This window comes from Vitreoscilla massiliensis (assembly GCF_001457815.1).
In the GTDB taxonomy this organism is placed as follows: domain Bacteria; phylum Pseudomonadota; class Gammaproteobacteria; order Burkholderiales; family Neisseriaceae; genus Vitreoscilla; species Vitreoscilla massiliensis.
Map to the genome: position 1 here is coordinate 226109 of NZ_LN898216.1, position 56744 is coordinate 282852.

Here is a 56744-nt window from a genome sequence, read left to right on the forward strand (position 1 = left end):
CATTGCCGGCATTTCGGCACCGCGGGCTTTGCGCACCAATTCCGCATGCGACAAATAGGCCGAGCCATCACACCACTGGTAAGCACGCGGCAACGGCGCGGCAGCGTGTTGGGCAGAAAAGGCTTCACCACTGTTGGTATCGGCATTCAAAGCGGCAGAAGTGGCCTGTAACAAAGGTTCACAGCGGCTCCAATGCTCTAATGCATATTGCAAGGTAGGAGCAATGTCGCTGACCACGGCATAACGGCTTAAGTCTTGGCTGACCACCACCAACACGCCATCGCGTGAAGTGGGGGTTTTGATGCTGGCTAATTTCATGTTGTTTTCCTTATGGCGGTGTAGATGCATGAATATAATTATCGTATTTTGATAATAAATCAATATAAATTTTACTTTTATTGTGTAAAAATTTAAGTTAATTCCTATACAATATTGGTGAATATAAAAAATTAACGGTTTTTGTTTACTTTATATTTTTATCAATATACGATAATTTAAACCAATAAATCACACAATAAGGCCAACAGCCTACACATGGGAGACAACAATATGGAACAAACACAGATTTTTGACGTGGCCATCATCGGCATGGGGCCAGTGGGCGCGACTTTGGCCAATTTACTCGCTGGTTTGGGACACAGCGTGGTGGTGTTGGAACGCGAAAAAGCCATTTTTGCCTTGCCACGCGCCATCCATTTCGATGGCGAATGCATGCGTGTGTTTCAAAACATCGGCATCGCCGCCACACTGTTGCCCAAAATCATCCCCAGCCCTGGCATGAAATTTGTCGATGTCGCTGGAGAACCCATCATCACATGGGAGCGCTCTACCGATTTGGGCAAACACGCGTGGTGCGAAAGCTATAAATTTTACCAACCGGAATTGGAACAAGCGCTACGCGAGCAGTTGCAGCACTACCCCCGAGTCGATGTGCGTTTACGCCATGAAGTCTTCAGCGTGGAGCCACAAGACGACAGAGTCACACTGAGATTTGAAGACACTGCTTCCGGCAAAATCGACGCCCTCAGCGCCCGCTATGTGATTGGCTGTGATGGTGCGCGCTCGACGGTGCGCCGCTTTATGGGGGTGGAATTGAACGATTTGCAATCACACAAGCAATGGGTGGTGGTAGACACCGTGTTGCACCAAGACAAGCCGGAATTGGGCTTTCATTCCATCCAATATTGCGACCCGAAACGCCCATGCACATATTCGCGCGGCCCCGGCTTGCGCCGCCGCTGGGAAATCATGTTGGTAGATGGCGATGATGCCAAACAAGTGACCAGCGATGCGTGGTTGTGGCAACAATTGCAAGCATGGATTACGCCTGATGAAGCGGTGTTGCAGCGTGCGGCCTTGTACACCTTCCACTCAGTGGTGGCGAAACAATGGCGTACAGGCCGCTTGTTCATTGCCGGTGATGCCGCCCACCAAACGCCACCGTTTATGGGCCAAGGCATGGCAGCAGGGATTAAGGACGCGGCCAATTTGGCATGGAAACTGTCGGCCGTGCTAATGGGTGACAAAGACGCGGCTTTGTTAGACACTTATGCCAGCGAGCGTTTGCCGCATGCGCGCGAATTCATCGCCACGGCGGTGAAGCTTGGCAACGTGATCCAAGAACAAAGATTGGATGATTTTGGTGAGCACATCGGCGACTCTTTGAAAAACTTCCGCACCCCACAACCGCATTTGGGTGCGGGCCATTTCCATTCCACACCGTCGCCGCACAACGGTGAAGTGGCACCGCAATGCTTCTTACGCAGTGGCGAGCGTGTGGACGATGTCGCGCCCTATCAAGCAATATTATTGTTACACCCTGATGCCTCTGCAACAGATGCGGCCTGTAAACCCGATGTGCAGATGATTCGTACCGATAGCGACAGCAGCTTGGCCTATTTACAGCACCTCCAAGCGCGAGCGGTGTTAATCCGCCCCGACCGCTATGTGTACGGCATTGCCAGCCAAGACAGCGACATTGTGTCTTTACTGGCATCATGGCAACACCAATGCGCGCCGCAAACCGCCGCCGTTTCTGTTTAAACCCAAGGAAGACTGATGACTACCCGTTTAACCCCCGTATCGGCATTGCAATTGGATGCCGAGCAACAAGCCATTTTGGACAAAATCGCCGCTTCGCGCGGTGGCAACCTCAACGGCCCCTTTCACGCTTGGATACGCAATCCCGAATTCGCCGATTTGGCGCAAGCCTTGGGCAAATATTGCCGCTACGATTCCAGCTTGAGCCTGCGTCAATCGGAATTGCTGATCGTGGTGACGGCTGCTTTTTGGCACAGCCAAGCCGAGTGGGCGATACATGCGCCCATTGCTGAAAGCGCGGGCGTGTGTCCACGCGCCATTGAAAAAATTCGCACCGGCATCACCCCGAATTTCCGTCAAGACGATGAGCGCTTGCTGCACATCGTGGCCAAAACCGTGCTTGAGCAAAAACAATTGCCAGACGATTTATACGCCGAAGCCTTAGCCTATTTTGGCGAGCACGCATTGGTCGACATCGTTGGCATCATCGGCTATTACTCGATGGTGGCCTTAACCTTGAACGCTTTTGACATCCGCGTGACCGCGCCGCAAGCTTAATCGCAAGCAAAACAAAACCATGCTGCGGCAATACTGGCGATGCCTAGTCAAGCCGCAGCAGTTTTGCTACATTGCTTGACACCCCAAACCGATTTTAAGACCCCCACATGGCTGCCGATTCCAAACTCCTGACCATACTCGATTTGTTTGCCCACGATAACAGCACCCTCAGCATAGACGACATCGTGCAAGCCCTCGATTGCAGCGTGCCGCAAGCCTACCGCTATGTGAAAACCCTGCTCGATTTCGACTATTTGGCCAAATTCAATGCCCATTACATTTTGGGGCCGAAAATCGTCCAGCTCGATGCCATCATTCGCTTTCACGACCCTTTAATCCAATTGTGTTCGCGCAGCTTGGAACTGATTAGCAATGAGTACGACATGGACTTGGTGTTGATGTCGCAAGTGGGCAAAAAAATCATCTCGGTTTACCACCAAAAACCGGCCAACCACGACAATCCCATCGCCTTTGGCCGCGGCACCAATATGCCGCTGTTGCGCGGCGCCGGTTCCAAAGCCTTGTTGGCACAATTGAAAACCAAAGAGCAAAACCAATTCATCAAACTGGCCTTGGAACATGGCGAAACCTCGCCATTGGGCAACGATTTTGATGCCATCAAACACGGCTTAAAAACCATCAAGCAACAAGGTTATGCCATGTCGCATGCGGAACTAGATCCCCACAATGCCGCCATCGCCATTCCCTTGCAATTGAATGAGCACTATCTGCCCACGGCGTTGACGGCGATTTTTTCACTGCAACGGATGAAAACCATAGACACCGCCTTAATCATCCGCATTTTGCAGCAAAGCCAAGCGCAGATTTTGCAGCAATTGGCTGAGCATGAAACTTTGGCCTAAGCATGGCAAAGGCTGAACAAACACCTTAGCAACGCTTGCATCAACAGCTTACAGGCCGCTTAATGACCATCAATGCGGCCTGTAAACACAAACACCACAACAGCATAGGCTGTTGTGGCTTTTAATGGCTGCGACCCTGCCCATGATGAGTTACAGGCCGCTTACTTTGAGCTTACTCAGTTAGGCCAACCGCTTGGCAATGAACTCCCCGCTAAACTGAATAACTTGCACAATGGCAATCAATATCAACACCGTAATCAACACCGCGCCGGTGTCAAAGCGTTGGTAACCATAAGAAATCGCCAAGTCGCCAATGCCACCCGCGCCCACTGCCCCTGCCATGGTGGTAGCACCGAGCAAGCCTATGGTGGCAGTGGTGAGGTTCAACACCAACGATTGGCGCGCTTCGGGCAATAAGAAATGCCACACAATTTGCCAAGTCGATGCGCCCAAGCTGCGTGCGGTTTCGATAATGCCATTGCCCACTTCCAATAAAGACGTTTCCACCAAGCGGCCGATATACGGGCCGATGTACAAACTCAAAGGCACCACTGCCGCCATCGTGCCTATGCTGGTGCTGACGATGAATTTGGTTATCGGAATCAGCGCAATCAGCAAAATAATGAATGGCACCGAGCGCAAAGTGTTGATGATGGGCGTGAGAAAACGGAATAAGGCCACGTTTGGGCGCACGCCGTTTTCGCGTATCAACACCATCACCGTGCCTTGCACCAAGCCCCACAAACCGCCTATTGCCAGCGACAAACCCAACATCACAAACGTCTCATACAAGGCTTGCGTCACTTGCGCCGCGCTTAAACTGGTTTCAAACATAAGCCACTCCTTGGTCTACCACCACATTTCGGTCAATTAAATACTGTAAGGCCACCTTGCGCTCGGCCAAGCGGCCTGTAAGCTGCACAAACATGCTGCCGATGACTTGGCCATCAATTTCAATCATATTGGCAAACAAAATATTCGCTTTGACGGTGTGAGTGAGCAACATGTCGTTCATCACCGTTTGCTGCGCCGATTGCTGCAAAAATTCCAAGCGCACGATTTGGCTGTCTTGGTTTTTGGCCGAGTGCAATTGCTGCACCAGCTTCAATGGAAAGTCTTTTTGAATCACGGTAGCAATGAATTCTTGCGTGACCGGATGCTTAGGGTGTTGGAAAATGTCGGCAGTATCACCGCTTTCAACGATTTCACCGCCACTCATCACCGCCACTTGGTGGGCGATCTTCTGTATCACTTCCATCTCATGCGTGATTAAGATGATGGTGATGCCTTGCTCTTGGTTAATGCGTTTGAGCAGTGCCAAAATCGAGGCGGTGGTTTGTGGGTCTAGCGCCGAAGTGGCCTCATCGCACAACAAGATTTGTGGCCGATTGACCAAGGCACGGGCGATGCCCACACGCTGTTTTTGGCCGCCTGAGAGTTGATTCGGGCGCACATGCGCTTTGTCAGCCAAACCGACGTATTCAAGCAAATCCATCACTCGCTCTTCGATTTCAATGCTGCCGACCTTGTTTAAGCGCAGCGGCAAGGCAACGTTTTCAAACACGGTTTTGCTGTCGAGCAAATTGAAGTGTTGAAACACCATGCCAATTTGCTTTTGCAAGGTTTTGAGCGCAGACGCCGATGCCTGCCCCAAGTCTTGCCCTAACACGCTTAAGCGGCCTGTAGTCGGTGCTTCCAAGCCATTAATCAAACGCAACAGCGTCGATTTGCCGGCGCCACTGTGGCCGATGATGCCAAACACGCTGCCCGCGGCAATGTCCACATTGATGTGTCGCAACGCAGCCACGCTGCGCCCATTTTTTAGGTAAGTCTTGTCGACTTGTTCAAACCGCACCATAGCCTTATCCACAGCAAGTAAAAATCGCACTGTAACAAAGCCACATCAAATTAAAAAAGAATTAAAAATTTAATTAAAATAACTGAAAGGCATAAATACATATTACTTATGGTTATTAAATTATCATTTAATATTATTTTTTAAATTTTGACAGGCCGCTTATGCTGTTTGCACACACAAAACCGCAATCTACACACGGAGACCAACAGATGACAACCCGCAGTGAACAAACATTGAACTTACCGATTTTGGATTTGCAATTGCTCGATAACGCCGACACCAAAGCTGCCTTCTTACAAAACCTGCAAGATTTGGCGCGCAATACCGGTTTCTTTTATTTGACCGGCCACGGCATCAGTGCCGAGCGCATCCACGAAATTGAAGCCTTAAGCCGCCAATTTTTCGCCCAAGACCAAGCGCAAAAAGACGCGCTGTCCATGACCAACTCACCGCATTTTCGCGGCTATTCCCGCGTCAATGAAGAACACACGCGCAACAAACCCGATTTTCGTGAACAAATCGACATCGGTGCCGACTTGGAAGCGGTTGAATTTGATGCGCACACGCCGCTGTGGTTAAAACTGCAAGGCCCGAATCAATGGCCCGCAAACTGGCCTGAATTCAAAACCATTGTGACCGCATGGCAAAGCGATTTGCGCCAGATTGCGATTAAATTGCTGCGCGCGTTTACGCTGGCTTTGGGTTTGCCTGAAGACGCACTCGACCGCTTTGTCACAGGCAAACCCAATGAATTACTGAAGCTGATTCACTACCCCAGCGCTGAACACAATCAAGGTTCTACCCAAGGCGTGGGCGCGCACAAAGATGCCGGCATTTTGACTTTATTGCTGCAAGACCAAGTCGGCGGCCTGCAAGTATTGAGCAAACAAGATGGCTGGATAGACGCGCCGTATGTCGAAGGCGCGTTCATCGTCAACATCGGCGAGATTTTGGAACTGGCCACCAATGGCTATTTGGTTGCCAATATGCACCAAGTGGTGTCGCCGCCAGCCCAGGTCGACCGCTATTCCATCGCCTACTTCATTACCCCGAATTTGTACGCCGGTGAAGTGCCGATTTTGGAACTGCCAGCAGCCTTGCAACAATTGGCCACTGGCCCGCAAAGCGATCCGCTCAACCCTTTATTGAAAAACGCTGGTGAAAACACCATCAAAGGCCGCTTGCGCTCGCATTTGCAAGTGACCGAGAAATTTTACCCCGAAGAATACCAACGCATACTCAACCAACGCCAACAACAAGAGGTGACCGCATGATACACGCCATCAAAAAATCAGCCGCATTATTAACTCTTTTGGCTGTGGTGGCTTGCTCCAACAGCGCCGCCAACCAAGCCAGTACCGACGCCAAAGCGCCAGCTCAGGCCGAAACCACCAAAATCGTCATCGGCTCCATGGGCGCAGACTCTGACATTTGGCGCTACATCGCCAAATCGCAAGCGGCCAAAGATGCCGGTTTGCAAATTGAGGTCAAAGACATCAACGATGGCATTACCTTGAACAAGGCCACCGCCGAGGGGCAAGTCGATGTCAATGCCTTCCAATCATGGGCTTACTTCAAGACGTTTAACAAAACCAATGGCGACTCTTTGGCAGCCTTATCGACCACGTATTTGGAACCGATGGGCTTGTACTCGAAGAAATTTCAAGACTTGAAGGCCTTGCCACAAGGCGCCACGGTAGCGATTCCGAATGACACCGCCAACACCTCACGCGCTTTGCGCTTGTTGGAAGAAGCGCAATTGTTGAAATTGAAAGCCGATTTCGACCCTGTAACCGGCACGGTACAAGACATTGCCGACAACCCGAAAAAACTCAACATCAAATTGGTGCAAGGCGCTTCTGGCCCGCGCGTGTTGGGTGATGTGGATTTGGCCGCCATTGGCAATACCAATGCCTTGGAAAGCGGCCTGAACGTTACCAAAGATGCCTTATTCCATGAACAAGTGGGCGAGCGTGTCATCAACAACATCAATATTTTGGCCACCAAAAAAGACCGCGCCAATGATGCCGCCTTGCAAAAACTGTCGGCGCTGTACCACCAGCCTGCCGTCGATGCCTACATCAAAGAGCATTTCGGTGGCACCAAATTGGATGTGAACCAACCGATATCCTCATTGAATTAATCCATTTGCAAGCGCTCTAAGCGGCCTGTAAGCCTTTTACAGGCCGCTTATTATTGCGTTTCCTCCATTTAAACCCATTATGGAAAACAAAGTCATGAGTTCATCCCCTTACCGCCGTGATTTGGACGGCCATACCTTAAGTCCCGAAACCTTGATGATGTCGTACGGCTACGACCCTGCGCTGTCGGAAGGCTCGATTAAGCCACCGATTTTCCTCACCTCGACTTTTGTGTTTCACAGCGCCGAGGAAGGCAAAGAGTTTTTCAATATTGTCAGCGGCCGCAAAGCCGCGCCAGCCGAGCAAAAAAATGGCTTGGTGTATTCGCGCTTTAACCAACCGAACAGCGAAATCGTCGAAGACCGTTTGGCACTGTATGAAAATGGCGAAGACGCGGCGCTGTTCTCGTCGGGCATGGCAGCGATTACCACCAGTTTGTTGGCGTTTGTGCAACCGGGCGATGTGATTTTGCAATCGCAACCGTTGTACGGCGGCACCGAAACGCTGTTTTTGGGCTTGTTCAAACGCCTCGGCATAGACAGTGTGCATTTTGACGATGGCTGCGATGCCGACTCGGTGCGCGCCGCCATCGCACGCGTGCCCACAGGCCGCCGCATCGCCGCCATTTATGTGGAAACGCCGTCCAATCCCACCAATACCGTCGTCGATTTGGCCTTGCTCGCCGACATCGCACGCGAATTGGGCAGCCAACAAGACCAACCGCCCTTGCTCATCTGCGACAACACCTTACTCGGCCCGGTGTTCCAACGCCCGCTGGAACACGGTGCAGATTTATCGGTGTATTCGTTGACCAAATATGTGGGCGGCCATTCCGATGTGGTCGCCGGCGCCGCCATCGGCAGCAAAGCGCTGCTCAAAAAAATCAAAAGCCAACGCAGTGCCATAGGCACACAGCTAGACCCGCATTCGTGCTGGATGCTCGGCCGTTCCTTGGAAACACTGGCGCTGCGCATGGACAAGGCCAACAGCAATGCCGCCATACTGGCGCGCTTTTTACAGCAACACCCGAAAATTAAGCGCGTGCATTATTTGGATTTCCTGCCCGAAGGCAGCGCTGAGCAAGCGGCACATCGCCGCCAAAGCAGCGGCGCGGGTTCGACGTTTGCCATCGAAGTGGGCGACGATGAGGCAGCGGCATTTCGCTTTCTCAACCATTTGGCCATCTTCAAGCTGGCGGTGAGTTTGGGCGGCACCGAATCCTTGGCCAGCCACCCCGCTTCCACCACCCACTCTGGTATAGACGCGGCGGTGCGCCAGCGCATCGGCATAGGCGACAATTTGGTGCGCTTGTCGATAGGCATCGAAAACGCGGCGGATTTGCAACGGGCACTGAGCATCGCCTTGGACGCGGTGTAAACCCAGCGCTGACACGTTATCATCCATACCAACAAGCGGCCTGTAAACGCCATCTGGGTTTACAGGCCGCTTATTTCAGCGCCATCGCTGTGCTGGCAGTGGGTTTGGTGTTTATACTTAAACCCTATTCAGTGCAGTTTTTGCAAACTAAGCCTTTAAGGTCAAAACGTTGCCATGCTCGCCAAACTCAGACGTGACTTGTTTTTATTGCCCACTGCCGCACGCACGCTGTTGTGGCGCATGAGTTGGCGGCCATTGTTGGTGTGTTACGGCGTGATGTTATTGGTCAGCCTGTTCCGACTGGGCGTGGATGTGGCACGCCATTCCAGTGTGACACAGATGGGCTACGACACTTGGACGCTGTCGCTGTTTCATTTGCAGCTATTGCTCATTTGTTGGCTGTACTTGCTGGTGTGGGTGCGACCGCGACTGCTGCCTGCGTGGCAACAAGCACTGTACCAACAGCCGCTGATCCAAGCGGGTTTAAGACAATTGCACGCACAACCCGCGCGCACGTTTTATGCCATTACCGTACCCAGCTTGGTACTGCTGGCGGTGATGATGGTCGTGTTGTGCTCTTATGGTTTCACCATGATGATGCTGGATGATTTTGTGTACACCGGCTTATGGCCGTGGTTTTACACCCATGCTGTGTTGTTTGCCCTGCTAACCTTTGCGCTGGCTGGCGCGTATTGGGTGATGATGTATTTGTGCTTGAAACAGCGCTTGCTGCACACTGGCCTTAAGCCCATAAGCGGCCTGTAAACCCATATGATGGCCGTTGCTGCATCATGGACTGGCCGCTAGCGTTAAACCCCAACTCCATCACCGATAAGGCGCGCGATGAAACTGCAATGGCTGATTTTGATACTGGCGTATTTTGGCATTTATTTGCTGGTATTGGCGCTGTATTGGGCATTCAAATACTGGGGCGGCTGCGCTGGCGAGCTCGCGTGTGTGTTCGACGAAGACCGCATCCTCGGCATCCTCACCATCACCTCGTACATGCTCACGCCAGCTTTGGGCATAGGCGGTTTTTTGAGTTGGAAAATCCAACACAACCGCGGCCTGCTCGCCGAAGAAGCCAAACACATTTTTTTGGCGGTGAACAACGATTTGAAAAACCTCAAACAGCTCCAATACCTGTTAAAACAGCAAAGCCAACACGCCAACATCAGCGATTTGTCCGAACAAATCAACCACACTTACCAAGCCATACGCAGCGCCAATCTCGACATATACGCCGATGCCTTGGTCTTGTATGAAATGTCCAACGACGAAGATTTGGCGCAAGTGCGCGATGCTTACCACGATGTCGGTTTGCAATTGCTGCAACAATTAAAACCGTTGGTTCACGCTAACAACGCCACGCCCGCACCCAAATTGGAAAAAACCCTAGAGCACAAAAAACAACTGAACCACCAATTCAAACAAATCCTGCGCCAATACATTATTTTCAAATAGCCATTTAGAGACACAAAAGCGGCCTGTAAACCATATATGGGCTTACAGGCCGCTTATTTTGACCAATCTACACACTCATCCGCATACAGCAATATTTGCAATGGCATGAAACACAGCCACCCTATGTTTAAAAATGAATGTGTTGCTTATTCGCCGCCACTATGTCTGTCCACGCTTGCGCGGCGGGGCTTAAGGCGGCGGTGGTGTTCCACGCCATGCTCAAATGCCAATTCAATTGCGGCTCAACCAACTTGGCTTGGTTGATGTGCAAGTGTGCCACTTGTTCGGCAAACACTTGCGGTAATAAGGCGATGCCCATATTGGACTCGACCATTTTGACGATGAATTCCCATTGGCTGGATTTGCACACCACTTTCGGCTCAAAACCGGCACCATGAGCGGCCTGTACGATCAGATTGTTCAAGGTAAAGGTATCGGAATACAGCAAAAACGGCTCGTGTTGCAATTCGCGCAAGGCGATTTGCTCGCGTCCGCGCCACTGCGCATGCTCGTGCGACAACACATACATCGGCGACTCAATAATGCTGATGCCGGCAAAATCAGGCCGCAATTGCGCCCCCAATAAGATGCCCACGTCTATGCTTTTGTCGGCCAACGCTTGTTCGATGCCATTGGCGCCCACTTCCAAAAAAATCAATTGAATATCCGGATAGCGCTCATGAAAGCGCGCAATCAAGGCGCTGAGCAAGACCGAGCCCAACGGCGGCAAGCCCAGCGTCAGCTTGCCTTTTTTCAAACTGCCCACTTGCGCCACCGTCGCATACAGTTTTTGCTGCTCGGCCAAAATATTCTGCGCGTGTTGGTATATGAGTTCGCCCATATAAGTGAGCGTGACCTCGCGCTTGCGCCCCGATTCGCCTTTTTGAAACAGGCTCACCCCCAATTCTTGCTCCAAGCTGTTGATGGCCTTGCTGATGGTCGGCTGGGTAACAAACAGGTGTTCGGCGGCGGCGCTAAAGCTGTGTCTGCGCACCACTTCCACCAACATGGTGAGGGTTTTGATGTCGACCATTATGCTTATTATTCATAATTATGAGGAGAATATTCATAATATGCCAATACGGCTGGGCATACAATCTGGCTATTGAAACTTATGAAGCACTTACTCATGAACACGCATCTCCCCCCAAACTGGGGCCACACCTTGCTAAAAACCACCGTGCAATTGGGCGCATTGCTGCTTTTTTGGTATTTGGGTTTGCTGTTGCAACAGGCGCTGCACTTGCCGATTTCGGCCGGCGTCATCGGCTTGTTTTTGACCTTGGCCGCCTTGCTCAGCGGCATCTTGAAATTGAGCTGGATTAAGTCAGGCGCGGATTTTGTGCTCGGGGAATTGGTATTGTTCTTCATACCCTGCGTCGTTGGCTTAATCAAATACCAAGACTTGTTTCGCAGCCAAGGCTGGCAATTGCTCAGCACCATTGCCATCGGCACCGTGTGTGTGATGGTGGCCACGGCTTACGCGGTGTATTTGGGTTTTAAATTGGAAAGCGTGTTGAAACAGCGCTTGCATGCCCACAAACCCGTCATAGAACACGAGTAAATCATGAACAGCATCGCTTTAATCAGTTTATTAGGCACGGTATTGGGTTATTACCTGATTAAGAAATTGCACCAACACCACCACCATTTGTACGCCGCACCCGCCATTTTATTGCCCATCATCATCATGGTGGTGATGACGTTAAGCCATGTCAGCTATGGCCAATACATGCAAGACACGCATTGGATTGTGTGGCTGTTAAGCCCTGTGACCGTCGCTTTCGCCATCCCGATTTACGAATACCGCGCCTTGGTGTGTGAACACGTCTTGGCGATCGGCATGGGCATCATCTTGGGCATGAGCGCCGGCGTCTTGAGCGCTTGGTATTTGTCGCAGTTGTTCCACTTCAGCCCTGAAATCACCTACAGCCTGATGTCGCGCTCCATCTCCACCCCGTTTGCGGTCGAGCTGGCCAGCCACATCCATGGCTCAGCCGAGTTGACCACTTTGTTCACCATCATCACCGGCATCGTCGGCATGTTGGTGGGGGATGTGGTGTTGGCGGTATTGCGTTTGCGCTCCCACATCGCCGAAGGCGCCTCTCTGGGCAATGCCGCGCACGGTTTTGGCTCCAGCAAAGCGATGCAACGCCACAAAGAACAAGGCGTCATCGCCAGTTTGACCATGGTCTTGGCCGGCATCTTCATGGTCTTGTGTGGCCCACAATTGATTGGTTTGTTGACCTCGTTCAGCGCCTAAGCCCATACACCAACAGTTCGCAAACGGCTCACAAGCGGCCTGTAAATACCCATCCTACTGGCAAAGCGGCCTGTAAGGGGTTTACAGGCCGCTTTCTATGCTTTAAATCGCTTGAAACAAGGCTTTGATGTCGACACCGAACTTGTGCAGGTATTTGCGCAAGCGGTCGCTGTCGTTGCTCGTTGCCTTGTGCAAACGCGATTGGTTGAACAATACCCGTCCGGCTGCGGCCAAATTGGGTTGGTGTTGGCACACGTTCAACACTTGCGCCAATTGGCTTTGGTCAAAATAATCCAGCTCATGCCAAGTGCTGACCAAGGCGCTCATATCGACTGTTGCTGCTGCATCCTCATCATCGCGCCGCCATAGGTATTGCAAACGGCCAATTTCGGCATCAACCAATTCCACGGTGATGCGGCCATTTTGCGCCAAGGTGGCCAACCGGGTGATGCTGGCAGCCAAATCGCGGAAATTGCCGCGCCATGCTGCCGCATGCGACAAGGCAAAGGCCAAATAGCGCTGCCGCGCTTCTTGGTTAAAGCGCACATAACGCCCCAATTCCTGCCCCACCCACAACAATTGTTGTTCTATGTTCGGCTCTATGTCTTCACGGCGCTCGGCCAAACTTGGCAGTGTGTATTGCCAAATATTGATGCGCGCATACAAGTCTTCGCGAAACCGCCCAGCCGCCACTTCGGCACGCAAGTCTTTGTGTGTACCGGCAATCAATTGGAATTGGCTGCTGCTGGGCGTGTCGCTGCCCATGGCAAAAAATTCTTTTTCTTCTATCGCCTTTAAGAGCATCGCTTGCTCGTCCAAGCCCAATTCGGCGATTTCGTCCAGAAACAACACGCCCATGTCGGCGGTTTTGAGAAAACCAGCGCGGCTGGTGGCAGCGCCAGTAAACGCGCCCTTGCCATGTCCAAACAAGGCCGCCGCCGCCATATCGCCGCGCAACGTGGCGCAATTGACATCGACAAAGCGGCCTGTGACCAAATGGCGCGCTTTTTTCAATTCGTAAATGCGTTTGGCCAACATCGATTTGCCCGCGCCAGTCGCACCATTGAGCAAAATCGGCGATGGCGACGAAATCGCCACCTGTTCAATTTCGGCTATCATGTGGTTAAAGCGCTGATTGCGCGTGGCAATGCCGCTTTTTAAGAAGCGCTGCGCATCGCTTTGTGCCAAAGACAGGCGCGCGGCGATGTCGTCATAGCGCGCCAAATCCAAATCAATGATTTCAAATCGGCCTTTGTCCAGCTCAGACACGCCACGCTTGTCTTTCGGTGGCGAGGTTTGCAACAACACCCCCGGTATCAAGCGCGCCTCTACCAATAAAAACAGGCAAATCTGTACCACATGTGTGCCGGTGGTGATGTGTATCCAATACTCATACGTGTCGGTATCAAATGGGTATTGCTGTGCCCAATCGAACAACTTGCCATACACCTCGGAAAAATCCCACGGATTGGCGATGTCGAGCACATGCAAATTCACCGCTGCCTCGGGATTGACGCTGTGGATATCGGCACGCACCACCAATGCTTGGCGCTCATACTCGCTGTCGTGCAGCAACTCCACCACATCAATGTCGCTGCCCTCAGTTTGGTGCACATTCACATTCGGTCGCCAGCGCTCCCAGCGTTTGGCATTGTAGCCACCATCGAGCACCGTCCCCATAAAACCCATTAACACGCGCTGTTTTTGCATAGATAATTTTCTATATAGTTATTATATCGGATAGTTTTAACAGAAAATCTGTGCAGGCGTCAAGCCGCAAAACCCATGATTTAAAAATAAATTTCTTTTGTATTCAATTAATTAAAAACATTTCCTGCGAAAAATTCCGCCCTTGGCACAAGGCTTGCGATAGTAAACAGCAAGCAACAACGAAAAAATCCGATAGCAGGAGTAGAAAAATGGCTAACAAACAATTATTTGCCCAACGTGGTAACAACGCTGCCAACACTTGGAATTTAGCCGGTGGGGTGGCCTACCAATTAAATCCCCAAGCCGCATTGGCTCAGCTTGCCGCAACCGGTTGTTTGAACCAAACTTATTACGCCACTGCTGAAGACCAATTGACGCACATCTTGGAATTGACGCAAGACTTGCCCGCCGAATTCATCGCCAAAACCGCACTGTTTGCGCGCAAACAAGGCCATATGAAAGACATGCCAGCTTTGTTATTGGCGGTGTTAGCACAAAAAGACGTGGCCTTGTGTGCACAAGTGTTTGGTGCGGTCATCGATAACGGCAAAATGCTGCGCAACTTTGTGCAAATCATGCGCAGCGGTGCCGTCGGTCGCCAATCTTTGGGAACCCGTCCTAAAAAACTGGTGCAAAACTGGTTATTGAATGCGAGCGAAGCGCAATTATTGTCTGCCAGCGTCGGTAACAATCCGTCGCTTGCCGATGTGGTGAAAATGGTGCACCCGAAACCGACTGATGCATGGCGCGCGGCGTGGTTTGCCTGGTTAATCGGTCGCGCTTACGACGCCCAAGATTTGCCCGAATTGACGCGTGAATTCGAGCGCTTTAAACGCAATACAGGCCGCATGGTGCCCAATGTGCCGTTCCAATTGCTCACTGCTTTGGATTTGAACAAAGCCTCATGGCGACAAATCGCTGAGCAAGGCTCATGGCAAATGCTGCGCCAAAACCTGAACACGTTTATGCGTCATGGCGTGTTGGTAGCTGGAAAAGACAACAAAGAAGCCAATATGATTGCCCGCAAATTGGCGGATAAAGACACCATCGCCAAAGCGCGCGTGTTGCCTTACCAAATCATGACCACGCTGCAAGCGGTGAGCACGGGCATGCCTAAAGTGATTACCGATGCGTTGGAAAGCGCGTTGGAAACCTCACTTTCCAATGTGCCGCGCTTAGAAGGCAATGTGTATGTGTGCATGGATGTGTCCGGTTCGATGACGGCGCCGGTGAGCGGTTACCGTGAAGGTGCCACTTCGGTGACCACGTGTTTGGATGTGGCGGCTTTGATTGCTGCGGCAGTGGTCGCGCGCAATCCGCATGCAACCGTGTTGCCGTTTGATGATATGGTGCGCTTGAACCACAAAGTCAGCGCCGATAATACGGTCATGCAAAATGCCCGCAGCTTGCAAAAAATGCTCGGTGGCGCTACCGATTGCTCGCGCCCACTGCGCTATATTAACGATAAAAACTTGCCTGTGGATTTGGTGGTGTTTGTGTCGGACAACCAGTCTTGGGTGAACAACCAAGACTATCATTCAGGTACCACCAAGATGCAGCAATGGACCAAAATCAAAGCCAAGAATCCGCGTGCGCGCATGGTGTGCATTGATATTCAACCTTACACCAGCGTACAAACGCAGCCTTGTGAGGACGTGTTGCACGTGGGCGGTTTCAGCGATGCGGTGTTTAACGTGTTAAGCCAATACGCTCGCGGTGAATTGGGGAGCGAGCATTGGGTCGGGGTGATTAACGCCATTCCTTTGCCCAATTGAAGTCTTAAGTTTTTTGGCGAATGCAGATGGAACTACATCCTTCGGAGGACGATGTACGGGTTCGACTCCCGTCGCCACTGCTGAATGCTTGAAATTAGTGTTGATTAAGACACAACGAGTCTTCAGCGGTGGCGTAGCTTAACCGGTAGAGCGCGTAACAGGTTTCATCCCCCCTAGTCGCCAACCCTTAACCAAGCGGCCTGTAAGCAGCAAAACAGGTTTACAGGCCGCTTAAAAACACGCAGTACACAGTTTACGCAACGAATGCCGATGGGATTACATGGCTAAAACGGGTGTTGCAGGTTCGAGTCCTGCCCCACGCGAGTGGGTAGTTCAAGCGGTAGAACACCGGCAATCTCATCAACCCTCGTCGTTGCACCCTTTTAATCCGTGGTCTGTTCACTCAAACCACAACAGTTAAGACAGTGAATGCGTTCGGCACTACACAGGTATCGCTGGTTAGCATCCAGCCTGCCGTTCACGGCAGCGTGTCGACATTCTGGTCACTGTCACCTTTTTTGGCGAATGCAGGTGGAACTACATCCCTACTAAGGACGAGGTCGCGGGTTCGAGTCCCGTCATCACTGCCAAGTGTTTCAACCAGAATATTTGGCAGTGGTGTAGCTCAGCAGGCAGAGCGCGTAAACCGTTTCACCACCCCTAGTCGCCAACCCTTTGCAAGCGGCCTGTAAGCATCAACAACAGGTTGACAGGCCGCTTCAATACCAAGACTTGATTGCAACAGCTGCACCACTGATTTGAACAGCAACACACAACAGAAAGCAGACACCCACCATGTTTGGACAAAATACACAGCGCTCCTACCCTGTATTTGGACAAATGACCTACCGCAGCCACTATTGGCTGGGCACACTGGCCTTGCCTGAATTCGATGCTGAGGTGGAAACCATTGTTCGCACCCATAAAGACGGCATCAGCGATGCCCAAATCAGCGCGATGCAAGCCTGTTTAGCGCAGCTCACGTTGATTAAAGCCCAAGCCACGGTGGCCATGGAACAATTGTTTAACGAATGCGATGTACCGCTGCCAGCCTTGGGTACAGACATTTGGACCGACATGCACTTAGACAGCATCGAAGTCACCGATGCGACTTATGACGCAGACAGCGGCAAAATTTCGGTATTGCTGTTGTGTAGCAGCCAGTCCATAGCCGAATTTTTCCCTGCCATAGAAGTGATAGACGGTGAATTTGTACAGGTATTGAGCGCCACTTAAGCAACACCACCGCCACAGCATCAAGACCAGCACCAAATGAAGGTCTGTTACAACAGCCTGCCCTAAGCGGCCTGTCAGTTTGTACCGCAGCCTCTCGACCTTGGCAAATCCGCTGCGGTGCAAACACCTTATTGATAAAAATGATAAAAGTGAGAACGATATGAATTACAACGAAATCATCAGCGAGCACAGCGTGCCGATTAAAATGTGGACGCAAGGCGTGCCGGTAGAGGCCGCCGCCGAACAACAATTGCGCAACATCGCGTCCTTGCCGATTATCTACAAACACATTGCCGTGATGCCCGATGTGCATTTGGGCAAAGGTGCCACCATAGGCTCGGTGATTCCGTCGTATAAAGCGATTATCCCAGCCGCCGTCGGCGTGGATTTGGGTTGCGGCATGATGGCGTGCAAAACCACTTTGGTCGCCGCCGATTTGCCCGACAATTTGTTGCCGCTGCGTTTGGCCATCGAACAAGCGGTGCCACACGGACGCGAATTCAACCGCAAACAGCGTGATACCGGCTCGTGGGGTCGTCCGCCCGAAGAAGTGAATCAGGCATGGGCGAAATTAAAAGGCGAATTTGAGGTTTTGTGCGTGAAAGAGCCGAAACTGGCCAACACCAATAACCACAACCATTTGGGTACTTTGGGTACGGGCAACCACTTTATCGAAATTTGTTTGGACGAACACGGCAGCGTGTGGGTGATGTTGCATTCAGGCTCACGCGGCGTCGGCAATGCCATTGGCAACCGTTACATCGAAAAAGCCAAGCAAGATGCCGAGCGCAACAATGTGCACCTGCCCGACCAAGATTTGGCCTATTTTGAAGAAGGTTCGGAACATTTCCACGATTACGTCGAGGCCGTGGATTGGGCGCAGCGTTTTGCCCAAGCCAACCGCGAGGTGATGATGCAGCGCGTGATTGCGGTGATGCAAAAAATCATCACCAAACCATTTCAAACCCATATGGAAGCGATTAACTGCCACCACAATTATGTGCAAAAAGAGAGCCATTTCGGTGAGGACGTGTATGTGACGCGCAAAGGCGCGGTATCGGCAGCCAAAGGCCAATTGGGCATCATCCCCGGCAGCATGGGCGCAAAAAGCTTTATTGTGCGCGGTAAAGGCAATGCCGACAGCTTCAACAGCTGCAGCCACGGCGCCGGCCGCATCATGAGCCGCAACGAGGCCAAACGCCAATTCACAGTAGACGACCAAGTTGCCGCCACACTAGGCGTGGAATGCCGCAAAGACAGCAATGTCATCGACGAAATTCCGATGGCGTACAAAGACATAGATGCAGTGATGCAAGCGCAAGCCGACTTGGTGGAAGTGGTGTATACCTTGAAACAGGTGTTGTGTGTGAAAGGCTGATTTAAAGAAACTAATGATATTCAACACAATGCACAATAAGGGAAAAATATGAATAAGAATCAGATACTCCACAATCTAAAAGATAATTTGGCAATTATTTTTGCAGATAGAATTAAAGAAGAGAAACTTACGTTCAATGGAGATAGCAATAATTACGTACAAGTTGCTTTAAGATGGCTCGATTATAACTTTCGCTACATTAAACAGAGACCACGAAAAATTTATTACACTCAATCATTTCCTAACAAACTCAAATTTCATACTGAGAGAGCATTGATTGGATTTATAAGACAAGCTCAATATGGATTGAATATAAATCCGTATTTATCCAATACACTGAAAACAAATGACACTAGTAACGCAAGGAGTCAACAACGAACAGACAAATTTCTTGCACATTTTGGAATTCATCATTTTCATTTACCAACCGCTAATTTCAATAACACCTCAGATTTTTTAAACAGTCGCAAAAATAATTGCTGGCTTTTTGCAATTGTTTCAGATGAATGGATTGGCTTAATTGATATTTTGCCTCATGATTCAGGGAATTTTTACAATTTCAGCCTCTTGGAATCCATCTATGACTCCTGGCCAGGCATACTTGAACCATACCGCTTAAAAAATGTTAGGGAATTGACTCATGACATCTGCTCTGTGGACAGTGTAAAACTTCTTAGAAATGCTGATATTAATACGCCATTACTAATAAGAAATAACTATTACATGTCGCCATTTGGTGTTTCTGGTAGTGGCACAAACTCAATAACCACGGGTATGTTTATAGATATAAATGAATTATTAAATAATTTAGCAACATCACTTATGGAGCCCAATTCATTAATCACTCAAGAAATTCAATTTAAGTATTCCCAAGGCAGTAAGCTAAAATTAACAATGTGTGATGATAAATTATGTTTATCCTACGGTAGAAAAATTTTAGACCTTACGTACCTTAAACCGTACAACAAACTTCATCAAATTATTAAACTTTGTTAGTTACTATTTAATATTAATATTAATATTCTTAACTACTCCCCCCAATTTATTAGCTAATGATTCAAAAGCGGCCTGTAAATCCTTACAGGCCGCTTTTAGATATGTAGCTACACGTTACATTAACGCTGCGGCAAACCCGCTTCCAAGATGCGCACTTTCATGTGCTCCACATCGTCGGCCACTGCGGCTTGGTAGGCTTGCATGTGCGGCGTTTGCAAATGCGTGTTCAATGCGGCCATGTCTTGCCAATGTTCGAGCATGATAATGACATTGCTGTCGCGGCTTTGGTAGTCGACGCCACCGTCGTGATCGAGCAGCAATTGGTAGCCATGACAGCCCGGCTCTTGCAATACCGTCGGTATCATTTTGGCAAACGCGTTTAACACGTTTTGTTTGTGCGCCGCACCGGCGTGCACGGTGATGTCTGCGATGACGGTTAACATGTGCTCTCTTTCGTCTGAGATGTTATTCGGCATGAGCCACAGCAAACACCTGTTGCAAATGCGCCGTGTATTCGGCTTGGAAGCGCTCAACTTCCGGCACTTTCATCACATCGTTGGCGATGAAAGTGGGCAAGGCGCTCATGCCGATAAACTCATTGGCTTTGTGAAACGGCAAATACACGCCATCAACGCCAAGGCCGTGGAAAAACTGTTCGGGGTCGGTAAACGCTTGCAGTGGTGCGTTCCAAGTCAAGGATAACATGTAAGTCTTGCCTTGCAACAAGCCGCCTGAGCCGTATTTTTTGGCGGCATCGGCGCGGCTGCGGCCATCGCTGGCATATAAACTGCCATGGCCTTCGGTAAACACTTCATCGATGTATTTTTTCACTGTCCACGGCGCGCCCATCCACCAGCCGGGCATTTGGTAAATCACCGTGTCTGCCCACAGGTATTTTTGCACTTCGGCGGCGATGTCGTAATCGCTGTCGGCGCGGCTGATTTGCACTTGATGGCCCAAATCGCTCAATACGCGTTCTGCCAAAACGGTTAAGGTGTCGTTTAACTCACCATTGGAATGGGCAAATTGTTTGCCGCCATTCAAAATCAAAATTTTGCTCATGTGATATTGCCTATATCGGTTGGGATTCATTATGGATGTGCACTGTAACAGCATTATTTCATGAGAAAAATGCAACAATACGCAAAATAATAATGACTGAGAATCAACAATAAGCAGCTTAAACGGCGACACACAAGGCCAAAGCCAGCTTACAGGCCGCATCTTCACTCTGCATCAACCCCAATAAGCAAGCGCATTATGCTTGCAGATGAATGACTTAGATTGCGACAATCCGCATCTTCACTTAACATCAACCATGTTGTGCCCCTCTATACTCAGGAGTCGCTATGAAAACCATGCTTGCCTTGCTGGCGGTTGCCGCCCTCACCTTACCTGCGCTGTCCAGCGCCGAAGGTTTGAAATTCAAACGCAATTCTGACGGCATTTATGATGATTACACTGGCCAAATCACCGTCAGCGGCGAATACTCGCGTGATTTTGACGATGAAGTGCAAGGAGATGTGGTGTGTTTTGTCGCCAAAGGTGCCAGCGCCAAGTTGATTCCGCGCAAAAAAGGCGATGAACGCACGCCATGGTTTTGCTTTCGCAACCAAAAAGCCGCCGCGCAAACCTTTAAAATCAGCAAACGTCCTGCCCAAAAAGGCTATTGCGGCTATAAAGGCACGGCCACGGTCACCGTCAGCCAATACTCGGTGTACCGAGAAATCAGTGAGGGCTCAGATTTGGCCCACATGATCAGCGCCAAGAATGTGTCTGCGCCCAAGCCAACCAAGTGCTACAGCTATTAAACCTGCTGGTTTGTCGTTCCAAGCGGCCTGTAAACAGTTACAGGCCGCTTGTGCATTATGGGGTATTGCCCTCTGGTACTGGTACAGAACCGCCCCACAAGCGCTGTTGCAAATAGCCCCATTCTTTTTTCACATCCGGACGGTCTTGGATTTGCACCGGCGGGCTGAGCTCTTGCCACACACCATTGTGTAAGCGTGCAATGGCGAAATTAAAGGTGTAATGCGGCGCTCTGCCCATGCGCACATCGCTGATGATGAGTTGCCCATCTTGTTCGTGCGCAATGAAATAGCCTTGGTTAAAGCGGCGCAAACGTTGCAAAGCCACGTTGTCGGGTATTTTGGTGAGCACTGCGGCATCGCTGGCCGTGTGTTGCAAGGCAATCGGCGCATCTGCCGCGTCTTGGCTGATGGAGTAGCTGCCGCTTAACACGCCATCGGGCTGCATGACTATCACTTGCCACACCAGCGTATTGAACGGCGTGGCCGTGACCAAACGCGGTGCGTCTTCTAAACCCAGTTCGGCCAGTTGCGCATCGACTTTGTGCATCACCCACATTTGCGCCGCCAGCGACCACGCAAAATACAGCACGCTCAAACCGATGGCGCCGTACATCACCTTGCCGGTGTAACGCGACAGCGGCTTAATGGCAATCCACACAAAGCCCAACAGCAGCGGCAAGGTAAACAAAGGGTCGATGACAAACATATTGCCCCACATGATGGCCTCCTCGCCCAGCGGCCAAAACAGCCACGTACCATAAGCGTTAAAACAATCGAGCAAGGGATGGTTAATCAGCCCCAAGAAGATGGCCCACCACCATGCTTTCGGTGCCTCGGCCACCCGGCCGTTGCTGCGTTTGCACCACCACCAAATCAGCGTTGCCACCCAAGGCAATATCAATAAGCTGTGGGTAATGCTGCGGTGCGCCGTCATTTTCAGCACCGGATCGTCGTTGAGCAAACTCAAGGGCAACACATCCAAATCGGGCAAAGTGCCCAAGGCCGCACCGGCCCACAAAGCGGCACGGCGGTGTTTCGCGGGCACCACTGCTGCTGCCAGCAAGGCGCCAGTCACCAATTGGGTAACAGAATCCATGTTTCACATCCACTTTCTACAAGACTTGCGCTGACAGGTTTACAGGCCGCATCTAGCCCGCTCGCGCAAAAACACTTACACTGCAACACACTGAGCATAACCCATACCCGCAAACGAGACGACATGGATTTCAATCTCATCAGCCAACATTTGGCGCAATACCAAGGCGAACGCCGCATTCCACCGCTGGAACAATGGCAACCACCGTTTTGTGGCGACATGGACATGCTGATTAAGGCCAATGGCGAGTGGTGGCACGAAGGCCGACGCATGACGCGCCAAAAACTGATTGATTTGTTTGCCACGGTGTTGTGGCGCGAAGGCGATGCGTATTTTCTCAAAACGCCGGTGGAAAAAATTGGCATTCAAGTCGAAGACGCGCCGTTGTTCATTGCCGAAGTGAATTTGTTAACGCTGGCCGATGGCCATTACATCGAGTGCCTCACCACCAATCAAGACCGCATCGTGCTCGATAGCGAGCATGTATTGCAAATGCGCCCATATCAAGGCGAGCTCAAACCCTATGTCACCATCCGCGCCAATCTGGATGCCCGCATCGCCCGCCATGCGTTTTACCACATCGTGTCGTGGAGTGAATTGCAAGAACACGGCCAGCAAACCGTGTTGCGCATCCCCATGGGCAACAGTGTGCAAACCCTCAGCTTGGACAACAGCGCATTTTAAGCCTGTGTATCATTTACAGGCCGCTCAGTAGCAGCGCGCAGATAATGCCACCATTGATACAGCGCATGCACGATAGGCAAGCCACACAACAACATGTGCAGCAGCAACGCATGTTCAGTGCGATACACCTCCCACACCACATCAGCCCCCGAATCAAACACACTCAAGGACAACGCCACATTCAGCATTGCCGCCAGCGCACAATAGGCAATAAAGCGGCGGCTGGAAAACTTGGCCAGACTCAATAACAGGTAAAACGCAAACACCGCCGCCGTCATCGCCCAACCATGCCACAGCCACTCCAAGCGCACATCCGCAGACCAGCGATAGGCCTCACCTGCCAACTCCGCACCTCCACAACCACAAGCAGCGGCGCTGCCCGTCAACAACAGCCAGCCCAGTGCCAACAACCCATATTGGTATTTCATGGCCGTGCTCCTGTGGTGTATATATTCACCATCATAGCCATGCCAAGCGCCAAACGGGTGAAGTGGGCGTGAAAATACGTGCTGTGTTTTACAGGCCGCTTTTACTGAGTGCACGTTTTGAAATATGGGGAGAACTGATTTAGAAAGCTGGTTTAAATCAGATGCAGTCATCAGTGACTAGTCATTTTGGGGATGGAAATCATCAAAAGCACAAGTTAGATATGGCAATTGTATGGTCTTAAAGTAATTTAATCGTGCTCAACATCTCAAACTGATGCAAATACTGGTTTACAGGCCGCTTCCATACTCACAGACGGCCTGTAAGTATGGATAAACCAATACTTAGAATTCAAACACTCTATTCAGATGAGTGGTTTGGCAAGCAAGCGCCATTCACATCCTACAGACGTCAAAAAACCCAGTTTTTGCAAACTGGGTTTTTATATTTGGCTCCCCGACCTGGGCTCGAACCAGGGACCTGCGGATTAACAGTCCGTCGCTCTACCGACTGAGCTATCAGGGAATAGGAAAGTATTATAGGGTCACATCAGTAACTCGTCAAGCACTTTCTGCAAATAAATCACAAATAATCGCGATTTGTTTCAATCTGTACCATATCTGCAGGCGCAACTGCTTCATTCGCCTCGATTTTTGGCACATCTGCGCGGCGCAAACCGGTGATGGCAGCGGGCGCATACGAATACGGCTCAACCAAATCGGCCTGAGTTTGTACCCATTGCAAGTCGCCCAAATCAATGCCCGCAGCCACAGCAGCGACATCCAAAGTCACAGGCGTAATGGTCGGCAAGCTGGCAACAGCCGCTTTAGCAGCTGCGGCAACAGGTGTTGCGGTCGCGGCTACGGCCACAGGTGCAGCCACTTTCACTGCTGCGGCAGCTTGCGCCACCACAGATGCGGCCGTTGCCACGGGCGCAACCGCTTGCTCGGCAACAACAGCCACTGCCGGTGTTGCCACAACTTCGGCACGATTTTCAGCCACAGCTGGCGCTACCGGCGCTTGTGGCTTGGCCACTGGCACAGCGACCTCCGGCTTAGGCAAACCCAATACCTCAGCGGCAACCACTTGTACGTGGGCAGTAATGGCATTGATGTCTATCTGACCCGCGCCACGTTGCTGACCACCGCGCTCATGGCGACGCTGTGATTTAGGCACTATCAAGCCTTCATCCACCAACACCGTGTAAGCAGTAGAACGTACACGACCGGCAATTTGCTTCACATTGATGCGACGCATCACATCTTTGGCGCGCACAGGACGGTCAGTACGCTCATTGCGTTGGTTGCGGTTTTGGCGTTTTTGGTTATTGCCTTTGCCTGCTGCCTCTTGCTGTTCACCATTCAAATGAATCACCAATGGTTTTTGCTCTTGCGACACCTCATTGCTGTCGGTGGCATTGGCTTTTTGCGGGTGATTGCCACGCTCTTGCTGTTGGCCTTTACCGCGTTGGTTGCGACGGCGGTTGTTATTCGGCTTGCTTTCGCTGGCTCCAGCCTCCGCAGCATCTGTGGCCACAGGTGCAGCCACGGCCTGAACTGCTGTCGCTGAGCTCGCGGCTTCAGTCACTTGCTCGTTTTGCTGACGGCGGTTTTGACGGCGTTTGTTTGGATTGTTGCCACCTTGTTGTACTGATTTAGGCTCCATATTCACTGGAATATCGGCTTCAGGACGGATGGTTTCAATCTCGTCGTTGGCATCGTCGCGGCGGTTTTGCTGGCGGCGTTGGTTCGGACGTTTTTTATACGGCTGCTTGTTGTAAGAGCCGCTGTTGCTTGCTGGCGCAGGCGCTTTGGTCGCTGCTGGCGCGGCTTCTTCTACCGCAGGCGTTTCGTCAGCACCATTAAACAAGCCTTTAAACCAGCTCACCAAACCGGCCCAGAAACCTGATTTGGCTGGCTCTTCCACTTTGGCCGCTGGTTTCACTTCTGGCGCAGGTTCATCGTGTTTCACGCCTTTGACGGCAGGTTCTGGTTTTTGGATTTTGGCTTTTTGGGCACTTAAAATAGGCTCAGCCTCAGGAGCTGCCTCAATTTTGCGGTAGCTTGGTACTTCGTCTTCGATGGCATCATCGATGCGGATGCGTTCGATTTTGTAATTCGGTGTTTCCAGCTGTGTGCTTGGAATCATCACCACATTCACATCCAAACGCTCTTCAATACCAAACAATTCGGCGCGTTTTTCATTCAATAAGAAGGTCGCCACATCCACAGGCACTTGTGCATGCACAGCGCCAGTGTTGTCTTTCATCGCCTCTTCTTGAATGATGCGCAAAATGTGCAACGCAGAAGACTCTACGCCACGGACAAAGCCGGTGCCGCCGCAACGCGGACAGGCCGAATGGGTCGATTCGCCCAAAGAAGGTTGCAAACGCTGACGTGACAACTCAAGCAAGCCGAATTTCGACAATTTGCCCATTTGCACGCGCGCACGGTCCAAACGCAAGGCGTCGCGCAAAGTCGCTTCCACATCGCGTTGGTTTTTCGGGTTTTCCATGTCGATAAAGTCGATGACCACCAAGCCACCCAAGTCGCGCAAACGCAATTGGCGCGCGATTTCTTCCGCCGCTTCTTTATTGGTGCGGAAAGCGGTGTCTTCAATGTCAGCGCCTTTGGTAGAACGCGCCGAGTTGACGTCTACCGATACCAAAGCTTCGGTATGGTCGATGACGATGGCGCCACCAGAAGGCAGACGCACTTCGCGTGAAAACGCGGTTTCGATTTGGTGTTCGATTTGGAAACGGCTGAACAACGGAATGCTGTCTTCGTAACGCTTCACACGGTGCAAATTATTCGGCATCACATACGACATGAATTGTGACACTTCGTCGAACACTTCTTGCGTGTCGACCAAGACTTCACCAATGTCGCCTTTGAAGTAATCGCGGATGGCGCGGATGACCAACGAGCTTTCCAAGTACAACAGATACGGATCGTGGTGTTCTTGACCGGCTTGGTCGATTAACTCCCACAAACGCAATAAATAGTTTAAGTCCCATTGCAATTCTTCGGTGCTGCGACCTATGCCGGCGGTACGGGCAATCAAGCTCATGCCTTGTGGCACGTTCAAATCGGCCATTGCCGCTTTGAGTTCTTGACGCTCTTCGCCTTCGATGCGACGAGAGACACCACCACCACGCGGGTTATTAGGCATCAACACCAAATAACGACCAGCCAAGCTCACAAATGTGGTTAAGGCCGCACCTTTGTTACCGCGCTCGTCTTTTTCAACTTGCACGATGACTTCTTGGCCTTCTTTGAGCACATCTTGGATGCGCGCACGACCGCCTTCATAACCATGGAAATACGAACGGGAAACTTCTTTGAACGGTAAAAAACCATGACGGTCAGTACCATAATCGACGAAACAAGCCTCTAAAGAAGGCTCGATGCGGGTGATGATACCCTTATAGACATTGCCTTTGCGTTGCTCTTTACCGAGCGTTTCGATTTCTAAATCAACTAAATTTTGACCGTCGACAATCGCAACCCGCAGCTCTTCCGCTTGGGTTGCGTTAAATAACATTCTTTTCATGAAAAACCTCGCTTTATGCACTCGCGAGGCACACGCAATCAGTATTTGACAGTGGCATTACCGGCCACCCGACCTGAAGAAGTTTGCCTAAAAGATCGATGCGCAAAGCGCTAAAATATTACAAGCTGATGTGGTAGGCGAAGATCAACGACCGCCCGTGCTCACCATGCTTTACCTGTCTTCTTATTACTTAAGTTTGATTTCTCACTCATCCGCGCGCTTCAGCGTCTTACGACCAGAAAAATCAAATGTTTAAGGGGTCAAACTTAATTACTTAATGCCATATTCACCGGTAGCAAATATGTCATAGGCTGATTCGAGTGCATTGATTGTTGTTTATATATAAATACGTTAACATCAATGTTTTCGCCGCGCTGTGACAGCCCAGCGAACAATATCATTTTTAGCCTTTTAAAAACACAATGTAAATATGCTTTCAAAATACACAGCCTGTTTGCAGTTTTGTTGGGATTACTTAAAAGACTAACCACACACAAGCTGAAAGATTATAAGCAAGATGGTTTCAATAAGCAAAGACTTAGTTAATTTTTTAACCATAGCCGATGAGGATGCGGGTCAACGCTTGGATAATTACTTGATTAAAATCCTCAAAGGCGTGCCCAAAAGTCACATCCAACGCATCATCCGCGCTGGTGAAGTGCGCGTGAATAAGAAGCGTGCACAAGCAACCACGCGTTTGCAAGACGGCGATGTGGTGCGCATTCCACCGGTACGGGTGGCTGAACGCAGTCAAACCACTTTACAGGCCGCTCCTGCCAAAGAATTCGACATCGTGCACGAAGACGAATGGTTATTGGTGATTAACAAGCCCAGCGGCGTGGCGGTACACGGCGGCAGCGGCGTGAATTTTGGCGTGATTGAACAATTGCGCCAAGCGCGGCCTGAGGCGCGCTATTTGGAATTGGTGCACCGCTTGGACAAAGACACTTCTGGCCTGTTGATGATCGCCAAAAAGCGCTCGTGCTTGGTGAAACTGCACGAATTGCTGCGCGACCACCATCCGTACAAGAGCTATATTGCCTTGGGCGTGGGCGTGTGGCCAGACAAAGTGCGCCATGTGAAGCTGCCTTTGTTTAAATACACTGGCGCGCAAGGCGAGAAAATGGTGCGCGTGGCCGAAGATGGCCAGTTTGCGCACACGGTATTTGAGGTCTTGAAGCCATTTACCCTGCCCAATGCCTTACAGGCCGCTACCTTGGTACGCGCCGTGCTCAAAACAGGTCGTACCCACCAAATCCGCGTGCACATGCAAGCGCAACACTGCCCGATTGCGGGGGATGAACGTTATGGCGACTATGAGGTGAACAAGAAGCTGGCCAAAGCCGGCCTGAAACGCATGTTTTTGCATGCACACCAATTGAAATTCACCCACCCCATGACCGATGAGCCGGTGCAATTTACCGCCCCTTTGCCCAAGGCTTTAACCCAGTTTTTAGAAAGCATCAGCGATGAAAAAACCGTATCAAGCCTTAATCTTTGATTGGGACGGCACACTGGCCGACTCCACTTCCACCATCGTGCATGCGGTGCAACAGGCGTTTATGGAAAACGATTTGGCCGCACCAAGCGAGCACGAAGCCCGTCACATCATCGGTTTGGCCTTACCCAAAGCGATGCAATACTTGGCACCCAAAGCCACGGCCACTGAGATTGAAGCCTTGTCCGAGTCTTACAAACGCTTGTTTTTGCATCCTGACAACACCATGACGCTGTTTCAAGATGCGCAAGACTTGTTGCCGAGTTTAAAACCCGATTACTGGTTGACCGTGGCCACAGGCAAGAGCCGCCGCGGTTTGAACCGTGCCTTGACCGAAGTGGGCTTAGACGGTGGCTTTTTTCTGGCCACACGCACCGTGGATGAGTGTGCATCCAAGCCTGCGCCTGATATGATTTTAAGCATTTGTGATGAATTGGGTTTGGCGCCGCGTGATTGCTTAATGATAGGCGACACCACCCACGATTTGAACATGGCTGCCAACGCCGGTTGCGATGCTGTTGCCCTCACCTGTGGCGCGCACGACATCCCGACTTTGCAAAGCGCACCGCATGTGGCGATGTTTGCCAACTTCCAACAATTGACCACTTGGCTGCATGTTTAATGCGGCCTGTAACCCAGAAAACGGCTTATGAAAATCAAATTACCGAATGGTGACATCAAACAAGTCGGCTCTGACGCCAGCACTTGGGAGCAACGCACCCTCGAAAAACTGTTGCTCGAAGTCTACAAACAAAACCAACGCGCCAATCTGTGGAAATGGATATGGCGCGGCGTGTGGGTATTGTTGTTTCTCGGCCTCATCAGCGCCATGGTCAGCGGTAGCAAAGACATCGGAGCAGTGGGCAAAGCGCACACCGCTGTCATCGACATCAACGGCACCATAGACAGCACCAATGACACCGCCACCAAATTGGTCGAGGGCATGGAAGCGGCGTACAAAGTCAAAAACGTCAAAGGCATCATCTTGCGCGCCAACAGCCCTGGCGGCTCGCCAGTGATATCCAAAGTGGCGTTTGATGAAATCCGCCGCCTCAAAGCCTTGCACAAAGACATTCCTGTGGTGGTGGTAATGGAAGACGTGTGTGCGTCTGGCTGTTATTACATCGCCAGCGCCGCCGATACCATTTATGCCAACCCCGCCAGCATGGTCGGCAGCATAGGCGTGATTTCTGGTGGCTTTGGCTTTACCGGTTTGATGGACAAACTCGGCGTGGAGCGACGCATGAAAACCGCCGGCGCCAACAAAGGCATGGGCGACCCATTCTCACCAGAAACACCAGAGCAAAACGCGATTTGGCAATCCATGCTCACCGACATCCACAAACAGTTTGTCGACGCGGTCAAACTCGGTCGCGGCAAGAAAATTGATGAAGTCAAAAACCCCGATGTGTTCAGCGGCCGCGTTTACACCGGCGACCAAGGCAAGCAAGTCGGCTTGGTAGATGAGTTTGGCAGCGTTTACAGCGTGTCGCGCGATGTGTTCAAAGCACCTGAGATGGTCAATTACACCCCGAAAGACAGTTTCTCGACCTCGTTTGGACGCCAATTCGGCATGCAAATGAAATCTGCGGCAGACACCTTGACCTTACCATCGTGGTAAACCCTATAATCTCTATTCAAAGCGGCCTGTAAGCTTACAGGCCGCTTTTTTAACATAAAAAACACACTTATCAAGAGGAGATTCTCGCCATGATTAAAGGCTTATTGGCAGTTGCCGCGGCTTTGGCAACTGGAGAAGCCATCGTTTATTTCACCCATTGGCCACTACCGGCCAGCGTTTTGGGCCTTATCGCTTTGTATGTGGCCTTGGCGTGTAAATGGGTGCAGGTAGAAGATTTGACTGCCATCACCGACTTTCTGATGCAACACTTGGCCTTATTCCTGATTCCGCCGTGCGTGGCCTTGATTACCCATTTGGATTTGATCCAAGCCGACTTCTTGCCGCTGCTCGCGGCCAGCGTTATCAGCTCTATCTTATTGCTGTTGGTGGTAGGTCGGGTCGAGCAATGGTTACAGAAAGGCAAGCAATCATGAATTTCTTTGCCCAACCGTTGTGGATATTGTTTGTCATCATTGCCGTCTACCAGTTTTCGCTGTGGCTGCGCAAAACCACTGGCAGCGTGTGGTTGCCGCCGATTTTGACCTGTACGGTGCTACTCATCGTGTATTTAAAGGCTTTCCAAGTCGATTACCCGTATTTTCAAAAAGGCGCTGAAGTCATTGATTTTTGGCTCAAACCAGCGGTGGTGGTCTTGGCCGTGCCTTTGTATCAGCAACGCCAAAAAATCATCCAATTGTGGCTACCGATTACCGCCTCGCAAATCTTGGGTTCGATGGTCGGCTTGGTGTCGGGCGTGTGGTTGGCGCGTTTGTTTGGTGCGGCCGATGTGGTGGCGGTGTCGTTGGCGGCCAAATCGGTGACCAATCCCATCGCTTTGGAAATCACCCACAGCCTCAATGGCATCCCTGCCATCACCGCCGTCGGGGTGATATTTGCCGGCTTAACCGGTCAAATTTTGGGCTTTAAAATCTTGGAATTACTCGGCATCAAATCCATGAGCGCGCAAGGCTTGGCCTTGGGTTCGGCTTCGCATGCGCTCGGCATCAATGCCGCATGGCAGCGTGGTCCCGAATACGCCGCTTACGCGACACTGGGCTTGATTTTGAATGGCATCTTAAGCGCCATCATCGCCCCGTATTTAATTCCATGGCTGTTTGCCTAAGTCTGCTTAGACACAGCATTAAAAAACCTCGCTGCGGCGAGGTTTTTTGCATGGTCACTGCTTATCTGAGCAGCTTATTTATTCGCCGCGTTTGGGCGCATTCGGATCAGGCTGTAATGGCGCATGCTCAATGATGTCGTCTTTGGCGGCGGTGTGTCCTGCCTGTTTTTCCATCAATTTCTTCGCCAACAAACTCACACCCACACCGGCAATGGCGCCATAGATCGAACGCTTGCCCAAAAATTTGGCGATGGTAATGCCCGTGGTGGCGGCGGTAGCGAGGGCGGCGGCTTTGGATTCGGGATTGCGCCCCACCATTTTAATCAAACTTGCCAATTTACTCATACAACACTCCTTATCTGCGGCCTTTGTGAATGAAAAAACAGCGTTTACGCTGGTGTTTGCTGCGGGTTCGTGTCTGTATCACCATGCGCTTCGGTAATATGTGCCTGACTTGGGACTTTTTCAATGTCCCATTCGTTCACTGCCCAAGCCAACAATTCGGCGCACGTCATGTCGTTTACAGGCCGCTTGGGCAAGCCCAAGATGTCCAACACCTGATTCAATAAGCATTCTTTGTGCCGCACGTCCAGCGCTGGCGCGCGCGTTTGCTTAGACCATTTTTGTCCCAGCGCATTGGTTAAAAGCGGTAAATGTGCGTAGTGCGGCTGTGGCAAACCCAATAATTGTTGCAAATACAATTGCCGCGGTGTCGACACCAACAAGTCTTGGCCGCGCACCACATGGCTCATGCCTTGCGCCGCATCGTCTACCACCACCGCCAATTGGTAAGCCCACCAACCATCGGCGCGCTTGAGCACAAAATCACCAACGTCGTGCGCCAAGTTTTGCTGGTAATGGCCGACAATCGCATCATCAAACCCATATACCGCATCGGGCACGCGCACCCGCCACGCCGGTGTTTTATCGGTATGAGGCGGCCTGTAAGCCTTGTCGGCGCAAATGCGTGGGTATACCCAACCATCCACGCCATGCACAGGGTTTAAAGCCGCAATGTCTTTGCGGCTGCAATAACAAGGATAGAGCACATCAGCGGCCTGTAAAGCCTCCAAAGCCGCTTGATACGCGTCATTGCGCTCATGTTGGTACATGACTGCGCCATCCCAATACAGCGCAAACGCTTCCAAGGTGCGCAAAATATCGTCGGCAGCGCCGGCCATTTCACGCGGCGGGTCCAAGTCTTCCATGCGCACCAGCCAAGTGCCACCGTGTTGGCGTGCATCCAAATACGTTGCCACGGCGGTGAGCAGCGAGCCTATGTGCAAGCGCCCGGTCGGGCTGGGCGCAAATCTGCCGATATATGGTTTTGAGTCTGATATAATCATGTTTTTATTGTAGCGTTAAACCGCTTGGCTTCAAATGAATGTTGATTTTTCCCGCCCTATCTTGGCGATAGACACCTCGACCTCGTATTTGTCATTGGCGATTTTTGCCAAGGAACAAATGTGGACCTTCCACGAAGCCGTTGGCACCAAACAATCTACCCTGATTTTACCCACTTTAGACCGTTTATTGGCCGATGCGGGCTTGGCGCGCAGCGACATTGCCAGCATTGTGTATGCACAAGGCCCAGGCGCGTTTACAGGTCTGCGCATTGGTTTGGGTGTGGCTCAAGGCTTGGCCTTGGCGCAAAACCTGCCGATGATAGGCATCCCGTGCTTGGAAGCCGTCGCCAGTTTATTGCCTGAACAAGCATGTGTGTTGGCCGCCACCGATGCGCGCATGGGCGAGGTGTTTTATGCGTGGTTTAACACGCAAACCCACAGCCGTTTAAGCGACGATATGGTGGGCAAAGCCGCCGATATTGCCGTCTTGCCTGAACAGGCGCAAGCGCAAGGCATAGGCAATGCCTTTGATTTGTATGCGTCTGCAATGCCGTTTACAGGCCGCAGCGACATGCCCACTGTCGCCGATTATCTGCGCTTGGCCATCAGCGGCCGCTATGAAGCTTGTGGTGCAGAATCTGTGCACCTGCGCTATGTGCGCAACAAAGTTGCCTTGACCGCTGCCGAACAAGCAGCGCGCCATGCATGATTAAGCGCACTGCTACCAGCGCGGATTTGCCGCAATTAAGCGCTTTAGAAGCGGCCTGTAACCCACATCCGTGGAGCAGCCGCCAATTGGAAGCGAGCTTAAAGCAAGACAGTGTCGATGTCATCGAGCATGAGGGCCAAATTGTGTCCATGCTGGTGAGCAAAAGCCTGTTTGATGAAGCCGAAATTTACTTGGTCGATACCTTGGCGGCGTTTCGACGCATGGGCTTGGCCAAACAATTGATACACGGCTTACAGGCCGCCAATGAACGCATTTTCTTAGAAGTACGCCAAAGCAATGTCGCCGCCCAACACGTGTATGCCGCCTTGGGCTTCAGGCAAATTGCGGTACGCCGTGCTTATTATGTGTGTGATGAGGGGCGCGAAGACGCGCTGATACTAGAATGGTCACGTTAAGTGCACGCCAAATCCAGTTAAGCCACGCCTTGGGTTTAGGCCCAATGTGGGTAAGCCGTGACGCACGCATCGTCGCGCGCGCAGCCGTGCCCAACGACATCAGCGTTGAAAACAGCGACATTCCTGTTCCCGCTATCGCCTCCAACACGCAGGCGCGCACCGAGGCAGTTATCCCACGCCAAAGCCAAACCAGTGCGCCTGTTGCCAAAACCCACACACCCGCAACACCTGCCGAAGCCGCACTGCCCGAAGCTGTGCAGCACAAAGTGTCCAAACGCGCCGCCGCCCTGCTCGCCCACATTGCCCAAGCACAGCAACACCGCCCCAGCAACAGCGACAGCGCCCAAGCTTCGCCTGCTGAACACACAATGGTGGTACAAGACCACAGCCAAGACACGCTTGCGGGTTTGCGCAGCAAAATCGTGCAATGCAGCGCCTGCACATTGCACAGCGAACGCAGACAGGCTTTTGCGGGCGAGATACGCCACGATTGCCGTTTGATAGTAGTGTTGCCACACCCATCGCCACAAGACGATGCCGCCGGAGCGCTGCTCAGCGGTGAAGCCGGCGCATTGTGGTTGAAAATCCTCAAGGCGATGCATTTACAGGCCGATGAGGTGTATGTGACCAATGCGATTAAGTGCGCGCCCAATGTCAGCTTGGTGCCAAAACAACACCACGCCGCCGCGTGCATCGGCTATTTAGAACGTGAATTGCAATTGTTGCCGTCCGTACCGGTGGTATTGCTGGCAGAAAACCAGCGCAGTTTATTGAAAAAACTGCAAGCGCAAGTGGGCGAGGAGCGCGTGTTCCGCATTCCACACCCATCAAAAATGCTGCGCAATCCAGACACCAAACGCGAGGCGTGGACGGTATTGCAAGAGGTGATGCAACACCTGCCAGCGGCGCAAAACGCAGCGACTTAATTTAACTGGCTGTTTAGTACCCTGATACATGCTTACAGGCCGCTTATCAAAGCGGCCTGTAAACTTTCATGTACCTTATTCAACCACTCAGTCAACACATTACACACAGCTAAAACACATCATCCTCTTTGAGGTGGTAACAATCAATTACCAATATTACAGGCCGCTTAATGCGACTTGTAAGCTTTGCGACACCGTTTTAAATCACTCAGCCAAAACATCACGCATATGGCTACAACGCTTCATCTCGTTTTGAGATGGTATCAACTAATACCCATTTACAGGCCGCATCAAGCGGCCTGTAAATGGTAATGCTCCGTGTGAAACCACTACACAGAAAAACCGCACCCGCCATTTATGCACACCATGGCTTTGATGAGAATGTATACACAGCCGCAAACAATACAGACCGCTTTAAGCGGCCTGTAAATGATGATGCACTGCGTGAAACCACTGCACAGTAAAACCGCTCTCGCGATTTATACACACCATCGCTTTGATGAGAATGTATGCACAGCCACAAACAATACAGACCGCTTTAAGCGGCCTGTAAATGATGATGCACTGCGTGAAACCACTGCACAGTAAAACCGCTCTCGCGATTTATACACACCATCGCTTTGATGAGAATGTATGCACAGCCACAAACAATACAGACCGCTTAAAAGCGGCCTGTAAACGGTAGCATTGCGTAAAACCACTGCACAGTAAAACCGCAATCGCAATTTATGCACGCCAGTGCCTTGCTAACATTGCATGCACCCGCCACAAAAAATACAGGCCGCTTATAAGCGGCCTGTAACATTACTTGACGATTTTTAAGAAGCTGCTGCCACCAGCTGGCGGCGGTGTCTTATCCTCATCGTCGTGGCTGACGGCTTTGCTGTCTTCATGTTTTAACACATGTAAGCTGGCTTCAACTTCTGGCTCTACACCCGCAGTCGCGTCGTCAGGTTCGTAAGCTTCCACTTCAAAACCCATGCCACTGCTGTTTTCGCGGGCGAAGATGCTGACCACGTGGCCCACCGGTATCCAAATGTCTTCTGCCTTGCCACCGAAGCGGGCTTCAAAATGCACCCACTCATTGTCTATGGTCAAGTCTTTGCACGCGGTCGGGCCGATGTTGAGCACGATTTGCTCGTCTTGCACAAATTGGCGCGGCACTTGGGTGTAATTGTTCACCCACACAGCGATGTGTGGGGTCAAACCATTGTCGACACACCATTCATACAGCGCGCGCACCAAATACGGCTTGGTAGAAGTCGTCATCACTCGTCCTCTTAACGACGCATCGCTTTTTCAGCTGGGGTCAAGGCTTCGATGAAGGCATCGCGTTGGAACAAGCGTTCGGCGTATTTAAGCAAAGGCGCAGCCGATTTGCCCAATTTGATGCCGTAATGGTCTAAGCGCCACAATAATGGTGCCAAAGACACGTCTATCATGGAGAATTCTTCGCCCAATACAAATTTTTGTTTGGTGAACACAGGCGCAATCAAGGTCAAACCTTCGGTCAAGGCTTCGCGGGCGCGTTCTTGTTCTTTTTTGGTGCTAGCGGCGTTTTCCAACACTTGCACGTGGGTGAACAATTCGCGTTCCAAACGGTATAAGAACAAACGGCCGCGCGCGCGTTGTACCGGATCGGCTGGCATCAATTGTGGGTGTGGGAAACGCTCGTCGATGTATTCATTGATGATGTTAGACTCGTGCAAAACCAAATCGCGTTCAACCAAAACCGGCACTTGGTTGTAAGGATTCATCACTGCCAAGTCTTCAGGCTTGTTGAAAATGTCCACGTCTTTGATTTCAAAATCCATGCCTTTTTCAAACAACACGATGCGGCAACGTTGGCTGAATGGACAGGTAATACCTGAGTACAGAGTCATCATAATAAAGCATTCCTAAAAGGTTAATCTTTTGTATTATAAGCAATTTTTACTAAAAAAGCGAATTTAATAGCCTAAGATATTGAAAGCATTAACAAAATAAGCAAAACGCACGGTTTTGCTTATTTTGCACTGCAACAGATGCTGATGGGATTTAAGCGGCCTGTAAACCTTGTACATAGTGCTTGAGCAAGGCAAATTGCTCAGCGCTGTAGTCTTGTTGGCCGCGCAGAAATTTTTCATACAAATTGTAATAGCAAATCAACACATACTCATGATTGTGGTGCTCGGGAAACACCTGTTCGGGCAAATCCTCCAAATCGGCACCGTCAAAATATGCGTTCATTTTGTCGAAACTGCGGATGCGATAGCCGCGCTGCTGCATTTCTTGCATCACCGCGCGGCTGTACACATACAAATGTTTTTTGTCATAGGCGTAGACATAATTAATGAGCACATGCTGGTCTTGTTTGGCAAAAATGCTGTTCAATTCGCGCCACTGCGCCAACAATTGGCCGCGAGGCAGGAAACGTAACAAATCATAATGCCACAAGCGCATGTGCTCACCTTTAGGGGTTTTAATCACAAAACCCCGAGTGTACGCGGTTTAATGCACGTCTTTCCAGTACTCTTTCTTCAAGAAATACGCCAGTGGCAACATGATCGCCACCAAGAACATCAATACCAAATAGCCGATTTGATGGCGCTTCACCTGTGCCGGCTCGGCCATGTACACCATGTAATTGGTCAAATCCAATGCGTATTTGTCGTATTCCACCGCAATCACCTTACCGTCTGGCGTCATGCGTGAGTGCAAACCGGTCGTTTCCCAATACAGCTTAGGCACTTGCTTGCCATGGCCATCGTCTACCATCACCGGTTGGCCTTTGGCGTCGAGCTCCACCGCTTGCACCCCTTGTTGCTCCCACAACACGTGTGGCATCGCGGCTTTGTCCAAGACGGTGTTGTTCCAGCCGGTTGGGCGGGTTGGGTCTTTGTAGAAACCGCGCAAATACGCATAGATGTAATCCGCGCCGCGTGAGCGGGCAATCACCGACAAATCAGGCGGTGCGGTGCCAAACCACTCTATCGCGTCTTTCGGGTCCATCGCCGACATCATGGTAGAACCCACTTTATCGGTGGTGAACATCATGTTGTCTTGGATTTGCGCTTCGGTTAAACCCAAATCTTGCAAACGGTTAAAGCGCATGGCGCTGGCCGAGTGGCAAGACAAACAGTAGTTGGTGAAAATCTGCGCACCGCGTTGCAAACTGGCTTGGTCTTGCAAATTGATGTCGGCTTTAGGATAAGCCCCACCGCCAGCGGCGACTGCGCTTGCCATCGGCACCACCAAAATCAGCGCCGCTAAGGTTTTTTTCCAAATTCGTTTCATCGTCGCGTCCTTAAATAATGATGGCAAATACATAGGCACCGATTAAGGTCAACGCCACATACAGCAAGAACATCCATTTTTGGCGCGGCGTACTCATGGTGACACGCTCAGGTGGGGTTTTGCACTTGTCTATCTTGGTGTAAATCGGCATGCCCAAGAAGAAGATGAAGTACACCACTGACAAGATTTGCGCCACGATGGTGCGGGTATCGGTGGCCGGAATCGCGCCCAAGATGCCCAAACCAATAAACGAGATGATGAACAAGACCAACATGGTTTTGAAAATCGGACCACGGTAACGCACAGACTTCACTGGCGAACGGTCTAACCACGGCAACAAGGCAATCAACACCACGGCTGCACCCATGCCTATCACGCCCCAAACCTGTGTGCCCAAGAACGATGGAATGGCACGCAAAATCGCATAGAATGGGGTGAAATACCACACTGGCGCAATGTGCTCAGGCGTTTTCATGGGGTTGGCTGGGTCGAAGTTAGGCTTCTCTAAGAAATAGCCACCGCCTTCTGGTGCGAAGAACAACACCGCACAGAACACAATCAAGAACACCACCACACCCAAAATGTCTTTGACGGTGTAATACGGGTGGAACGGAATGCCATCCAATGGAATGCCATCAGCGCCTTTGTGTTTTTTGATTTCAATGCCGTCAGGGTTGTTCGAGCCCACTTCATGCAAGGCAATCAAGTGTGCCACCACCAAGCCGAGCAATACCAATGGCAAGGCAATCACGTGTAAGGCAAAGAAGCGGTTTAAAGTAATGTCGGAGACGTTAAAGTCACCGCGTATCCAAGTCGACAAATCCGGGCCTATCACGGGAATCGCAGAGAACAAGTTAATAATCACTTGCGCGCCCCAGAACGACATTTGTCCCCAAGGCAATAAATAGCCCATGAACGCTTCGGCCATTAAGGCCAAGAAAATCAACGAACCAAACACCCACACCAATTCGCGTGGACGGTGGAACGAGCCGTAAATCAAGCCGCGGAACATGTGCAAATACACCACGATAAAGAACATCGACGCGCCGGTTGAGTGCATGTAGCGGATGATCCAACCGCCCGACACATCGCGCATGATGTATTCCACCGAGGTAAAGGCCACAGGCAAGTGGTTCAGGCCGGTGGTGCCATCAGGCTTGTAGTTCATGGTCAAGAAGATGCCGCTGACGATTTGGATCACCAACACCAACATGGCCAAAGAGCCAAAGAAATACCAGAAGTTGAAGTTTTTCGGCGCGTAGTATTTGCCCACATGGTCGTTGTACATTTTAGTGAGCGGGAAACGGGCGTCTACCCAACCCAAAAGCGCGGTAAGTTTGTTATTTGCATTGTCTGCCATCACGCTGCCCCTTAAGCATCAGCACCCACCAAAACGGTGGATTCGCTGGTGAAATGAAATGGCGGTATGACCAAATTGGTTGGTGCAGGTACGCCTTTGAACACGCGGCCAGCCAAGTCAAATTTGGAGCCATGACATGGGCAGAAAAAGCCGCCTTTCCAATCTGCGCCCAAATCAGCAGGCGCCAAATCGGGACGGAATGTGGGCGAGCAACCCAAGTGGGTGCAAATACCGATGGCCACCAACAGATTGCTGTGTTCCGCGCGTGAGCGAGTAGCGTTTTTGGCATATTCAGGTTGGTGTTCAACGCTGGAGGCTGGGTCTACCAATGCCCCTTCCAAGCTCACCATGTCTTTGATTTGTTGTTCGGTTCGATTGACCAGCCAGATAGGTTTGCCTTGCCACTCGATGGTGACCATTTGGCCCGCTTCTATCTTGCTAAAATCCACTTCCACTGGCGCACCAGCGGCCTTGGCTTTCTCAGAAGGAAACCAGCTTCCTACCAATGGCGTTGCCACGCCTACCACGGCCGCAGCCCCCGCGCCTGCGGTTGCCATGGTTAAAAAGCGGCGGCGACTCTGATTTATTTGTTGATTATCCATGTATCAGTCATCCTAATTAAGGGTGTTCCAGCAATCTGGACACGCAAGCAATGCTTGCGCATCACCCTGCTCCATTAAGCCCGAGGGTAAAATAACTGATATTGTTAAGAAGTGTTTTGATTTTAAGCAGGGTTTTGCTCATCAAAGAATTGGAAGCCAATGCCATGATGGGTTTCGATGTATTTTGCCAACGCTTGCACGCCGAATTTTTCGGTAGCATGGTGACCGGCAGACACAAAGGCCACGCCAGTCTCGCGCGCCAAATGGTATTGAGATTCAGAGATTTCGCCCGTGATATAAGCGTCTACACCCGCATCTATCGCCTCTTGGAAATAGCCTTGCGCACCACCAGTACACCATGCCACGCGCTTGATAGACTGCGCAGGATTGCCAATGACGGTAGGCGTGCGCGCCAAGACGTTTTCTATCTTATTTGTTAATTCTTGCAAAGATTGCACCTCAGGCAACACCCCTTCGGCGAGCAAATTTTGGTGGCCAAACTGGCTGAGCAGCTCCAAACCCAAGACTTTGCCCAATTGCGCATTGTTGCCCAGCACCGGATGGGCATCGAGCGGCAAATGGTAGCCAGCAATGTTCAGCCCCGCTTGCATCGCGGTTTGAATGCGTTTGAATTTCCAATCGGTAATCACCGTCGGCTCGCTCTTCCAAAACCAACCGTGGTGCACCAACAGCAAATCCGAGCCGTTTTCTATCGCCGCCTCTATCGCCGCCAAACTCGCGGTCACCGCGCAAGTGATGTGGCCGATTTCGGCCTTGCCTTGCAATTGCAAACCATTGGGCGCGTAGTCTTTGAACATGTCCACAGCCAATTCTTGCTGTAACCACGTCATCAATTCATTACGTTGCATCGTCATCCTTTACAGGCCGCATTTCATCACAGCCACAGTCTTTTTAAAATAAAACAGTGATTCAGGTAACATCACCATCATGAAGCGGCCTGTAAACCTGTTGCGATCGCTTACAGGCCGCATTGAATAGACATCGCCAACGATTGTAACAGCACCGCTTGTCTTGGCAATACCGGTAACGCCTTGCCGCTGCTTCCTTACGTCAACACCAACAGCTCGACACCCAGATGCGCTTATATGGGTTTACAGGCCGCATATCAGCTCTTAAACACGGATATGGCAGCTCAGGCTATCAAGCCATAAATCCATTGATGCTGCCATGCATCCACGCAGGCTTTACCCTCACGCTATTGAACAACACACCAAGCACACAGCCATAAAAAAACCCCGCCGAAGCGGGGTTTTTTACCAACATGTGACTGCGTGAATTACATCATGCCGCCCATGCCACCCATGCCGCCCATATCAGGCATAGCAGGTTTGTCTTCAGGGATTTCGGCTACCATTGCATCGGTAGTCAAAATCAAGCTGGCGATAGACGCAGCGTGTTGCAAAGCAGAACGGGTCACTTTGGCTGGGTCCAATACGCCCATTTCCAACATGTCGCCGTATTCGCCTGTGCCGGCGTTGTAACCGAAGTTACCAGTGCCTTTCAAGACTTCGTTCACCACCACGCTAGGCTCGTCACCGGCGTTTTGCACGATTTGGCGCAAAGGCTCTTCAATCGCACGCAACACGATTTTGATACCGGCGTCTTGTTCAGCGTTGTCGCCTTTCAACTCGGTCAAAGCAGCACGAGCGCGCAACAAGGCCACGCCACCACCGGCTACCACACCTTCTTCAACTGCAGCGCGGGTTGCGTGCAAGGCATCGTCCACACGGTCTTTTTTCTCTTTCATTTCCACTTCAGTGGCAGCACCGACTTTGATCACGGCAACACCGCCAGCCAATTTGGCCACGCGTTCTTGCAATTTTTCTTTGTCGTAGTCGCTGGTTGACACTTCGATTTGTTGGCGAATTTCTTTCACACGCGCATCAACCACTTCTTTAGAACCCACACCGTCAATCACGGTGGTGTTTTCTTTGCCCACTTCAATGCGTTTGGCTTGACCCAAGTCTTCCAAAGTGGCTTTTTCCAAAGACAAACCCACTTCTTCAGCAATCACAGTACCGCCAGTCAAAATCGCGATGTCTTGCAACATGGCTTTGCGACGGTCACCGAAACCAGGAGCTTTCACAGCCACGGTTTTCAAAATGCCACGGATGTTGTTTACTACCAAAGTTGCCAAGGCTTCGCCATCAACGTCTTCTGCAATGATTAACAAAGGACGGCTGGTTTTGGCCACTTGTTCCAAAACTGGCAACAATTCGCGGATGTTGCTGATTTTTTTGTCGTAGAGCAACACAAATGGGCTGTCTAATTCAGCGATTTGTTTTTCAGCGTGGTTGATGAAGTAAGGAGACAAGTAACCGCGGTCAAACTGCATGCCTTTAACCACTTCTACTTCGTTTTCCAATGATTTGCCGTCTTCAACGGTAATCACACCTTCTTTACCCACTTCATTCATCGCTTGAGCAATAATGTCACCGATAGAAGTGTCAGAGTTGGCAGAAATAGACGCCACTTGCGCGATTTCTTTGGATTTTTCTGGTACGGCTTTAGAAATGTTTTTCAATTCGCCCACCAAAGCCGCTACGGCTTTGTCGATACCGCGTTTCAAATCCATAGGATTCATGCCCGCAGTCACGTATTTCATGCCTTCAGCCACAACCGCTTGTGCCAATACGGTCGCAGTAGTGGTACCGTCACCGGCGATGTCGTTGGTTTTAGAAGCGACTTCTTTCACCAATTGCGCGCCCATGTTCTCGAATTTGTCTTTCAATTCGATTTCTTTGGCCACAGACACACCGTCTTTGGTGATGTGTGGGCCACCGAATGCACGGTCCAATACCACATTACGGCCTTTAGGGCCCAAGGTTACTTTTACAGCATTGGCCAACACATTCACGCCTTCAACCATTTTTTGACGGGCGTCGTTGCCAAATTTAACTTCTTTTGCAGCCATGTTACATCTCCAAAATTTAATCTATGAGTTTGTTAATTGAAATTCATTAAGCGGTAAGCCACTTCATAATGGTCATCAGCTTTGACAGGGCGCACGGCCAAATACCAAGTGCCGTCAAATGGAATTTGGAACAAATGGCGGGCAGAGGTAATGCCAAAGCCGCCTATGTATTGATGCTGTTGACCGGTTTTGAAGGCTTCAAAATTGGCTTCATCAAAAACGAACATGTCTACTGGTGCGCCATCGTGGCCCACTTCGACACCTTGAACTTTGCCTTTAAGCTCACCCAATTCCCAGAAACGAAACTCAAACGTTTGTTGAGCATCGCCGGAAACCGAAGTTGCGTTTTGTTCGTTACTGTGTAACTTTTCTGAGGGAGTGTCCTCAACCTTGACGCTGTTTGTTGCTTCAGTGCTGACAGTTTCTGCCACCGGGGCAGTGTCTTTCTTGGTTCTTGCAGTAGTGGTTCGTTTAGCCATAATGATTAGTCCATGATTGCGAAAACTTCGTCTTCTTTCATTACCAACAACTCTTGGCCGTCTACTTTAACGGTTTGGCCAGAGTACTTGCCGAAAATCACTTTGTCGCCCACTTTAACATCCAAAGCTTGACGTTCGCCATTGTCGCCACGTTTGCCCGCGCCTACCGCAACCACTTCACCCATATCAGGTTTTTCAGCAGCCGCGCCTGGCAATACGATGCCAGAAGCCGTTTTTTCTTCCGCTTCAACACGTTTAACTACGATGCGATCATGTAAAGGACGAATAGCCATGTTTTCATTCTCCAAAAAAAACGTATGCGGACTGTGCCGCGTTCCATCAAAATAAATGCGTCTGTTATTTAAACACACGCTAACAATCTTACTGGGGGAACAAATAAGGCTGATACAGCAAAATTCAAGCCCCAAAATTTAAAAAAAATTACATTGTATTTCAATCATCTGGTTTTACAGGCTGCTTAATCCAGACTCAAAACCTTGTCCAACTCTATGAAAGGCGTGGCTTTTCTCTGTGAAGGGGTTTAACATCATTAACCTGTTCTTGAAGGAAAGCCGTATGCTGTTACACTCACTGCTCAGTAATCCCAAAGATGCACCCCTGCTCGCCGATGTTTCGTATTTAAGCGGCGCTTTATTGGACGTGTTACAACACGAAACCAATGCCAATGTGATTGCGGTTCTGAACGAACTGCTCAAAACCCAAGATGCCACGGCAACGCTACACAAATGGCTGCCGCAACTGGATGGCACCCAAACCGAACAATTGATACGCGCATGCAGCTTGTTTGCCCAAGTGTTCAACATCGCCGAAGACGCGCACCACGAACGCCGCCGTTTGAGCCACGAGCAATCGGGCAATAACGAACGCCAAGGCAGCTTGCGTGCCACCGTCAAAGCCTTAAAACCGCATTTGAATACGGCACAATTACAGGCCGCTTTAAACCAAACCCAAGTGTCTGCGGTTTTGACTGCGCACCCAACCGAGGTGCAACGCCAAACCATCTTGGGCATTAACCGCCGCATCCGCACCATTTTAGACCAGCGCGGCCATACCTTAAGCCGCCAAGACAGCGAAGATTTGGACTGGGACATCCGTGCCACCTTGCTGACTTTGTGGCAAACCAACGAAACCCGCCCCTTCAAGATCAGTGTTGAAGACGAAATCAGCAATGGCTTGGGCTATTTCAATTTGAGCTTCTTGCAAGCCTTACCCAAGTTATACCGCAATATGCAACGCACTTTGCAAGACGCTTACCCCGACATCCAATTGCCAAACATTTTGCAAATCGGTGGCTGGATCGGTGGCGACCGCGATGGCAATCCAAATGTGTCTGCCGACACCTTGCGCTTTGCCGTACGCAAACAAGCCGATGTGATTTTCCATTATTACCGCGATGAATTGGCCGGCCTGTACAAAGAATTGCCATTGTCAGAACGCCGCATCGACGTGTCTCCAGCGGTGCAAGCCTTGTCTGAGCGCTCGCCCGACACCGAACGCGCGCGCGCAGAAGAACCTTACCGCCGTGCCATTGCCACCATCGTGGCGCGCATCGTCGCTTCAGGCCGTGCCTTGGGTTTGACCTTGGGCTCACGCGTGGGCTTGCTCGAGCCTTACGAGAACGTCGAAGCCTTTATCGCCGACTTACAAGCCATCGCCGACTCACTGGAGCAACATGGCAGCGCCTTATTGGTACACGGCCGTTTGCAACAATTGATTCGCTCTGCTTCGGTGTTTGGCTTCTATTTGATGCCGCTGGACTTGCGCCAACACGCCGCTTTCCATGCCGACACCGTCGCCGATTTGTTTGCTCACGCCGGTTTGGAAGACTTCTTAAGCCTCAACGATGCCGAGCGCAGCCAAGTGTTGTTGCGTGAATTGTCGAACCAACGCCCGTTGTTCAACCGTTTTGTCACTTACAGCGACATGACCCAACGCGAATTGGCGATTTTTCAGGCCGCTCACGACATCAAAAACCAATTTGGTGAAAGCGCAATCAACCAAGCAATCATCTCCAATTGCGAAACCGTCAGCGACATGTTGTGCTTGGCCTTGTTGTTAAAAGAGTCTGGCCTATTGTCGGTAGACGACGCCGGCAAACCGAGCTCACGCATCAACATCGTGCCTTTGTTTGAAACCATCGAAGCCTTGGAAGACTGCATAGGCGTGATGGACACCTTGTTCAGCATAGACTGGTACCAAGCCTTGCTCGCCAGCCGCGAACACCGCCAAGAAATCATGCTCGGCTATTCCGACAGCAATAAAGACGGCGGTTATGTCACCAGCCAATGGTCGCTCTACCAAGCGGAAGCGCAATTGGTTGAAGTCTTCGCCAAACACAATGTCAAAATGCGTCTGTTCCACGGCCGTGGCGGCAGTGTCGGTCGTGGCGGTGGCCCGTCTTTCCAAGCCATCTTGGCACAACCTGCCGGCTCGGTGGCCAGCCAAATTCGCATTACCGAACAAGGTGAGGTGATTTCGGCCAAATACACCGATGTCGCCAATGCCGAACGCAATTTGGAAACCTTGGTGGCGGCCACTTTGGAAGCGTCTTTGTTGCCACATGCGACCGAAGAGCCGGATACCGAATTGATGCAAGCCTTGTCGGACACCGCGTTTGCGCATTACCGCAAATTGATTACCCACCAAGGTTTCATTGATTTCTTCTTGCAAACCACGCCAATTGAAGCGATTGCCAGTTTGAACATCGGCAGCCGTCCAGCTTCGCGCAAGACTTTGGCGAAAATCCAAGATTTGCGCGCGATTCCGTGGGTATTCTCATGGACACAAACGCGCTTGATTTTGCCGGCTTGGTACGGTTTCGGCACAGCAGTTGCCAGCGTGTGCGAACAAAACCCTGCAGCGTTGGCAAGCTTGCGTCACCAAGCCAAACACTCGGCGTTTATCCAAGCGATGTTGTCGAACATGGAGCAAGTATTGGCCAAAACCGATTTGGACATTGCCCGCTCTTACATCGCTTTGAGCCAAGACCAAGAGCAAGCGCAAGCGATTTTTGACTTGATTGAGCAAGAATACCACCGCAGTCGTCAGGCCTTGGCCGACATCATCGGCTCGACCGAGTTGTTAAAGCAAAACCGTTCATTGGCGCGCTCGTTGGCGCTGCGTATGCCGTTCTTGAATGCGCTGAACTGGTTGCAAGTGCGCTTATTGCAAGACTTGAAACAAGCGCCGCAAGACGCGCAATTGTTGGCGATGGTGCACTCCACCATCAACGGCATTGCCCAAGGTTTGCGCAATACCGGTTAAGCTTTAAGCGGCCTGTAAATTGACCTACCAACCCTCCAACACCCAGCCTAGGCTGGGTGTTTTTGCATCGCCAAATCTTGTGCACGCTGGATACGCACGCTTGAGCAACACACTAAACTACCCGCCTCTCATCCACAGCATGCTATAGGCAAATCGCTGCGTTTTCGCTACAGTAAAACCCTTACCCACCGACGATAAGGACTGGCTATATTAGATTTGCAGCAGTATTCGGCTTTGAGTTTTGATGTGTATGGCACCTTGATTGATTGGGAAGCGGGCATCGCCTCCGTGTTGCGACCGTGGGCTGAGCGCCACGGCGCGGGTTTGGACGATGAGGCATTGCTACTGGCCTATGCCGACAATGAGGCGGCGGTAGAGCGTGATTGCCCGCAATTGGTCTATCCCGAGGTGTTACAGGCCGCATTTCGCCGCACCGCCAAGGATTTAAACCTGCCTGTAAACGATACCGACATTCAAGCCTTGGGACGCTCGGTGCCCGATTGGCCAGCGTTTGCCGACACCCACGAGGCCTTGAGCCGCTTAAAACAGCATTACCAATTGATTATTTTGTCCAATGTGCACGCAGAAGGCGTGGCCGGGAGCATCCAGCGCATGGATGTGGTCTTCGACCAAGTGCTTACCGCCGAAGCCATAGGCTCGTACAAACCCAGCGCGCGCAATTTCCAATTCTTATTGCAAAAGGTGGGCGAAGCGGGACACCGCCCAGCGCAATTGCTGCACGTGGCACAGTCTTTGTTCCACGACCATGTGCCGGCCAAAGCCGCGGGTTTGGACACGGTGTGGATTAACCGCCGTCACGACAAACCCGGCTGGGGCGCGACTCCCAACCCTGGGGTAGCAGTACAGGCCGATTTGACCTTCCCAAGTTTGGCAGCGTTTGCCGATGCGGTGGATGCAGCGTTTGCGGCAGTGTAATCGTGGTTCAGTGCGCTCAGTCGGTTTGCAACGGCTTGAGCGCAACTCATGCTGTATCAGTATTACAAAACACAAACGTGTTTGCGACTCACTTTGCCATATTGAAGCGGCCTGTAAATCATTTACAGGCCGCTTGTGTTTCATCCGTATTGTTTGCCGCTTTTGGCTTTTTTATCCAGCAGTTGGTGTTTGAAGTGTATGCCTGAAAACACTTGGTATTCGTCCAAGCTGCGTTCAAAACCCAAGCCGTATTGCTCCAATTGATGAATGGCGCGCACATCGTCGGCTTTTTTGATGCGCAGCAAATGGCGGCAGCGCTGCTGCGCCAATTCGTCTTTCAGCGACCATTGCTTGTGGTCTTGCCAATGCAACGGGCGCTTGTTGAGGTTTTTGTAGTCGTGCCACATGAATGGCTGATTGGGCAAATACAGGTTGTAACCGTGCGTCCACAAACGCGCCGCATAGGTGATTTCCTCACCGTGAAAATAAATATACGGGTCGTACGGCACTTGCTTGAACATGTCGGCGCGGCCAAACAAACTGCCGGCGGCAATAAACGCGGTTTGCGCACATTGTTTTGGTGCGGCCTGTACCTCTATTGCGCCAGAAGTGACTTCGGGCAATTGCGTGGCACGAAAGCTTTGCACATTGAAATACGTGTACATCTGCTTATCGAGTTCGCCCGTTTCGGTATCAAAACCCATAGGATAATGGGTAATCACCGCTTGCTCATCGCCGATGTTGGCATACATTTGCAGCAAATCCGTGTCCCAATGGCGGGCAAAACGGCTGTGGCTGTCGATTTGCAAAGCATAGTCTTGTTCGGCCAATAATTTGTTCCACACATAACCGCGTGCCCAACACGCCCCTTGCGCCTCGTTATAATCGAGCACATGTTGCAACATATTGGCGCGGTCTGCCGCCACGCAGTCTTGGTCTTCTTGCAAATGAATTTGATTGAACACGCCAACAAACACCCGCTCAGGGTGCTCGGCTTGCTCAAACAAAGACGCCACCGTCAGCGGCAATTGCGCATCGCGGTAAGAGGCAATGGAAACAAAAATAGTGGCTTCGGATAAGGGCTTCATCATTAACTGGGTGAGCTACACTCTCAAAAAAAGGGGAACGGGCGATGCATCTTGCGCCCTCGTATCATGTGCATGAACACAAATTGGTGCACACACTATAAAACACCCACTGCGGTAATGCTGGGTTTTTACCTGACTTTAAGTATACTGAATAGCAGCAAGCACTTGAGCCATTCCGTCGTTTTGCCAATCTACAAGGAAAACCATGTCATTAAATCAACAACAAATCACCGCCCTGTTGCAACAACACTTCCCGCAAATTCAGGATGAAATCAGCATCGACGCCTTGAATGCCACCGAAGCCATTGTGCGCTTGAGCGTGAACAACCGCCATTTGCGTCCGGGTAACACGGTGTCAGGGCCATCGATGTTTTTGCTCGCCGATGTCGCGGCCTATATTGCCATCTTGGCACAAGTGGGGGCACGCACACAGGCAGTCACCACCTCGGCGCACATTGATTTTCTGCGCAAGCCCCAAGCCCATGCCGACATCCTCGCCACCACCAAGGTATTGAAGATAGGCAAGCAATTGGCTGTGGCCGATGTGTATTTGTATTCTGAGAACGATGAGCACATGGTGGCGCGCGCCAACATGACTTATTCTTTGCCGCCGACCACAGCATGAGCAGACTCGCTCACCAAAGCGCCACGACTGAGCACGGTACTGTGACTGTGCTCGGCCTGTAATTCGGCGCGCAGCAATTGCAAAGCCGCTTCGATGCGGTGGTGTCCACACATGAATATGTCTATGGCGGCGTAAGCGTTTTCGGGCCAAGTGTGGATGCTGAGGTGGGATTCTGCCAACAACAACACGCCCGTGACCCCGCCTTCACCCCCAAAAGTGTGAAAATGGCTGCCCAAGATTGTGGCCTCAGCCGCCACGGCGGCGCGCCTGAGCAAGGCTTCAATCTGTACCGCATCGCGCGCCCAAGCGCTGTCGATGCCATACACATCAAAGAGACAATGTTGACCCATAGCTTGCATGGACTACCCTTATTTGTGCCAACTGCCACCGCCACTGCGGATGATGCTGCTGCCAGTACCATTGCTGCGGCTGCTGTCGATGACCATCCAATAATTGAGGCCAGTGCTGATGACCAATAAGGCAATGGCATACCAAGAAAAAAAACCTTTCACATTAGCCCCTTATTCTTCACTGTTAAACGGCAAGTTCAACAGCCAATACACAATAAAGCTGACAATGACCACGCCAAAAAAGCCATCGCCGACCAAACCCATGAGCATGGCGGGGAAATTCACCACCCCATAAATCAACAACCATATCAGCGGCGATGCGGCTTTGCCGCCGCCATTTTGTTCGGCTTTGGTGCGCAATTTGTCGGCCATATTGCCATTAAAATGGCTGGCTTCTAGCCGCAGCGCCTGTCTGGCCAATTGGTCGGCAGCGCTGAGCTCCATAGGTTTGACCCCCAATTGGCTTTGCTTGAACCATGCCGCTACTGCGGCTGCCGGTATTTCGGTAATCGCCGACCATGATTGTTCTTCGCGCATTAAGCCGGTAGAGAGCTTCTGTTTTTCACGCCCGAAATCCACATAATAAGTGGTGTCGCGCGGCCCAACCTGCCAGTAAAACGCACCAGTGGCATACTGCACTTGGCCACCGTAATCGTATAATTCCGGCACCAAGCGATTGTTACCGTCTACAGGCCGCAATGGTTGCTGCAATTGTGGCCACACATCCAAAGTCTTGGCAATGGCCCAACGTTTGCCCGCCAATTCGGTTAACCACAAAAAGCCTTCTTTGGGCGAATACAGCAAGTATTCAAACCACGGCTCACCCGCAGGCACCAATATTTTGGGCTCGTTGTAAGAAAAAGCGGTGTGACTGGCTTCATCGCCGCGAACTTCTGATTGTTTCATCGCACCAATGACCCACCAATCTATGGCCATGATGCGCGCCTTGCTGCCTATCTTCAGCGTCAAAGCCTCATCTTGGGCGGTGCGCATATTGTTGGCCGCCACCAAGCGCACTTGGTCTTCGTGAAACTCTATCTGGCTTTGGCAATACTCACACACCACATGCGTGGCCACACCAGTGACCCAGCGCACGGGGCCGCCACAATTGGGGCATTTGGATTGTTGGGCGCTGCCTTTGAGTTTGCCGGCACTGTCTTTGATTTGCTGCAAATCGCGGGTGTTTTGCAAACGCAGCGTGTTGAGGCTCACACCCTCGCCGATGAAGATTTCTGGCTTGTTCTCGTCTTGGGTGTAATCCAAAGTCATGAACACATCGCCGCTGCGACAATCGACCACCCGCGCGCTTTCATGCTCAGGCACCAAATAAGGCAGCTCGCCTTCCGCGGCAAAGCGACCGCGATTGACGGTGCGCACATCGGCGGCGGCAAATTTTTTCGGGCCATAGGCAAAAAAAGTCCGGCCGATTTTCATGTCGGCAAACTTGGGGATGATGCCCAGTTGTGCCTTGGTTTCCAAACGCGTGAACACAAAGCGGTCGGACGATTCAGACAACCATGCACTGCTGCCATCGGCCATCAACGCATGCCATTCGTTCCAGCCGCCGCCCTCGTATTGCACTTGCAAGCGCCCAATTAAGGTGAACAACTGCCCTTTCCATGAACCGCTGGTGCCCAGTTGTAAAGGTGAAAAGTCGCGCAATACGGCCGAATGGCGGCCAGACTCGGTTAATGCTTGTCCTTCAAGAATTAACATCGAGTGGCAATAGCCACACACTTCAGTGACTGCGGTCGCTGAATGGATTTCGATTTCAGCGCCGCAGCTGGGACAAGGAGCATGGAACAGACTGGCCACATCAACCCTTCAAAAGATTATCCGGTGATTTTTTTGATGACTTCGGCTTTGGCAGTATCGTAATCCGCTTGGCTGATCAAACCTTGGTCGAGCAAAGTCTTCAATTGGGTCAATTTGCCTGCCAAATCTTCACCTGCAGCAGGTGCCGCGGCCACAGGTGCCACAACGGGAGCGGCCTGTACCGGCTGTGCTGGTGGCGCCACTTGTTGTCCCATCATCGCTGCCGTCATCGCATTGCCCATGCCCATGCCTGCGGCCAAACCCGCACCGATACCGGCCACGCCGCCTTCATTTTGGGCGGCAATGGGAATGGCTTGGGCAGTTTGGTATTGGGTGTAGCGGCTTAAATCGCCGACGATGCCCATGCCCATGCGTTCGTCCATGCGTTTTTGCAAGGCTTCCGGCAAGGTCACGCTTTCGACATTGAAGCTTTCCAACAACAAGCCCATGGCTGCAAACAAGGGTTGCAACAACTCGGTCATTTTTTGTGACAACGCCACTTGGTTGGCCGCCATGTCCAAGAAAGGAATATTGGATGTACCAAATGCGGTCGCCAATTGGGTGACCGCCACATTGCGCAATTGTTCTTCCAATTGTTCACCGCGGTATTCGGCCGTTACACCGGTCACTTCTTTGAAGAATAACGCTGGATCGGCAATGCGAAACGAGTACATACCAAACGCACGCAAGGCCACTGCGCCAAAATCGGCATCACGCACCGTCACCGGTTGCGAAGTGCCCCAACGGCGCGACAATTGTTGGCGCAAGTTGAAGAAATACACATCCGATTTAAACGGCGACTCGAACAGTTTCGACCAGTTTTTTAAGTTGGTCAGCACCGGTAAGTTTTGGGTGGTCAGCTTGAACGTGCCGGCCTGAAACACATCGGCAGTCACACCTTCATCCACAAACATCGCTGCTTGCGAATCACGTACGGTTAAGCTGGCACCGTTTTGAATTTCTTCATCTTGAATCGGGAAACGCCACATCAAGACTTCGGGTTCGGGATTGGGCCATTGAATGACATCAATGAATTGTTTTTTAATAAACGATTTAAACACCATGGTCTTCAGTCCTTTAGCTCAAAGAGGCGGCATTCAAAATGCCGATAGACACAGACAAGCCGAAAAATAACACGCCGACCGCGACGTTGTTGTTCAACAACTCCGCATTGGCATCTTTAATCAAATGGGTGGCGGCGAAATACACCAAAATCTGGATGACAGCAGCGGCCACACCCCAAATCACAAAACTCAACATGCCGACAGAATGCAACATGCTCGACACCAAGGTAATGCAAAAGCCTATCATCGCGCCGCTCAAAGACAGGGCGCAGGCGATGTTGCCATTTTTAATCAATTCCAATTCACGCGCAGGGGTGATGCGCAAATAGACGAAGGCGAACACCACCAACATCACCAAAGCGACGCCAAAATACTTTAAATACAGCAAATATTGCCAAACTGCGATATCCATGGTCGTACCCGTGTCTGTGTTTTAGGCCTCAATGTAACGTAAAACCTCAGTTTTGTATATGCAATCAAGCTGAGCGCTGTTTGGCTGTGACACACATGCCAAATCGTTAATTCTTGCCATGAGGCGCCGCCAAAACAAATGGTTTGTGTTAGCATGCTCGCACTTGAGTTTTTGGACTATGTGTGTGAATCCAGCGCTGATTGTCTCGGTTTTCATTGTGGCCAGTTGTGGCCTCGCCTATGAATTGATCATGGCGGCACTCGCCAGCTATTTGCTTGGCGATTCCATCTTGCAATTCTCGTCCATCATCGGCCTGTATTTGTTTGCCATGGGCATAGGCGCCCACTTAACCCGCTACATCAAAGACGAAGACGCTTTGATGCGCTTCATCGAAATTGAAATTTTGGTCGGCATCATCGGCGGCATTTCTGCACTGGCTTTGTTTGTGCTGTTTGGCTTTTCGGCCGCGCCATTTCGCATCATCTTATACGGCTTGGTGTTAATCGTTGGCACGGTGGTGGGCATGGAAATCCCCTTGGTGATGCGCGTGCTCAACCAACACAAGGCCGATTTTAAGGAAATCGTCAGCCGCGTGCTCACGTTTGACTATCTGGGCGCACTGGCGGTATCGCTGTTGTTCCCGTTGGTATTGGCACCGAAATTGGGCATGGCACGCTCGGCCTTGTTGTTTGGCATACTCAACGTCGCCGTGGCCTTAATCACCGCACGCATTTTCAAAGCCGATTTGCCCAAATACAATCGCTTGCGCTGGCGCGGTGGCTTGGTGATGTTGGCCTTGCTGGCCGGCTTTTGGTATGCCGACAACATCACTTACAAAGCCGAACAAAACTATTTTGGCGACCCTATCGTTTATTCCAGCTCCTCGCCTTACCAACGCTTGGTGGTGACGCAATGGCACAAAGACACGCGCTTATTCATCAATGGCAATTTGCAATTTTCCTCTGCCGATGAGGCGCGTTACCACGAGGCCTTGGTCTTGCCGATTATGGAACAATTGCCTGTGGTCAAAGACGTGTTAATCCTCGGTGGTGGCGACGGTTTGGCAGCGCGCGAAGTATTGAAATACCCGCAAGTCGAGCACATTACCTTGGTTGACCTCGACCCCGAAATGACCAAGTTGTTTCGCACCTCCCAAGCCTTAAGTAGCCTCAACCAACAATCGCTGAATAATTCCAAAGTCCAAATTCACAACACCGATGCGGCCAAATGGCTGGAAACTTCCCGCCAACAATTCGACGTCATCATCATCGATTTGCCCGACCCATCCAACTTCTCGCTCGGCAAACTGTATTCGGTACCGATGTACCGCATGGTCAAACGCCACCTCAAAACGGGCGGCAAAATCGTGGTGCAATCGACTTCGCCGTATTTCGCGCCGCAAGCCTTTTGGTGCATCGTCACCACGCTGGAAACAGCCGGCCTGAAAACCTTGCCTTATCATGTGTACGTGCCGTCGTTTGGCGAATGGGGTTATGTGATGGCCTCCACCACAGACGATTTTAAAATTCCTACAAGCTACCAAGTCCCCACCCGCTTCTTGGACAAAACCACCACCGCGCAAATGTTTGTGTTTCCCAAAGACATGCCGCGTTTGAATGTCGAAGCCAACCATTTGAACACGCAAAAACTGGTCGAGTATTTTGAATCCGACTGGCGCGCGGTGATGCGCTGATGATGAAACTCAGTCGCCGCCGTTTTCTTGGGCATGTATTGGGTGCAGGCTTGGTCAGCGCCGCCGCCTATGGCACTTACCGTGGCTTTGTGCCCGGTTATCCGAAAATACTTGTAGATTATCCGGGTATGGAGCTGGGCCACGCCATGCGCGATGCCATGATTCAGCGGCCTGTAAATATCCCCAGCATGGATGTGAACGTGCTCATCGCCGGCAGCGGCGGTGCGGGTTTGTCGGCAGCGTGGACGCTGTCCAAACATGGCATGCACGATTATGTGTTGCTCGATGGCCCCGAGCGCAATGGCAATAACCGCGGCGAACAACACTTGGGCGTGACCTACCCGACCGGTGCGCATTACCTGCCCTTGCCCGCGGCCGAGTCCACCCACATCCAACAATTACTCAGCGACATCGGCCTGTACCACAACGGCCAATACGATGAACGTGCCATGGTCAATGCCCCCAGCGAGCGCCTGTATTACCACGACAAATGGCAGCCCGAAATCATTCCCGACCACGATGGCGACAGCGAGCGCTTTTTCCGCCACATGCACAGCCTCAGTTTGCAACGCGGCAGCGATGGCAAGCGCTTGTTTGCCATGCCCATCGTCGCCTCCAGCAGTGATGCCAATTGGCGTGCGCTCGACCAAATCACTTTTGCTGCGTGGTTGACACAGCAAAACTACCGCAGCGAATCGCTGCTGTGGTATTGCGATTATTGCTGCCGCGATGACTACGGCCAAGGCATACAGCAAGTGTCGGCATGGGCGGGTTTGCATTATTTTTGCGCCCGCAACAGCGATGGCAAAGACAGCCACACGGTGCTGACGTGGCCACACGGCTTAAACGAATTGTCTGAACGCATGCGCCGCTATTGTCGCTTGCAAAATCATGCCGATTTAAACACTTACAGGCCGCTTATCCACACGCCCACTTCTTTGGCCGCCAGTGCCTTAAGCATAGAAGAACACGCTGAAGGCGTGCGTGTATTGTGTCGCGATGGCAACGGCGCGTTGATGTGGCTGAACGCCAAACAGGTGATTTGTGCGATGCCGCTCTACATCGCCGCGCGCGTGGTGAGCAACGTCTCGCAATACGGTTTTGACCCCAGTCGCCACCTGCCTGAATACGCACCGTGGCTGGTGAGCAATTTCATCTTAAAAGGCTTGCCCACCGAAAAAGCCGGCGCACCGCTGGCATGGGACAATGTCGCCTACCAAGGCGCAGGCTTGGGTTTTGTGCTCGCCACCCACCAAGAAATCTGGCGGGGTGCACCGCCTTATACCTCATTCACCGCTTACAATGCCTTAAACCACGACAGCCCCAAAGCGGTGCGCCAGTGGCTCATCAACAGCAGCCCCGAAGCCATATACCAACACGCCGCCGCCGAAATCGAACACATGTACGGCTTGCAATTGCGCCGCCACATGGTCGAAGCGCGCATCACTGTGCGCGGTCATGCGATGGCCGCACCGACACCGCATTATTTGAACAACAGCGGTTTACATGCCTTACAACAACATACAGGCCGCTTGTGTTTTGCCCACAGCGATTTGTCTGGTTATTCGGTGTTTGAAGAAGCGTGTTGGTGGGGCAAAGCGGCTGCAGAAAAAATCCTGCCACCAAGTCGCTAATGACCTAGCCTTTCGGCCTCATACACACTACCAACCTTTATCGATGATGACCACAAAGCTGGCACATGTGTGGCACGCAGCCTCATTTGTTGGTGTTGCGCTGGCGCTGGTTGCACCCACATCATCTCAATTTCAAACGCCATCTCGCTCAATATAAGCAGTTGTATGTGCGTTAAAAATGACACACATTTGCCGCAAGCCATGCGAATTAAATATTTATTCTAAATAGATTGTCAGACAATAAGAATCCAAGTATTGTATCTAAACTTTTTTATTCTCTCGGAGTGACCATCATGACTAAATTGAGTATGTTGTACTTGTGC

General features: G+C 51.2%; 58 protein-coding genes and 1 tRNA gene (2 of these 59 running past the window's edge). 30 read left to right on the forward strand and 29 right to left on the reverse strand.

Annotated features, from left to right (window positions below; all coding sequences use genetic code 11):
- Positions 1-318: the start of a fumarylacetoacetate hydrolase family protein gene (locus BN3003_RS01720; protein ID WP_058305010.1), read on the reverse strand. Its footprint begins 675 nt before the window's first position; only the first 318 of its 993 coding nucleotides appear in the window; the start codon lies at positions 316-318; its stop codon lies beyond the left edge, outside the window.
- 231 nt (positions 319-549) lie between these two features.
- Between BN3003_RS01720 and mhpA the strand changes: the two genes are divergently transcribed.
- From mhpA to BN3003_RS01735, 3 genes are all read left to right on the forward strand, one after another.
- On the forward strand, positions 550-2043 hold the full coding sequence (mhpA, locus tag BN3003_RS01725; protein ID WP_187119836.1) for a bifunctional 3-(3-hydroxy-phenyl)propionate/3-hydroxycinnamic acid hydroxylase MhpA: 1494 nt from the start codon (positions 550-552) through the stop codon (positions 2041-2043).
- Between the two features lie 15 nt (positions 2044-2058).
- Positions 2059-2598, forward strand: coding sequence for a carboxymuconolactone decarboxylase family protein (locus BN3003_RS01730; RefSeq protein ID WP_058305012.1), 540 nt, complete (start codon positions 2059-2061; stop codon positions 2596-2598).
- Between the two features lie 107 nt (positions 2599-2705).
- Complete coding sequence (locus BN3003_RS01735) at positions 2706-3461, forward strand: IclR family transcriptional regulator (protein ID WP_058305013.1); 756 nt, start codon at positions 2706-2708, stop codon at positions 3459-3461.
- 180 nt (positions 3462-3641) lie between these two features.
- Here BN3003_RS01735 and BN3003_RS01740 read toward each other — a convergent pair whose 3' ends face one another.
- Both BN3003_RS01740 and BN3003_RS01745 read right to left on the reverse strand, forming a co-directional pair.
- Positions 3642-4295 carry a methionine ABC transporter permease gene (locus BN3003_RS01740; protein WP_058305014.1) on the reverse strand — a complete coding sequence of 218 codons (654 nt, stop codon included), beginning with the start codon at positions 4293-4295 and terminating at the stop codon, positions 3642-3644.
- The gene (locus tag BN3003_RS01745) at positions 4288-5319 is read right to left on the reverse strand and encodes a methionine ABC transporter ATP-binding protein (protein WP_058305015.1); all 1032 of its coding nucleotides are present in this window, start codon (positions 5317-5319) and stop codon (positions 4288-4290) included. Before BN3003_RS01745 ends, BN3003_RS01740 begins: the two co-directional genes overlap by 8 nt.
- A gap of 209 nt (positions 5320-5528) precedes the next feature.
- Between BN3003_RS01745 and BN3003_RS01750 the strand changes: the two genes are divergently transcribed.
- The 5 genes from BN3003_RS01750 (at position 5529) to BN3003_RS01770 (ending at position 10301) form a co-directional block, all read left to right on the forward strand.
- A complete protein-coding gene (locus tag BN3003_RS01750; protein WP_058305106.1) occupies positions 5529-6593 on the forward strand; it encodes an isopenicillin N synthase family dioxygenase in 1065 nt (354 codons plus the stop codon).
- Entirely contained in the window at positions 6590-7462 is an 873-nt protein-coding gene (locus BN3003_RS01755; RefSeq protein ID WP_199822533.1) for a MetQ/NlpA family ABC transporter substrate-binding protein, read from the forward strand. Before BN3003_RS01750 ends, BN3003_RS01755 begins: the two co-directional genes overlap by 4 nt.
- A 94-nt stretch (positions 7463-7556) precedes the next feature.
- Positions 7557-8837 (forward strand): cystathionine gamma-synthase family protein, encoded by a 1281-nt coding sequence (locus BN3003_RS01760; RefSeq protein WP_058305108.1) that lies wholly within the window; start codon positions 7557-7559, stop codon positions 8835-8837.
- A gap of 174 nt (positions 8838-9011) precedes the next feature.
- The gene (locus BN3003_RS01765; protein WP_058305016.1) at positions 9012-9602 is read left to right on the forward strand and encodes a hypothetical protein; all 591 of its coding nucleotides are present in this window, start codon (positions 9012-9014) and stop codon (positions 9600-9602) included.
- A 78-nt stretch (positions 9603-9680) separates the two neighbouring features.
- Positions 9681-10301: a hypothetical protein gene (locus BN3003_RS01770; protein ID WP_058305017.1), complete on the forward strand. Its 621-nt coding sequence runs from the start codon at positions 9681-9683 to the stop codon at positions 10299-10301.
- A gap of 127 nt (positions 10302-10428) precedes the next feature.
- Here the strand turns inward: BN3003_RS01770 and BN3003_RS01775 are convergent, their stop codons facing one another.
- Positions 10429-11334 (reverse strand): LysR substrate-binding domain-containing protein, encoded by a 906-nt coding sequence (locus BN3003_RS01775; protein ID WP_058305018.1) that lies wholly within the window; start codon positions 11332-11334, stop codon positions 10429-10431.
- Between the two features lie 96 nt (positions 11335-11430).
- On the opposite strand from BN3003_RS01775, the gene BN3003_RS01780 reads away from it, so the two are divergent.
- Both BN3003_RS01780 and BN3003_RS01785 read left to right on the forward strand, forming a co-directional pair.
- Positions 11431-11865, forward strand: a complete 435-nt coding sequence (locus BN3003_RS01780) for a CidA/LrgA family protein (RefSeq protein WP_058305019.1) — start codon at positions 11431-11433, stop codon at positions 11863-11865.
- 3 nt (positions 11866-11868) lie between these two features.
- Positions 11869-12564, forward strand: a complete 696-nt coding sequence (locus BN3003_RS01785) for an LrgB family protein (protein WP_058305020.1) — start codon at positions 11869-11871, stop codon at positions 12562-12564.
- A 102-nt stretch (positions 12565-12666) separates the two neighbouring features.
- Here BN3003_RS01785 and rtcR read toward each other — a convergent pair whose 3' ends face one another.
- Positions 12667-14274: an RNA repair transcriptional activator RtcR gene (gene rtcR, locus BN3003_RS01790; protein WP_058305021.1), complete on the reverse strand. Its 1608-nt coding sequence runs from the start codon at positions 14272-14274 to the stop codon at positions 12667-12669.
- A gap of 209 nt (positions 14275-14483) precedes the next feature.
- Here rtcR and BN3003_RS01795 point away from each other — a divergent pair, with 209 nt between their 5' ends.
- The 4 genes from BN3003_RS01795 (at position 14484) to BN3003_RS01810 (ending at position 19659) form a co-directional block, all read left to right on the forward strand.
- Positions 14484-16049: a TROVE domain-containing protein gene (locus tag BN3003_RS01795; protein ID WP_058305022.1), complete on the forward strand. Its 1566-nt coding sequence runs from the start codon at positions 14484-14486 to the stop codon at positions 16047-16049.
- Between the two features lie 795 nt (positions 16050-16844).
- Complete coding sequence (locus BN3003_RS01800) at positions 16845-17285, forward strand: hypothetical protein (RefSeq protein ID WP_058305023.1); 441 nt, start codon at positions 16845-16847, stop codon at positions 17283-17285.
- A gap of 160 nt (positions 17286-17445) precedes the next feature.
- Positions 17446-18663, forward strand: coding sequence for an RtcB family protein (locus BN3003_RS01805; RefSeq protein WP_058305024.1), 1218 nt, complete (start codon positions 17446-17448; stop codon positions 18661-18663).
- Positions 18664-18711: 48 nt separating this feature from the next.
- The gene (locus BN3003_RS01810; RefSeq protein ID WP_058305025.1) at positions 18712-19659 is read left to right on the forward strand and encodes a hypothetical protein; all 948 of its coding nucleotides are present in this window, start codon (positions 18712-18714) and stop codon (positions 19657-19659) included.
- A gap of 119 nt (positions 19660-19778) precedes the next feature.
- Here BN3003_RS01810 and BN3003_RS01815 read toward each other — a convergent pair whose 3' ends face one another.
- Both BN3003_RS01815 and BN3003_RS01820 read right to left on the reverse strand, forming a co-directional pair.
- Entirely contained in the window at positions 19779-20102 is a 324-nt protein-coding gene (locus BN3003_RS01815; RefSeq protein ID WP_058305026.1) for a putative quinol monooxygenase, read from the reverse strand.
- Between the two features lie 22 nt (positions 20103-20124).
- The gene (locus BN3003_RS01820; protein WP_058305027.1) at positions 20125-20721 is read right to left on the reverse strand and encodes an NAD(P)H-dependent oxidoreductase; all 597 of its coding nucleotides are present in this window, start codon (positions 20719-20721) and stop codon (positions 20125-20127) included.
- A 287-nt stretch (positions 20722-21008) separates the two neighbouring features.
- On the opposite strand from BN3003_RS01820, the gene BN3003_RS01825 reads away from it, so the two are divergent.
- Complete coding sequence (locus tag BN3003_RS01825; protein ID WP_058305028.1) at positions 21009-21470, forward strand: hypothetical protein; 462 nt, start codon at positions 21009-21011, stop codon at positions 21468-21470.
- A 55-nt stretch (positions 21471-21525) separates the two neighbouring features.
- Here BN3003_RS01825 and BN3003_RS01830 read toward each other — a convergent pair whose 3' ends face one another.
- Positions 21526-22566, reverse strand: coding sequence for a metal-dependent hydrolase (locus BN3003_RS01830; protein ID WP_058305029.1), 1041 nt, complete (start codon positions 22564-22566; stop codon positions 21526-21528).
- Between the two features lie 123 nt (positions 22567-22689).
- On the opposite strand from BN3003_RS01830, the gene BN3003_RS01835 reads away from it, so the two are divergent.
- Positions 22690-23250: a DUF1285 domain-containing protein gene (locus tag BN3003_RS01835; protein WP_058305030.1), complete on the forward strand. Its 561-nt coding sequence runs from the start codon at positions 22690-22692 to the stop codon at positions 23248-23250.
- Here the strand turns inward: BN3003_RS01835 and BN3003_RS01840 are convergent.
- From BN3003_RS01840 to BN3003_RS01850, 3 genes are all read right to left on the reverse strand, one after another.
- Complete coding sequence (locus BN3003_RS01840) at positions 23247-23678, reverse strand: hypothetical protein (RefSeq protein ID WP_058305031.1); 432 nt, start codon at positions 23676-23678, stop codon at positions 23247-23249. The genes BN3003_RS01835 and BN3003_RS01840 overlap by 4 nt on opposite strands.
- A 447-nt stretch (positions 23679-24125) precedes the next feature.
- A tRNA-Asn gene (locus BN3003_RS01845) sits at positions 24126-24201 on the reverse strand.
- A gap of 57 nt (positions 24202-24258) precedes the next feature.
- Entirely contained in the window at positions 24259-27228 is a 2970-nt protein-coding gene (locus BN3003_RS01850; protein WP_082625487.1) for an Rne/Rng family ribonuclease, read from the reverse strand.
- 517 nt (positions 27229-27745) lie between these two features.
- On the opposite strand from BN3003_RS01850, the gene BN3003_RS01855 reads away from it, so the two are divergent.
- From BN3003_RS01855 to BN3003_RS01875, 5 genes are all read left to right on the forward strand, one after another.
- A complete protein-coding gene (locus BN3003_RS01855) occupies positions 27746-28729 on the forward strand; it encodes an RluA family pseudouridine synthase (RefSeq protein ID WP_058305033.1) in 984 nt (327 codons plus the stop codon).
- Positions 28698-29348 carry an HAD-IA family hydrolase gene (locus BN3003_RS01860; protein ID WP_058305034.1) on the forward strand — a complete coding sequence of 217 codons (651 nt, stop codon included), beginning with the start codon at positions 28698-28700 and terminating at the stop codon, positions 29346-29348. The genes BN3003_RS01855 and BN3003_RS01860 overlap by 32 nt, the downstream gene beginning before the upstream one ends.
- 27 nt (positions 29349-29375) lie before the next feature.
- Entirely contained in the window at positions 29376-30347 is a 972-nt protein-coding gene (locus BN3003_RS01865) for a S49 family peptidase (RefSeq protein ID WP_058305035.1), read from the forward strand.
- Positions 30348-30436: 89 nt separating this feature from the next.
- Entirely contained in the window at positions 30437-30781 is a 345-nt protein-coding gene (locus BN3003_RS01870) for a CidA/LrgA family protein (RefSeq protein WP_058305036.1), read from the forward strand.
- Entirely contained in the window at positions 30778-31470 is a 693-nt protein-coding gene (locus tag BN3003_RS01875) for an LrgB family protein (RefSeq protein ID WP_058305037.1), read from the forward strand. Before BN3003_RS01870 ends, BN3003_RS01875 begins: the two co-directional genes overlap by 4 nt.
- 78 nt (positions 31471-31548) lie before the next feature.
- Here the strand turns inward: BN3003_RS01875 and BN3003_RS01880 are convergent, their stop codons facing one another.
- Together BN3003_RS01880 and gluQRS are read right to left on the reverse strand one after the other, a co-directional pair.
- On the reverse strand, positions 31549-31815 hold the full coding sequence (locus tag BN3003_RS01880; protein WP_058305038.1) for a hypothetical protein: 267 nt from the start codon (positions 31813-31815) through the stop codon (positions 31549-31551).
- Positions 31816-31859: 44 nt separating this feature from the next.
- On the reverse strand, positions 31860-32816 hold the full coding sequence (gene gluQRS / locus BN3003_RS01885; RefSeq protein ID WP_058305039.1) for a tRNA glutamyl-Q(34) synthetase GluQRS: 957 nt from the start codon (positions 32814-32816) through the stop codon (positions 31860-31862).
- Between the two features lie 34 nt (positions 32817-32850).
- Between gluQRS and tsaB the strand changes: the two genes are divergently transcribed.
- The 3 genes from tsaB to BN3003_RS01900 are packed head-to-tail and all read left to right on the forward strand — an operon-like array spanning position 32851 to position 34867.
- Positions 32851-33525 carry a tRNA (adenosine(37)-N6)-threonylcarbamoyltransferase complex dimerization subunit type 1 TsaB gene (gene tsaB, locus BN3003_RS01890; protein ID WP_058305040.1) on the forward strand — a complete coding sequence of 225 codons (675 nt, stop codon included), beginning with the start codon at positions 32851-32853 and terminating at the stop codon, positions 33523-33525.
- Positions 33522-33941, forward strand: coding sequence for a GNAT family N-acetyltransferase (locus tag BN3003_RS01895; protein WP_058305041.1), 420 nt, complete (start codon positions 33522-33524; stop codon positions 33939-33941). The genes tsaB and BN3003_RS01895 overlap by 4 nt, the downstream gene beginning before the upstream one ends.
- Entirely contained in the window at positions 33929-34867 is a 939-nt protein-coding gene (locus BN3003_RS01900) for a uracil-DNA glycosylase (RefSeq protein WP_058305042.1), read from the forward strand. Before BN3003_RS01895 ends, BN3003_RS01900 begins: the two co-directional genes overlap by 13 nt.
- 804 nt (positions 34868-35671) lie before the next feature.
- On the opposite strand, the gene BN3003_RS01905 is transcribed toward BN3003_RS01900, so the two are convergent.
- From BN3003_RS01905 to groES, 10 genes are all read right to left on the reverse strand, one after another.
- A complete protein-coding gene (locus BN3003_RS01905; RefSeq protein ID WP_058305043.1) occupies positions 35672-36136 on the reverse strand; it encodes a ClpXP protease specificity-enhancing factor in 465 nt (154 codons plus the stop codon).
- An 11-nt stretch (positions 36137-36147) separates the two neighbouring features.
- The gene (locus tag BN3003_RS01910) at positions 36148-36753 is read right to left on the reverse strand and encodes a glutathione S-transferase N-terminal domain-containing protein (RefSeq protein ID WP_058305044.1); all 606 of its coding nucleotides are present in this window, start codon (positions 36751-36753) and stop codon (positions 36148-36150) included.
- A gap of 151 nt (positions 36754-36904) precedes the next feature.
- Complete coding sequence (locus BN3003_RS01915) at positions 36905-37309, reverse strand: pyrimidine dimer DNA glycosylase/endonuclease V (RefSeq protein WP_058305045.1); 405 nt, start codon at positions 37307-37309, stop codon at positions 36905-36907.
- A 48-nt stretch (positions 37310-37357) separates the two neighbouring features.
- A complete protein-coding gene (locus BN3003_RS01920; protein WP_058305046.1) occupies positions 37358-38143 on the reverse strand; it encodes a cytochrome c1 in 786 nt (261 codons plus the stop codon).
- Between the two features lie 10 nt (positions 38144-38153).
- Positions 38154-39503 carry a cytochrome b gene (locus BN3003_RS01925; RefSeq protein ID WP_058305047.1) on the reverse strand — a complete coding sequence of 450 codons (1350 nt, stop codon included), beginning with the start codon at positions 39501-39503 and terminating at the stop codon, positions 38154-38156.
- Between the two features lie 11 nt (positions 39504-39514).
- Positions 39515-40105 carry a ubiquinol-cytochrome c reductase iron-sulfur subunit gene (gene petA, locus BN3003_RS01930; protein WP_058305048.1) on the reverse strand — a complete coding sequence of 197 codons (591 nt, stop codon included), beginning with the start codon at positions 40103-40105 and terminating at the stop codon, positions 39515-39517.
- A gap of 122 nt (positions 40106-40227) precedes the next feature.
- Complete coding sequence (locus BN3003_RS01935) at positions 40228-40974, reverse strand: Nif3-like dinuclear metal center hexameric protein (RefSeq protein ID WP_058305049.1); 747 nt, start codon at positions 40972-40974, stop codon at positions 40228-40230.
- A gap of 428 nt (positions 40975-41402) precedes the next feature.
- Complete coding sequence (gene groL, locus BN3003_RS01940; RefSeq protein ID WP_058305050.1) at positions 41403-43040, reverse strand: chaperonin GroEL; 1638 nt, start codon at positions 43038-43040, stop codon at positions 41403-41405.
- A gap of 32 nt (positions 43041-43072) precedes the next feature.
- Positions 43073-43519 (reverse strand): DUF1883 domain-containing protein, encoded by a 447-nt coding sequence (locus tag BN3003_RS01945; protein WP_082625488.1) that lies wholly within the window; start codon positions 43517-43519, stop codon positions 43073-43075.
- 5 nt (positions 43520-43524) lie between these two features.
- Positions 43525-43812 carry a co-chaperone GroES gene (gene groES / locus BN3003_RS01950; protein WP_058305052.1) on the reverse strand — a complete coding sequence of 96 codons (288 nt, stop codon included), beginning with the start codon at positions 43810-43812 and terminating at the stop codon, positions 43525-43527.
- A 283-nt stretch (positions 43813-44095) separates the two neighbouring features.
- Between groES and ppc the strand changes: the two genes are divergently transcribed.
- Together ppc and BN3003_RS01960 are read left to right on the forward strand one after the other, a co-directional pair.
- Positions 44096-46804 carry a phosphoenolpyruvate carboxylase gene (ppc, locus tag BN3003_RS01955; protein WP_058305053.1) on the forward strand — a complete coding sequence of 903 codons (2709 nt, stop codon included), beginning with the start codon at positions 44096-44098 and terminating at the stop codon, positions 46802-46804.
- 216 nt (positions 46805-47020) lie between these two features.
- Complete coding sequence (locus BN3003_RS01960; RefSeq protein WP_234332985.1) at positions 47021-47740, forward strand: haloacid dehalogenase type II; 720 nt, start codon at positions 47021-47023, stop codon at positions 47738-47740.
- 140 nt (positions 47741-47880) lie between these two features.
- Here BN3003_RS01960 and BN3003_RS01965 read toward each other — a convergent pair whose 3' ends face one another.
- Entirely contained in the window at positions 47881-48831 is a 951-nt protein-coding gene (locus BN3003_RS01965) for a GlcNAc-transferase family protein (protein WP_082625489.1), read from the reverse strand.
- A 202-nt stretch (positions 48832-49033) separates the two neighbouring features.
- Here BN3003_RS01965 and BN3003_RS01970 point away from each other — a divergent pair, with 202 nt between their 5' ends.
- Positions 49034-49453, forward strand: coding sequence for a PaaI family thioesterase (locus tag BN3003_RS01970; protein ID WP_058305056.1), 420 nt, complete (start codon positions 49034-49036; stop codon positions 49451-49453).
- On the opposite strand, the gene speD is transcribed toward BN3003_RS01970, so the two are convergent.
- From speD to BN3003_RS01990, 5 genes are all read right to left on the reverse strand, one after another.
- A complete protein-coding gene (gene speD / locus BN3003_RS01975; protein ID WP_058305057.1) occupies positions 49426-49812 on the reverse strand; it encodes an adenosylmethionine decarboxylase in 387 nt (128 codons plus the stop codon). The genes BN3003_RS01970 and speD overlap by 28 nt on opposite strands.
- A 9-nt stretch (positions 49813-49821) precedes the next feature.
- Positions 49822-49965 carry a hypothetical protein gene (locus tag BN3003_RS18735; protein ID WP_159061373.1) on the reverse strand — a complete coding sequence of 48 codons (144 nt, stop codon included), beginning with the start codon at positions 49963-49965 and terminating at the stop codon, positions 49822-49824.
- Positions 49966-49974: 9 nt separating this feature from the next.
- A complete protein-coding gene (locus tag BN3003_RS01980; protein WP_058305058.1) occupies positions 49975-51519 on the reverse strand; it encodes a DUF4178 domain-containing protein in 1545 nt (514 codons plus the stop codon).
- Between the two features lie 116 nt (positions 51520-51635).
- A complete protein-coding gene (locus BN3003_RS01985; RefSeq protein ID WP_058305059.1) occupies positions 51636-52682 on the reverse strand; it encodes an SPFH domain-containing protein in 1047 nt (348 codons plus the stop codon).
- A gap of 13 nt (positions 52683-52695) precedes the next feature.
- Positions 52696-53094 carry a DUF350 domain-containing protein gene (locus BN3003_RS01990; protein ID WP_058305060.1) on the reverse strand — a complete coding sequence of 133 codons (399 nt, stop codon included), beginning with the start codon at positions 53092-53094 and terminating at the stop codon, positions 52696-52698.
- A 178-nt stretch (positions 53095-53272) separates the two neighbouring features.
- Here BN3003_RS01990 and BN3003_RS01995 point away from each other — a divergent pair, with 178 nt between their 5' ends.
- From BN3003_RS01995 to BN3003_RS02005, 3 genes are all read left to right on the forward strand, one after another.
- Entirely contained in the window at positions 53273-54787 is a 1515-nt protein-coding gene (locus BN3003_RS01995; protein WP_058305061.1) for a polyamine aminopropyltransferase, read from the forward strand.
- On the forward strand, positions 54787-56421 hold the full coding sequence (locus BN3003_RS02000; protein ID WP_234332988.1) for an FAD-dependent oxidoreductase: 1635 nt from the start codon (positions 54787-54789) through the stop codon (positions 56419-56421). Before BN3003_RS01995 ends, BN3003_RS02000 begins: the two co-directional genes overlap by 1 nt.
- Before the next feature lie 293 nt (positions 56422-56714).
- Positions 56715-56744: the beginning of a hypothetical protein gene (locus tag BN3003_RS02005; protein WP_147645301.1), read on the forward strand. Its footprint extends 435 nt past the window's final position; 30 of the gene's 465 nt are visible here — the first part of the coding sequence; the start codon lies at positions 56715-56717; its stop codon lies off the right edge, out of view.

Excerpts from the sequence above, each read along its gene's own strand:
- BN3003_RS02000 (WP_234332988.1), top strand. The coding sequence starts at position 54,787 with ATGATGAAACTCAGTCGCCGCCGTTTTCTTGGGCATGTATTGGGTGCA.
- BN3003_RS01965 (WP_082625489.1), bottom strand. The coding sequence starts at position 48,831 with ATGATGAAGCCCTTATCCGAAGCCACTATTTTTGTTTCCATTGCCTCT.
- BN3003_RS01750 (WP_058305106.1), top strand. The coding sequence starts at position 5,529 with ATGACAACCCGCAGTGAACAAACATTGAACTTACCGATTTTGGATTTG.
- BN3003_RS01835 (WP_058305030.1), top strand. The coding sequence starts at position 22,690 with ATGGATTTCAATCTCATCAGCCAACATTTGGCGCAATACCAAGGCGAA.
- BN3003_RS01830 (WP_058305029.1), bottom strand. The coding sequence starts at position 22,566 with ATGGATTCTGTTACCCAATTGGTGACTGGCGCCTTGCTGGCAGCAGCA.
- gluQRS (WP_058305039.1), bottom strand. The coding sequence starts at position 32,816 with ATGATTATATCAGACTCAAAACCATATATCGGCAGATTTGCGCCCAGC.
- BN3003_RS01870 (WP_058305036.1), top strand. The coding sequence starts at position 30,437 with ATGATTAAAGGCTTATTGGCAGTTGCCGCGGCTTTGGCAACTGGAGAA.
- BN3003_RS01730 (WP_058305012.1), top strand. The coding sequence starts at position 2,059 with ATGACTACCCGTTTAACCCCCGTATCGGCATTGCAATTGGATGCCGAG.
- BN3003_RS01900 (WP_058305042.1), top strand. The coding sequence starts at position 33,929 with ATGGTCACGTTAAGTGCACGCCAAATCCAGTTAAGCCACGCCTTGGGT.
- BN3003_RS01945 (WP_082625488.1), bottom strand. The coding sequence starts at position 43,519 with ATGGCTAAACGAACCACTACTGCAAGAACCAAGAAAGACACTGCCCCG.
- rtcR (WP_058305021.1), bottom strand. The coding sequence starts at position 14,274 with ATGCAAAAACAGCGCGTGTTAATGGGTTTTATGGGGACGGTGCTCGAT.
- BN3003_RS01860 (WP_058305034.1), top strand. The coding sequence starts at position 28,698 with ATGAAAAAACCGTATCAAGCCTTAATCTTTGATTGGGACGGCACACTG.
- BN3003_RS01805 (WP_058305024.1), top strand. The coding sequence starts at position 17,446 with ATGAATTACAACGAAATCATCAGCGAGCACAGCGTGCCGATTAAAATG.
- BN3003_RS01865 (WP_058305035.1), top strand. The coding sequence starts at position 29,376 with ATGAAAATCAAATTACCGAATGGTGACATCAAACAAGTCGGCTCTGAC.
- BN3003_RS01825 (WP_058305028.1), top strand. The coding sequence starts at position 21,009 with ATGAAAACCATGCTTGCCTTGCTGGCGGTTGCCGCCCTCACCTTACCT.
- groL (WP_058305050.1), bottom strand. The coding sequence starts at position 43,040 with ATGGCTGCAAAAGAAGTTAAATTTGGCAACGACGCCCGTCAAAAAATG.
- petA (WP_058305048.1), bottom strand. The coding sequence starts at position 40,105 with ATGGATAATCAACAAATAAATCAGAGTCGCCGCCGCTTTTTAACCATG.
- BN3003_RS01760 (WP_058305108.1), top strand. The coding sequence starts at position 7,557 with ATGAGTTCATCCCCTTACCGCCGTGATTTGGACGGCCATACCTTAAGT.
- BN3003_RS01915 (WP_058305045.1), bottom strand. The coding sequence starts at position 37,309 with ATGCGCTTGTGGCATTATGATTTGTTACGTTTCCTGCCTCGCGGCCAA.
- BN3003_RS01970 (WP_058305056.1), top strand. The coding sequence starts at position 49,034 with ATGTCATTAAATCAACAACAAATCACCGCCCTGTTGCAACAACACTTC.
- BN3003_RS01785 (WP_058305020.1), top strand. The coding sequence starts at position 11,869 with ATGAACAGCATCGCTTTAATCAGTTTATTAGGCACGGTATTGGGTTAT.
- ppc (WP_058305053.1), top strand. The coding sequence starts at position 44,096 with ATGCTGTTACACTCACTGCTCAGTAATCCCAAAGATGCACCCCTGCTC.
- BN3003_RS01735 (WP_058305013.1), top strand. The coding sequence starts at position 2,706 with ATGGCTGCCGATTCCAAACTCCTGACCATACTCGATTTGTTTGCCCAC.
- BN3003_RS01770 (WP_058305017.1), top strand. The coding sequence starts at position 9,681 with ATGAAACTGCAATGGCTGATTTTGATACTGGCGTATTTTGGCATTTAT.
- BN3003_RS01775 (WP_058305018.1), bottom strand. The coding sequence starts at position 11,334 with ATGGTCGACATCAAAACCCTCACCATGTTGGTGGAAGTGGTGCGCAGA.
- BN3003_RS01990 (WP_058305060.1), bottom strand. The coding sequence starts at position 53,094 with ATGGATATCGCAGTTTGGCAATATTTGCTGTATTTAAAGTATTTTGGC.
- BN3003_RS01850 (WP_082625487.1), bottom strand. The coding sequence starts at position 27,228 with ATGAAAAGAATGTTATTTAACGCAACCCAAGCGGAAGAGCTGCGGGTT.
- BN3003_RS01840 (WP_058305031.1), bottom strand. The coding sequence starts at position 23,678 with ATGAAATACCAATATGGGTTGTTGGCACTGGGCTGGCTGTTGTTGACG.
- BN3003_RS01895 (WP_058305041.1), top strand. The coding sequence starts at position 33,522 with ATGATTAAGCGCACTGCTACCAGCGCGGATTTGCCGCAATTAAGCGCT.
- BN3003_RS01765 (WP_058305016.1), top strand. The coding sequence starts at position 9,012 with ATGCTCGCCAAACTCAGACGTGACTTGTTTTTATTGCCCACTGCCGCA.
- BN3003_RS01880 (WP_058305038.1), bottom strand. The coding sequence starts at position 31,815 with ATGAGTAAATTGGCAAGTTTGATTAAAATGGTGGGGCGCAATCCCGAA.
- mhpA (WP_187119836.1), top strand. The coding sequence starts at position 550 with ATGGAACAAACACAGATTTTTGACGTGGCCATCATCGGCATGGGGCCA.
- BN3003_RS01740 (WP_058305014.1), bottom strand. The coding sequence starts at position 4,295 with ATGTTTGAAACCAGTTTAAGCGCGGCGCAAGTGACGCAAGCCTTGTAT.
- BN3003_RS01810 (WP_058305025.1), top strand. The coding sequence starts at position 18,712 with ATGAATAAGAATCAGATACTCCACAATCTAAAAGATAATTTGGCAATT.
- BN3003_RS01995 (WP_058305061.1), top strand. The coding sequence starts at position 53,273 with ATGTGTGTGAATCCAGCGCTGATTGTCTCGGTTTTCATTGTGGCCAGT.
- BN3003_RS01980 (WP_058305058.1), bottom strand. The coding sequence starts at position 51,519 with ATGTTAATTCTTGAAGGACAAGCATTAACCGAGTCTGGCCGCCATTCG.
- BN3003_RS01815 (WP_058305026.1), bottom strand. The coding sequence starts at position 20,102 with ATGTTAACCGTCATCGCAGACATCACCGTGCACGCCGGTGCGGCGCAC.
- BN3003_RS01905 (WP_058305043.1), bottom strand. The coding sequence starts at position 36,136 with ATGACGACTTCTACCAAGCCGTATTTGGTGCGCGCGCTGTATGAATGG.
- tsaB (WP_058305040.1), top strand. The coding sequence starts at position 32,851 with ATGAATGTTGATTTTTCCCGCCCTATCTTGGCGATAGACACCTCGACC.
- BN3003_RS01780 (WP_058305019.1), top strand. The coding sequence starts at position 11,431 with ATGAACACGCATCTCCCCCCAAACTGGGGCCACACCTTGCTAAAAACC.
- BN3003_RS01935 (WP_058305049.1), bottom strand. The coding sequence starts at position 40,974 with ATGCAACGTAATGAATTGATGACGTGGTTACAGCAAGAATTGGCTGTG.
- BN3003_RS01755 (WP_199822533.1), top strand. The coding sequence starts at position 6,590 with ATGATACACGCCATCAAAAAATCAGCCGCATTATTAACTCTTTTGGCT.
- BN3003_RS01910 (WP_058305044.1), bottom strand. The coding sequence starts at position 36,753 with ATGATGACTCTGTACTCAGGTATTACCTGTCCATTCAGCCAACGTTGC.
- BN3003_RS01745 (WP_058305015.1), bottom strand. The coding sequence starts at position 5,319 with ATGGTGCGGTTTGAACAAGTCGACAAGACTTACCTAAAAAATGGGCGC.
- BN3003_RS01925 (WP_058305047.1), bottom strand. The coding sequence starts at position 39,503 with ATGGCAGACAATGCAAATAACAAACTTACCGCGCTTTTGGGTTGGGTA.
- groES (WP_058305052.1), bottom strand. The coding sequence starts at position 43,812 with ATGGCTATTCGTCCTTTACATGATCGCATCGTAGTTAAACGTGTTGAA.
- BN3003_RS01800 (WP_058305023.1), top strand. The coding sequence starts at position 16,845 with ATGTTTGGACAAAATACACAGCGCTCCTACCCTGTATTTGGACAAATG.
- BN3003_RS01820 (WP_058305027.1), bottom strand. The coding sequence starts at position 20,721 with ATGAGCAAAATTTTGATTTTGAATGGCGGCAAACAATTTGCCCATTCC.
- speD (WP_058305057.1), bottom strand. The coding sequence starts at position 49,812 with ATGCAAGCTATGGGTCAACATTGTCTCTTTGATGTGTATGGCATCGAC.
- BN3003_RS01875 (WP_058305037.1), top strand. The coding sequence starts at position 30,778 with ATGAATTTCTTTGCCCAACCGTTGTGGATATTGTTTGTCATCATTGCC.
- BN3003_RS01985 (WP_058305059.1), bottom strand. The coding sequence starts at position 52,682 with ATGGTGTTTAAATCGTTTATTAAAAAACAATTCATTGATGTCATTCAA.
- BN3003_RS01795 (WP_058305022.1), top strand. The coding sequence starts at position 14,484 with ATGGCTAACAAACAATTATTTGCCCAACGTGGTAACAACGCTGCCAAC.
- BN3003_RS01855 (WP_058305033.1), top strand. The coding sequence starts at position 27,746 with ATGGTTTCAATAAGCAAAGACTTAGTTAATTTTTTAACCATAGCCGAT.
- BN3003_RS01920 (WP_058305046.1), bottom strand. The coding sequence starts at position 38,143 with ATGAAACGAATTTGGAAAAAAACCTTAGCGGCGCTGATTTTGGTGGTG.